At 69.5% G+C, this 54,370-nt stretch carries 58 protein-coding genes (2 of these 58 cut by a window edge); 22 read left to right on the top strand and 36 right to left on the bottom strand.

All coding sequences use genetic code 11. The features are described from left to right. Nucleotides 1-817, bottom strand: partial view of a condensation domain-containing protein gene (locus ABZY89_RS13380; protein ID WP_355227801.1) — the 5' portion only. The gene continues 626 nt to the left of window position 1, outside the view; 817 of the gene's 1,443 nt are visible here — the first part of the coding sequence; its start codon is at nt 815-817; its stop codon lies off the left edge, out of view. 76 nt (nt 818-893) lie between these two features. Then, nucleotides 894-2,279 (bottom strand): condensation domain-containing protein, encoded by a 1,386-nt coding sequence (locus tag ABZY89_RS13375; RefSeq protein ID WP_355227799.1) that lies wholly within the window; start codon nt 2,277-2,279, stop codon nt 894-896. 326 nt (nt 2,280-2,605) lie between these two features. On the opposite strand from ABZY89_RS13375, the gene ABZY89_RS13370 reads away from it, so the two are divergent. Genes ABZY89_RS13370 through ABZY89_RS13360 form a run of 3 tightly spaced genes read left to right on the top strand, consistent with a single transcriptional unit; the run spans nt 2,606 to nt 6,359 of the window. Then, nucleotides 2,606-3,958 carry a hypothetical protein gene (locus ABZY89_RS13370; protein WP_355227797.1) on the top strand — a complete coding sequence of 451 codons (1,353 nt, stop codon included), beginning with the start codon at nt 2,606-2,608 and terminating at the stop codon, nt 3,956-3,958. A gap of 1 nt (nt 3,959) precedes the next feature. After that, complete coding sequence (locus ABZY89_RS13365; protein WP_355227795.1) at nt 3,960-5,405, top strand: hypothetical protein; 1,446 nt, start codon at nt 3,960-3,962, stop codon at nt 5,403-5,405. 12 nt (nt 5,406-5,417) lie between these two features. Continuing rightward, nucleotides 5,418-6,359 carry an alpha/beta hydrolase gene (locus tag ABZY89_RS13360; protein WP_355227793.1) on the top strand — a complete coding sequence of 314 codons (942 nt, stop codon included), beginning with the start codon at nt 5,418-5,420 and terminating at the stop codon, nt 6,357-6,359. Nucleotides 6,360-6,385: 26 nt separating this feature from the next. Here ABZY89_RS13360 and ABZY89_RS13355 read toward each other — a convergent pair whose 3' ends face one another. The 3 genes from ABZY89_RS13355 to ABZY89_RS13345 are packed head-to-tail and all read right to left on the bottom strand — an operon-like array spanning nt 6,386 to nt 10,111. Next, a complete protein-coding gene (locus tag ABZY89_RS13355) occupies nt 6,386-7,915 on the bottom strand; it encodes an amino acid permease (protein ID WP_355227791.1) in 1,530 nt (509 codons plus the stop codon). A gap of 40 nt (nt 7,916-7,955) precedes the next feature. After that, nucleotides 7,956-8,714, bottom strand: coding sequence for an ethanolamine ammonia-lyase subunit EutC (eutC, locus tag ABZY89_RS13350; RefSeq protein ID WP_355227789.1), 759 nt, complete (start codon nt 8,712-8,714; stop codon nt 7,956-7,958). Further along, on the bottom strand, nt 8,711-10,111 hold the full coding sequence (locus ABZY89_RS13345) for an ethanolamine ammonia-lyase subunit EutB (protein WP_355227787.1): 1,401 nt from the start codon (nt 10,109-10,111) through the stop codon (nt 8,711-8,713). The genes eutC and ABZY89_RS13345 overlap by 4 nt, the downstream gene beginning before the upstream one ends. 216 nt (nt 10,112-10,327) lie before the next feature. Between ABZY89_RS13345 and ABZY89_RS13340 the strand changes: the two genes are divergently transcribed. Next, on the top strand, nt 10,328-12,127 hold the full coding sequence (locus ABZY89_RS13340; protein WP_355227785.1) for a BCCT family transporter: 1,800 nt from the start codon (nt 10,328-10,330) through the stop codon (nt 12,125-12,127). A 46-nt stretch (nt 12,128-12,173) separates the two neighbouring features. Here ABZY89_RS13340 and ABZY89_RS13335 read toward each other — a convergent pair whose 3' ends face one another. From ABZY89_RS13335 to ABZY89_RS13315, 5 genes are all read right to left on the bottom strand, one after another. After that, a complete protein-coding gene (locus tag ABZY89_RS13335; protein WP_355227783.1) occupies nt 12,174-12,842 on the bottom strand; it encodes a nitroreductase family protein in 669 nt (222 codons plus the stop codon). 43 nt (nt 12,843-12,885) lie between these two features. Next, complete coding sequence (locus ABZY89_RS13330) at nt 12,886-13,647, bottom strand: sulfite exporter TauE/SafE family protein (protein WP_355227781.1); 762 nt, start codon at nt 13,645-13,647, stop codon at nt 12,886-12,888. Further along, a complete protein-coding gene (locus ABZY89_RS13325) occupies nt 13,648-14,727 on the bottom strand; it encodes an SPFH domain-containing protein (RefSeq protein ID WP_355227779.1) in 1,080 nt (359 codons plus the stop codon). Nucleotides 14,728-14,774: 47 nt separating this feature from the next. Beyond that, complete coding sequence (locus ABZY89_RS13320) at nt 14,775-15,236, bottom strand: NfeD family protein (protein ID WP_350658947.1); 462 nt, start codon at nt 15,234-15,236, stop codon at nt 14,775-14,777. Between the two features lie 69 nt (nt 15,237-15,305). Continuing rightward, the gene (locus tag ABZY89_RS13315) at nt 15,306-16,103 is read right to left on the bottom strand and encodes an ABC transporter ATP-binding protein (protein WP_355227777.1); all 798 of its coding nucleotides are present in this window, start codon (nt 16,101-16,103) and stop codon (nt 15,306-15,308) included. 53 nt (nt 16,104-16,156) lie between these two features. Between ABZY89_RS13315 and ABZY89_RS13310 the strand changes: the two genes are divergently transcribed. Further along, complete coding sequence (locus tag ABZY89_RS13310; protein ID WP_355227775.1) at nt 16,157-16,927, top strand: hypothetical protein; 771 nt, start codon at nt 16,157-16,159, stop codon at nt 16,925-16,927. Between the two features lie 34 nt (nt 16,928-16,961). Next, the gene (gene serB / locus ABZY89_RS13305; protein WP_355227773.1) at nt 16,962-18,206 is read left to right on the top strand and encodes a phosphoserine phosphatase SerB; all 1,245 of its coding nucleotides are present in this window, start codon (nt 16,962-16,964) and stop codon (nt 18,204-18,206) included. Between the two features lie 33 nt (nt 18,207-18,239). Here serB and ABZY89_RS13300 read toward each other — a convergent pair whose 3' ends face one another. Genes ABZY89_RS13300 through fabG form a run of 3 tightly spaced genes read right to left on the bottom strand, consistent with a single transcriptional unit; the run spans nt 18,240 to nt 20,268 of the window. After that, a complete protein-coding gene (locus ABZY89_RS13300; protein WP_355227771.1) occupies nt 18,240-18,746 on the bottom strand; it encodes a histidine phosphatase family protein in 507 nt (168 codons plus the stop codon). A 17-nt stretch (nt 18,747-18,763) separates the two neighbouring features. Beyond that, the gene (gene fabI, locus ABZY89_RS13295) at nt 18,764-19,537 is read right to left on the bottom strand and encodes an enoyl-ACP reductase FabI (protein ID WP_355227769.1); all 774 of its coding nucleotides are present in this window, start codon (nt 19,535-19,537) and stop codon (nt 18,764-18,766) included. 2 nt (nt 19,538-19,539) lie between these two features. After that, the gene (gene fabG / locus ABZY89_RS13290; RefSeq protein WP_355227767.1) at nt 19,540-20,268 is read right to left on the bottom strand and encodes a 3-oxoacyl-ACP reductase FabG; all 729 of its coding nucleotides are present in this window, start codon (nt 20,266-20,268) and stop codon (nt 19,540-19,542) included. A 140-nt stretch (nt 20,269-20,408) separates the two neighbouring features. On the opposite strand from fabG, the gene ABZY89_RS13285 reads away from it, so the two are divergent. From ABZY89_RS13285 to ABZY89_RS13275, 3 genes are read left to right on the top strand one after another with little or no spacing between them, the layout of a single operon-like run. Continuing rightward, nucleotides 20,409-20,732: a DUF3099 domain-containing protein gene (locus ABZY89_RS13285; RefSeq protein ID WP_355021355.1), complete on the top strand. Its 324-nt coding sequence runs from the start codon at nt 20,409-20,411 to the stop codon at nt 20,730-20,732. Next, nucleotides 20,732-20,926: an acetone carboxylase gene (locus ABZY89_RS13280; protein WP_091041080.1), complete on the top strand. Its 195-nt coding sequence runs from the start codon at nt 20,732-20,734 to the stop codon at nt 20,924-20,926. Before ABZY89_RS13285 ends, ABZY89_RS13280 begins: the two co-directional genes overlap by 1 nt. A gap of 24 nt (nt 20,927-20,950) precedes the next feature. Next, the gene (locus ABZY89_RS13275) at nt 20,951-21,889 is read left to right on the top strand and encodes a nucleoside hydrolase (protein ID WP_355227765.1); all 939 of its coding nucleotides are present in this window, start codon (nt 20,951-20,953) and stop codon (nt 21,887-21,889) included. 101 nt (nt 21,890-21,990) lie between these two features. Here ABZY89_RS13275 and moaA read toward each other — a convergent pair whose 3' ends face one another. Continuing rightward, entirely contained in the window at nt 21,991-23,010 is a 1,020-nt protein-coding gene (gene moaA, locus ABZY89_RS13270) for a GTP 3',8-cyclase MoaA (protein WP_355227763.1), read from the bottom strand. 66 nt (nt 23,011-23,076) lie between these two features. On the opposite strand from moaA, the gene ABZY89_RS13265 reads away from it, so the two are divergent. Next, on the top strand, nt 23,077-23,964 hold the full coding sequence (locus ABZY89_RS13265) for an SURF1 family protein (protein ID WP_355227761.1): 888 nt from the start codon (nt 23,077-23,079) through the stop codon (nt 23,962-23,964). Here the strand turns inward: ABZY89_RS13265 and ABZY89_RS13260 are convergent. Beyond that, on the bottom strand, nt 23,961-25,844 hold the full coding sequence (locus tag ABZY89_RS13260) for an ABC transporter ATP-binding protein (protein WP_355227759.1): 1,884 nt from the start codon (nt 25,842-25,844) through the stop codon (nt 23,961-23,963). The two genes, ABZY89_RS13265 and ABZY89_RS13260, sit on opposite strands and share 4 nt — an antisense overlap. Nucleotides 25,845-26,074: 230 nt before the next feature. On the opposite strand from ABZY89_RS13260, the gene ABZY89_RS13255 reads away from it, so the two are divergent. From ABZY89_RS13255 to ABZY89_RS13235, 5 genes are read left to right on the top strand one after another with little or no spacing between them, the layout of a single operon-like run. Further along, a complete protein-coding gene (locus tag ABZY89_RS13255; RefSeq protein WP_355227758.1) occupies nt 26,075-27,601 on the top strand; it encodes an ATP-binding protein in 1,527 nt (508 codons plus the stop codon). Then, entirely contained in the window at nt 27,591-27,977 is a 387-nt protein-coding gene (locus tag ABZY89_RS13250) for a roadblock/LC7 domain-containing protein (RefSeq protein WP_355227756.1), read from the top strand. Before ABZY89_RS13255 ends, ABZY89_RS13250 begins: the two co-directional genes overlap by 11 nt. A gap of 14 nt (nt 27,978-27,991) precedes the next feature. Beyond that, a complete protein-coding gene (locus ABZY89_RS13245) occupies nt 27,992-28,351 on the top strand; it encodes a DUF742 domain-containing protein (protein ID WP_350658958.1) in 360 nt (119 codons plus the stop codon). Continuing rightward, a complete protein-coding gene (locus ABZY89_RS13240) occupies nt 28,332-28,949 on the top strand; it encodes an ATP/GTP-binding protein (RefSeq protein WP_355227755.1) in 618 nt (205 codons plus the stop codon). Before ABZY89_RS13245 ends, ABZY89_RS13240 begins: the two co-directional genes overlap by 20 nt. Nucleotides 28,950-28,983: 34 nt before the next feature. Further along, nucleotides 28,984-30,216 (top strand): hypothetical protein, encoded by a 1,233-nt coding sequence (locus ABZY89_RS13235; RefSeq protein ID WP_355227753.1) that lies wholly within the window; start codon nt 28,984-28,986, stop codon nt 30,214-30,216. A 3-nt stretch (nt 30,217-30,219) separates the two neighbouring features. Here ABZY89_RS13235 and ABZY89_RS13230 read toward each other — a convergent pair whose 3' ends face one another. After that, nucleotides 30,220-31,818, bottom strand: coding sequence for an ABC-F family ATP-binding cassette domain-containing protein (locus tag ABZY89_RS13230; RefSeq protein WP_355021346.1), 1,599 nt, complete (start codon nt 31,816-31,818; stop codon nt 30,220-30,222). 63 nt (nt 31,819-31,881) lie between these two features. On the opposite strand from ABZY89_RS13230, the gene ABZY89_RS13225 reads away from it, so the two are divergent. Continuing rightward, complete coding sequence (locus ABZY89_RS13225; RefSeq protein WP_355227752.1) at nt 31,882-32,835, top strand: neutral zinc metallopeptidase; 954 nt, start codon at nt 31,882-31,884, stop codon at nt 32,833-32,835. Nucleotides 32,836-32,956: 121 nt separating this feature from the next. On the opposite strand, the gene ABZY89_RS13220 is transcribed toward ABZY89_RS13225, so the two are convergent. Further along, entirely contained in the window at nt 32,957-33,874 is a 918-nt protein-coding gene (locus ABZY89_RS13220; protein ID WP_355227750.1) for a phosphotransferase, read from the bottom strand. A gap of 102 nt (nt 33,875-33,976) precedes the next feature. On the opposite strand from ABZY89_RS13220, the gene ABZY89_RS13215 reads away from it, so the two are divergent. Beyond that, nucleotides 33,977-34,405, top strand: a complete 429-nt coding sequence (locus tag ABZY89_RS13215) for a hypothetical protein (protein ID WP_355227748.1) — start codon at nt 33,977-33,979, stop codon at nt 34,403-34,405. Between the two features lie 10 nt (nt 34,406-34,415). Here the strand turns inward: ABZY89_RS13215 and ABZY89_RS13210 are convergent, their stop codons facing one another. From ABZY89_RS13210 to ABZY89_RS13185, 6 genes are read right to left on the bottom strand one after another with little or no spacing between them, the layout of a single operon-like run. After that, nucleotides 34,416-35,030, bottom strand: a complete 615-nt coding sequence (locus tag ABZY89_RS13210; protein ID WP_355227746.1) for an acVLRF1 family peptidyl-tRNA hydrolase — start codon at nt 35,028-35,030, stop codon at nt 34,416-34,418. A gap of 9 nt (nt 35,031-35,039) precedes the next feature. Continuing rightward, nucleotides 35,040-35,402 carry an MmcQ/YjbR family DNA-binding protein gene (locus ABZY89_RS13205; protein ID WP_355227744.1) on the bottom strand — a complete coding sequence of 121 codons (363 nt, stop codon included), beginning with the start codon at nt 35,400-35,402 and terminating at the stop codon, nt 35,040-35,042. A 24-nt stretch (nt 35,403-35,426) separates the two neighbouring features. Further along, a complete protein-coding gene (locus ABZY89_RS13200; protein ID WP_355227742.1) occupies nt 35,427-35,972 on the bottom strand; it encodes an ASCH domain-containing protein in 546 nt (181 codons plus the stop codon). A 25-nt stretch (nt 35,973-35,997) separates the two neighbouring features. Next, nucleotides 35,998-36,861, bottom strand: coding sequence for a GNAT family N-acetyltransferase (locus ABZY89_RS13195; RefSeq protein ID WP_355227740.1), 864 nt, complete (start codon nt 36,859-36,861; stop codon nt 35,998-36,000). Nucleotides 36,862-36,866: 5 nt separating this feature from the next. Next, nucleotides 36,867-37,508: a maleylpyruvate isomerase family mycothiol-dependent enzyme gene (locus tag ABZY89_RS13190; RefSeq protein WP_355227739.1), complete on the bottom strand. Its 642-nt coding sequence runs from the start codon at nt 37,506-37,508 to the stop codon at nt 36,867-36,869. Between the two features lie 12 nt (nt 37,509-37,520). Beyond that, entirely contained in the window at nt 37,521-38,783 is a 1,263-nt protein-coding gene (locus ABZY89_RS13185) for a dicarboxylate/amino acid:cation symporter (protein ID WP_355227737.1), read from the bottom strand. A 311-nt stretch (nt 38,784-39,094) separates the two neighbouring features. Here ABZY89_RS13185 and ABZY89_RS13180 point away from each other — a divergent pair, with 311 nt between their 5' ends. Beyond that, a complete protein-coding gene (locus ABZY89_RS13180) occupies nt 39,095-39,436 on the top strand; it encodes a WhiB family transcriptional regulator (protein WP_160022637.1) in 342 nt (113 codons plus the stop codon). Nucleotides 39,437-39,496: 60 nt separating this feature from the next. Here ABZY89_RS13180 and ABZY89_RS13175 read toward each other — a convergent pair whose 3' ends face one another. The 8 genes from ABZY89_RS13175 to ABZY89_RS13140 all read right to left on the bottom strand — a co-directional run bounded on the left by ABZY89_RS13175 (nt 39,497) and on the right by ABZY89_RS13140 (nt 46,251). Continuing rightward, complete coding sequence (locus ABZY89_RS13175; protein ID WP_355227836.1) at nt 39,497-39,832, bottom strand: metal-sulfur cluster assembly factor; 336 nt, start codon at nt 39,830-39,832, stop codon at nt 39,497-39,499. Nucleotides 39,833-39,957: 125 nt separating this feature from the next. Next, on the bottom strand, nt 39,958-40,410 hold the full coding sequence (gene sufU / locus ABZY89_RS13170; RefSeq protein ID WP_160022635.1) for a Fe-S cluster assembly sulfur transfer protein SufU: 453 nt from the start codon (nt 40,408-40,410) through the stop codon (nt 39,958-39,960). Then, complete coding sequence (locus ABZY89_RS13165; protein ID WP_355227735.1) at nt 40,410-41,663, bottom strand: cysteine desulfurase; 1,254 nt, start codon at nt 41,661-41,663, stop codon at nt 40,410-40,412. The genes sufU and ABZY89_RS13165 overlap by 1 nt, the downstream gene beginning before the upstream one ends. A 1-nt stretch (nt 41,664) precedes the next feature. After that, complete coding sequence (sufC, locus tag ABZY89_RS13160; protein WP_350658975.1) at nt 41,665-42,423, bottom strand: Fe-S cluster assembly ATPase SufC; 759 nt, start codon at nt 42,421-42,423, stop codon at nt 41,665-41,667. Beyond that, nucleotides 42,420-43,604: a Fe-S cluster assembly protein SufD gene (sufD, locus tag ABZY89_RS13155; protein WP_355227732.1), complete on the bottom strand. Its 1,185-nt coding sequence runs from the start codon at nt 43,602-43,604 to the stop codon at nt 42,420-42,422. The genes sufC and sufD overlap by 4 nt, the downstream gene beginning before the upstream one ends. After that, the gene (gene sufB / locus ABZY89_RS13150) at nt 43,604-45,022 is read right to left on the bottom strand and encodes a Fe-S cluster assembly protein SufB (RefSeq protein WP_160022627.1); all 1,419 of its coding nucleotides are present in this window, start codon (nt 45,020-45,022) and stop codon (nt 43,604-43,606) included. Before sufB ends, sufD begins: the two co-directional genes overlap by 1 nt. After that, a complete protein-coding gene (locus ABZY89_RS13145) occupies nt 45,019-45,750 on the bottom strand; it encodes a metalloregulator ArsR/SmtB family transcription factor (protein ID WP_355227730.1) in 732 nt (243 codons plus the stop codon). The genes sufB and ABZY89_RS13145 overlap by 4 nt, the downstream gene beginning before the upstream one ends. A 117-nt stretch (nt 45,751-45,867) precedes the next feature. Further along, the gene (locus ABZY89_RS13140; RefSeq protein WP_355227729.1) at nt 45,868-46,251 is read right to left on the bottom strand and encodes a hypothetical protein; all 384 of its coding nucleotides are present in this window, start codon (nt 46,249-46,251) and stop codon (nt 45,868-45,870) included. A gap of 104 nt (nt 46,252-46,355) precedes the next feature. Between ABZY89_RS13140 and ABZY89_RS13135 the strand changes: the two genes are divergently transcribed. Continuing rightward, on the top strand, nt 46,356-47,000 hold the full coding sequence (locus ABZY89_RS13135; RefSeq protein WP_355227727.1) for a methyltransferase domain-containing protein: 645 nt from the start codon (nt 46,356-46,358) through the stop codon (nt 46,998-47,000). A gap of 98 nt (nt 47,001-47,098) precedes the next feature. Here the strand turns inward: ABZY89_RS13135 and ABZY89_RS13130 are convergent, their stop codons facing one another. The 4 genes from ABZY89_RS13130 to ABZY89_RS13115 form a co-directional block, all read right to left on the bottom strand. Further along, nucleotides 47,099-48,295, bottom strand: coding sequence for a PQQ-binding-like beta-propeller repeat protein (locus ABZY89_RS13130; protein WP_355227725.1), 1,197 nt, complete (start codon nt 48,293-48,295; stop codon nt 47,099-47,101). A gap of 113 nt (nt 48,296-48,408) precedes the next feature. Next, complete coding sequence (locus tag ABZY89_RS13125) at nt 48,409-49,557, bottom strand: RtcB family protein (protein WP_355227834.1); 1,149 nt, start codon at nt 49,555-49,557, stop codon at nt 48,409-48,411. Nucleotides 49,558-49,886: 329 nt separating this feature from the next. After that, nucleotides 49,887-50,357 carry a PPOX class F420-dependent oxidoreductase gene (locus ABZY89_RS13120; RefSeq protein ID WP_355227724.1) on the bottom strand — a complete coding sequence of 157 codons (471 nt, stop codon included), beginning with the start codon at nt 50,355-50,357 and terminating at the stop codon, nt 49,887-49,889. Beyond that, nucleotides 50,323-50,964: a glyoxalase gene (locus tag ABZY89_RS13115; RefSeq protein ID WP_355227722.1), complete on the bottom strand. Its 642-nt coding sequence runs from the start codon at nt 50,962-50,964 to the stop codon at nt 50,323-50,325. The genes ABZY89_RS13120 and ABZY89_RS13115 overlap by 35 nt, the downstream gene beginning before the upstream one ends. Before the next feature lie 295 nt (nt 50,965-51,259). Here ABZY89_RS13115 and ABZY89_RS13110 point away from each other — a divergent pair, with 295 nt between their 5' ends. The 3 genes from ABZY89_RS13110 to ABZY89_RS13100 are packed head-to-tail and all read left to right on the top strand — an operon-like array spanning nt 51,260 to nt 53,857. Further along, nucleotides 51,260-52,174, top strand: a complete 915-nt coding sequence (locus tag ABZY89_RS13110) for an ABC transporter ATP-binding protein (protein ID WP_355227832.1) — start codon at nt 51,260-51,262, stop codon at nt 52,172-52,174. Next, a complete protein-coding gene (locus ABZY89_RS13105; protein ID WP_355227720.1) occupies nt 52,167-52,958 on the top strand; it encodes an ABC transporter permease in 792 nt (263 codons plus the stop codon). The genes ABZY89_RS13110 and ABZY89_RS13105 overlap by 8 nt, the downstream gene beginning before the upstream one ends. Continuing rightward, complete coding sequence (locus ABZY89_RS13100) at nt 52,955-53,857, top strand: COX15/CtaA family protein (protein WP_355227718.1); 903 nt, start codon at nt 52,955-52,957, stop codon at nt 53,855-53,857. The genes ABZY89_RS13105 and ABZY89_RS13100 overlap by 4 nt, the downstream gene beginning before the upstream one ends. 216 nt (nt 53,858-54,073) lie before the next feature. On the opposite strand, the gene ABZY89_RS13095 is transcribed toward ABZY89_RS13100, so the two are convergent. Further along, nucleotides 54,074-54,370: the end of a heme o synthase gene (locus ABZY89_RS13095; protein WP_355020796.1), read on the bottom strand. 642 nt of this gene lie beyond the right edge of the window; the window shows 297 of its 939 coding nt (coding positions 643-939); its start codon lies off the right edge, out of view — the gene reads right to left on this strand; the stop codon is at nt 54,074-54,076.

Here is a 54,370-nt window from a genome sequence, read left to right as displayed (position 1 = left end):
AATCCACCGCCTCACCTTCGAGCGCGGTCCACGACCGGATCCGGACCGGCGCGGTCTCGCCCGGGGCCAGCCCGAGGTCGACCGGGAACCGCGGCAGCCTGCCGCCGTGGCGCGAGACGATGTCGGCCCACTCGCGCACCGCCGGCGTCTCCGCGTCGCACTCGGCGGCGAGCTGCTGCTCGGCGGCTGCGTACGTCACGAAGCTGTCGGCCTCCGGCAGGTCCGGCGACGGGGCTCCCAGGGCCGCGGCATAGGCCGCGCCGAGCTCGGCGGGGACCATCAGCTGCGAGGCGCCGTCGGTGAAGGCGTGGTCGCAGCCCCAGAAGTAGGTGAAGCCCTCCTCGCGCACGATCGCGCCGAGCAGGAACGGCGTCCAGGAGTCGGGGCGGCACTGCTCGTCCCACAGGCTGACGAGCAGGTCCTGCCAGCCTCCGGACCAGTCGGCCGGCGCCTCGACCTCGACGGCCTCGAACGCGATCGCCTCGACGGGCACGAGGTGTCGCACCGGCGTGGCGCCGGAGAGGTCGAACCAGGTGCGCAGCCCCTCGTGACGACCGACGAACGAGGTCAGCGCCTCGGTGTAGGCCGCCTCGTCGAAGGCCACGTCGAACTCGCCGCAGGTCCCGGTCCAGGCCCGGTGCACTCCGCCGGAGGCGACCTTGGCGCGGTAGGCGTTGAGATGGTCGGCCTGCAGGAAGGAGGGGGCTCCGGGAGAGACCGGCGCGGCGTCGGCCGCGGCCCGGCACTCCGCCGTCGGGCGCAGCACGACCACCCGGCCCGGAGCCGGCGAGAGCCCTGCGAGCGCCCCGATCCTCATGCCGCCGCCTCCGTCGAGGAGAACAAAGAATACGGACCCGGCGGCATGAGCCCGATTGTCGTTCGCTGACGCTCACTCATGCGGTGCCCTCCAGCTCGGCGGTCTCGGGCTGCGCGATCTCCTCCAGGAGCCCGCTCATCCCGCCGATCAGGTCGCGCACGACCCGTTCGGCGGCGACGGTCTCGGGGTAGCGCGTCGAGATGTTGAGACCGTCCCGGTCACGCACGAGCCACAGGTAGACCTCGTCGTCGGCGCGGACCGGGGCCCGCAGCGTACGGGCGTCCCACTCGTTCCAGCGCTCGGCGCCGGCGATGAAGCGGGTGTCGACGAAGGTGACCACGAAGTGCGGCGCGTCGTCGACACCGAGCAGGTCCGCGACCCGCGCGAACGGCTGCGGGACCAGCGGCTTCGCCGCGGCGAGCGCGGCCTGGACACGGCCGGCGACCTCGGGCAGCGTGGTCGCGCCGGTGATGTCGAGGGTGATCGGGACGAGGCCGACGTACCAGCCGACCGCGGCGGCGTGCTCGGCGGTGTAGCGGGTGTGCATCGGCGCCACGAAACGCATCCGCTCCACGCCGTGCTGGGCCCGCAGGACGTACGCCATCGCGCCCATCATCCCGGCCTGGAAGGAGACACCGGCGCCCTTGCACAGCTCGCCCAGGGCGCGGGCCTGGCGGGGGTCGCCGAGCCACTGCGACAGGCTGGCCTGCGTCAGCGGCGACGCCGAGGCGGGTACGTCGGTGATGCCCGTGACCGGGAAGTCGGCGAACCGCAGGCTGCCGTCGGGACCGGTCAGCCAGTCGCGCCAGACCCGCACCGACTCGCTCTCCAGCGACATCGCCTCGCCGGTGACCCGCTCCTCGGCAGCATGGTCGACATGGCTGCCGGTGGTGGCCACGGACAGCTCCGCGAACAGCTCGCCGGCCAGCGCCCGCTCGTACAGCGAGGCGATCTCCTCGAACCAGAGCAGCTGGGAGTAGGCGTCCATGACGCCGTGGTCGGCACCGAAGACCAGAGTGAAGCCGTCGGCGTCGGCCACCGTCGCGAAGACGACGTAGGGCCAGGCCGACGGGTCGATGTGATCGGCGAGGAAGTCCGAGAGGCAGCCCCGGGCGTCCTCGCCGTCGAACCGGCCCAGAACGGTGGTGGTCACGGACACGTCAGCAGCGGCGACCGCACGACGGCGCCGGCCGGCGGCCGTCTCCTCGACGGTCCCGCGCAGCGCCTCGTGACGCCCGATCCAGGCGCGGAGCGCGAGGCCGAGCGCCTCGGTGTCGAGCTGCCCGTGCAACCGCATGATCGAGCCGATCCAGGAGCCGGCCTCGGCGGTGTCGAGGTGCAGCTCGTGGTTGTGGGACAGTCGGCGGTCGTCGTCGGCCCAGGCGCTCGGCTCCGCAGCGGGGATCCACGCGGTCACCTCGCCCGGGGGTACGTCGTACGCGGACAGCTCGGTGTACTCCATCGGAGGTGGAGTTCCTCTCTGAGGTGGGGGGCTCGTTGCGGCAAAACGTCATCTCGGGGACCGGAACGAACCTCAAGAACGCCGTAGCCCGAGAAGGCGACCCGCCTGGGACGACAGCGATGTCGTCCACGTCGCGGCCTATTGTGCACACAGGTCCGCACCCGAATTCGACCGCCCCCGGACGTGGGAATCGCCACACTTCTTTATTGCCCCCGGGGGTTTACATGACGTATCGACTCCGATTGACTCCTCCCCCTGCGCGCGCTATCGCTGTGTGATCTCGCCGGGCCTCTGCCCGGCCGCCCGCCAATCTCGAGGACTCCCCCATGCCCGTTGCCACCCGTGCACCGATCGACAACTCCGGCCGCCTGCAGTTCGCCGACGACCTCTTCGCCCGCCGTCATCGCGGTCTCGGAAGTCCGATCGCCAACCAGTGGATCTGGCGGCTCAACAGTCCCTACGACGCCGACCGGCTGCGCTACATCGCGGCCGGCCTGGCCGAGGGCGGGCTGTCGCGGAAGCTGCACCGGGCGAGGTTCCCCGGGGCCCGCGACCTGTGGACCAACGCCGACCGCGAGCCGTCGCTCGAGCTCTACGAGGAGATCCTCCCCGTCGCCGAGATCACCGACTGGCTCCAGGAGCGTCACAGCGACCACCTCGACCCGCACGAGGGCCTGACCTACCGGCTCACGGCCATCAACCTCGACGACGGCACCTCGGTCGTCTCGATGCTGCTCGCCCACGCGGTCGGCGACGGTGGCTCTGTCCTCGACGCCGTGTCCCGGGCCTCCCGCGGCGAGCCGCTGCGGCTGCCGCCCGCTCCCGCCAAGGGCTGGGATCGCCTCCGCGCCGAGGCCGCCGACAGTCGCGCCCAGTGGCGTGCCGTCCGCGACTGGACCAAGGCTCGCCGTCAGGCGAAGAAGGACGGCACCGCGGCCCTGGCCACCAAGGCGCCCCGCGTCTACCCCGAGGCCAGCCCGAACCCGACACCCGAGGCTTGGCGGATGCCGCGGATGATCTCCGAGTTCGACACCGAGACGATGACGAAGATCGCCGCCGAGCACGGCGGTTCGACCAACGCCTGGTTCATCAACGTGGTCGCCGACCTGCTCGTCCGCATCGACCACGTGCCGGTCGACCGGGGCGACGTCCCGGTCTCGCTGCCGATGAGCGACTTCCAGCCCGGGGACGTACGTTCCAACTCGACCAGGGTGGCCATGGTCGAGGTGCCCCGTGACGTGCTCGACAAGCGCGATCTCGCCGAGATCAAGAAGCTCTCCAAGGCGGCCTACATCCGCCTCGGCCAGGCCGGCCCGGGGCTGGTCCCGGTGCCGCTGGCGATGATGCAGATGCTGCCCGACGCCGTGCTCGACAAGCTCCCCCAGCCGCCGGCCGCGGCGTGCATGGCCTCCAACCTGCCTCAGCTCCCCGACGACTACCGCTACGCGATGGGTGAGGACGTGCGCCTCGTGGCCGGCCTCGCCGGCTACCAGAACGCGACCGCCCAGGACGCCTACGACGTCGGCGGCGGGATCATCTCCTGGCTGATCCAGTCGGGGCCGCGTACGACGCTCAACCTGGTCGCTGCCGAGCCCGACCGCGTGCCCGACCTGGACTTCCTGAAGAGACTGGTCGTCGAGGAGCTCGGCTCGTGGGGTCTGACCGTCGAGGTGTGGTGACGTGCCCGCCCCCGAGATGCTGCCCTCGCTTCCGCCCGCGAGCCTCGGCGCCCGCCCGGCACCGTTCGCTCCCGAGCCCACCAACCGGCTGACGTACGACGACGAGGTCTTCCTCCGCTCCGCGACCGTGATCGGCGTCCCGGTCGTGGGCCAGACCGCCTGGCGGTTCCCCACCGAGATCCCGGTCGAGGCGGTCCAGGACCTGGTCGACGAGCTGGCCAAGGGCCCGCTCAACCGCCTCGTCGTACGTCCCACGGTCGTCGGCGCGCGCTCCCGCTGGGTGCCGGCGAAGACCGCCGAGCCGGTCCGCCTGCACCCCGACCGGATCAAGCCGGACCAGGTGGTCGGCTGGCTCGACAGCACCGCCGACGAGGTGCCGTTCGACCCGGTGAAGGGCCCGCTGTGGGCGTTCTTCATGTCCCACACCACCGACGGCGGCACGGTCGTGGCCTACAACGCCTCCCACATCGTCTGCGATGGCGGGATGAAGCTCGGCGCCGTGATCGCGGCGGTACGCCGCCAGCACCTGCCGCGGCTCCCCGCCTCCGAAGCGGAGCCGGAGGTCACCCGCAAGGACGACTGGCGCGACGCGCGCACGATGGCGCGCGCCGCCGTACGCGGCCTGCGGGAAGCCCGGAAGGCCGGGAAGCTCCCCGTGCTGGAGGCCCAGTCCTCCGAGAAGCGGCCGCTGCCCGACCCGCGGGCCGACGACGATGTCGTCCACGAGGTCGCTTTCGCCGGTGCCGACTGCCCCGTCGAGGAGTGGAACGCGGCCGCGGAGCGGGCCCGTGGCACCTCCAACGCGCTGCAGGTCGCGATCTCGGTCGAGGTGCTCCTCGAGGCCGGGATCGTACGCCCCGGCGAGCCGGTCAAGATGTCGCTGCCCGTCTCGCTGCGCGGCGAGGGCGACCTGCGCTCCAACGCCACCTCGGGCGTCTCGATCGCGGTCGAGACCGAGCTGCGCGACGGCGTCGGCCGGGTCACCGACCTGGCTCACATCCGGGAGCGGTCGAAGAGGGAGTTCTCCGCGCTCTTCAAGGGCACCCGCCCCGACCCGATCGCCCACATCGCGCCGCTGGCCCAGATGATCCCGGACAAGCTCGCGAAGCCGCTGCTCAAGGGGGTCGTCACGCCGCTCGGTCTAGCGTCCAACCTGGGCCGTCCCGACCCCGACTTCGTGGCGCCGTTCGGCGTCGCAGCCGACTCGATCGTCTTCCGCGCCCTGGCGCTCGGCGCGACCCGCGGCGAGCTGCGCCGGATGCGCGGCGGGGTGACGTCGTGGTGGTGCGAGGTGGGTGACACTGGTCGAAGCGGAGCCCGAGACGGTGGAGTCTGCAGCTTCGGCGTCCGCGCACTAGACCCCGACGCGGTCCCCGACTCCGAACGGCTGAAGGAGATCGTGACCACCGTCTACGGACGCTGGGGCCTGGTGCCGACCTTCTGGTGAGAGGATGCCTTCATGACGATCGACGTACTCGGTGAGCCCTACACCGTGGAGACCATCGAGCTCGCGGACGACTTCGAGGGCACGGTCGTGGCCACGCTGGTCAAGCGGCCGGCCGACGGCGACGCCAAGGGTGCCGTCCTCTACGTCCACGGCTTCTCCGACTACTTCTTCCAGAAGGAGTACGCCGAGTGGTGGACCGCCCGCGGCTACGACTTCTACGGCCTGGACCTGCGCAAGTACGGTCGCTCGCTGCTGGAGCACCAGTCGGGGACGTACGTCGGTGACCTCGTCGAGTACTTCGACGAGATCGACGCCGCCTGGGAGCGGATCACCGAGCGCGACGGGCACTCCCACATCATGCTCAGCGCCCACTCCACCGGCGGCCTCACGGTCTCGCTGTGGGCCGACGACCGCCAGCCCGACGCGCTGGCCGGGATGGTGCTCAACTCGCCGTGGCTCGACCTGCAGGGATCGTTCCTGCTGCGCTCGGTCGCCAGCCCGGTCGTGCGCCGGGTCGGCCACCGGGCCCCGATGCGTGAGCTCGGCCGCGACGTCAGCGGCTTCTACACCATGTCGCTCCACGTCGAGCACGACGGCGAGTGGGAGTTCGACCTCGGGCTCAAGCCGGTCGGCTCCTACCCGATCCGGCTCGGCTGGCTCAAGGCGATCCGCGACGGCCACGCCCGGCTCCACCGCGGTCTGAACGTGAAGGCTCCAGTGCTGGTGCTCTCCTCCGACCGCTCCAGCAAGCCGAAGGCGATGGGCGAGATCGTCCACTCGACCGACATCGTGCTCGACGTACGCCAGATCCGGCGCTGGTCGACCGCCATCGGCAGCCACGTCACCTACATCGCGGTCCCCGGGGCGAAGCACGACGTGATCCTGTCGCGTCCCGAGGTCCGCAAGCAGGCCTACGCCGAGATCGAGCGGTGGCTGGCGGCGTACGGCGTCTGAGCCCGGCTGAGCCCGGCTGAGCCGGGTCAGTCGAGGGTCGTCTTCGGGCCCTTGAACCACCTGCGCGCCGACAGCCTCCACCACAGGCCGAGGACAACCAGCGAACCGACCGTGAGGATCGGCGCGTAGTTGACCGACGCCCAGGAGAAGTCGTCGCTGGTGATCCAGCCGGACGGCACGAACGGCAGGACGAAGTAGACCGAGATGATCGCGATCTCGGCGACCGCGACCAGGTTGAGCCACTTGTAGTGGCGGCCGAGGGTCCACTGCCCGGTCTCGAAGGAGTCCCCGGCCCGCCAGCGCAGGAAGATCGGGATGGCGAAGGCGAGGTAGAGGCCGATCACCGCGACCGAGGTGATCGCGTAGAAGGCCAGCGGGATGCCGCCAACTCCCCACAGCGCCGGGAGCGTGATGACCGCGCCGACGACCGCCACCAGGAGCACCGCGTTCACCGGGACCTTCCTGGTCGGGCTGACCTTCGCCCACAGCGAGGAGCCGGGCACAGCGCCGTCGCGGGCGAAGGCGTACGTCATCCGGGAGGCGCTGGTGAGACAGGCGGTGGCGCAGAAGAGCTGCCCGGCGGTGGAGATCAGCAGCACCACGAAGTGCCAGGAGGTGGGCAGCGCCTGGCCGAAGATCACGTCGACCGCGCCACCGCCCGCGCTCACGCCCTCGGGGTCCTGAACCGCGAAGAGGAAGGCCAGCAGCAGGACGTACCCGCCGACCGCGGAGTAGAAGATCGAGCGCCAGATGCCCTTCGCGGCGCCGTCGGCGGCGCCCTGGGTCTCCTCGGAGAGGTGGGCGGAGGCGTCGAACCCGGTGATCGTGTACTGCGTCAGCAGGAACCCGAGCGGGAGCACCAGGAACCAGTACTTCGCGTCGGCGTAGCCGGAGTTGTTGATCCGCTCCGTGAAGACGTAGGCGAAGCTCTGGTGGTCGTCCGGGACGATGATGAGCACCAGGACCACGATTGCGGCGCCGGCGACGTGCCACCACACGGAGATGTTGTTGATGACGGCCAGCAGGTGGCTGGAGTAGATGTTGGCGAGCGCGGCCAGCACCAGGATGGCCAGGAAGATCAGGTAGACCCGGCCCAGGGAGTAGCCCTCGGCCCAGCTCTCGCTCAGAGTCGAGAGGGTGAGGTCGAGGAAGGTGGCAGCGCCGTACGCGACGCTCGCGGTGACCGCGAGCAGGCCGATCAGGTTGAGCCACCCGGTGAAGAAGCCGGCCGCCGGGCCGCCGAGCTTGGCCGCCCACCAGTAGATGCCGCCCGAGGTCGGGTACGCCGAGACCAGCTCGGACATGGTGAACCCGATGATCAGGATGAGGCCGGCGATGATCGGCCAGCCCCACGAGATGGCCACCGGTCCGCCGTTGTTCCAGGCCTGGCCGAACGTGGTGAAGCATCCGGCCAGAATCGAGATGATCGAGAACGAGATGGCGAAGTTCGAGAACCCCGACCAGGTGCGGGACAGCTCCTGCTTGTAGCCGAGACGGGCGAGATGTGCTTCGTCGTCGAGCTGGGTCGGCTCGACGGTTTCAGGTGCCTCGGACATGGCACGCCTCCGGATTCCGTGGGGGTGGATGTGCCTGAGGCTAGAAACGGTCCGTGGCGGTCGTGGTCGCGCCAGGTAACGGCGCTGTGAAAGATCCGTCCTTGAGCGCCACCCCGGTCGCGCCGAGCGCCCGGGCTCCGGCGACCAGGCTCGCGATGGTGCGCGCGGCGGTCGCATGGTCCAGGCCGTGGGGTGGACGGATGTTGGAGACGCAGTTGCGCGCCGAGTCGACGACGCCCGGCCGTGGGTCCCAGGTGAGGTAGGCGCCAAGCGAGTCGCTGGACGACAGCCCCGGCCGCTCCCCGATCAGCACCAGGACCAGCCGCGCGCCCAGGGCCTGACCGATGTGGTCGCCCAGCGCCACTCGGGCCTGGGTCGCGACCACCGGCGCGGCGACGGTCGTGGCGCTGTCGAGGAGCGGGACCAGGTACTCCAGGAGCGGCACCGCGTGCTTCGCCACCGCCTCGGCGGAGAGGCCGTCGGCGACGACGACCGCGACCTCGGCCTCGCCAGGCTCGAGGTCCAGGTCGGTGCCGGGCACCCGTCCGAGGTCCGGCCGGGTCAGGTAGGTGGCCCGGTCCGGAGCCGCGGAGGCGACCACGCGCGGCGTACCCAGTCCCAGGCCGTCGAGCGCCTCGACGAGCGCTTCGACGTCGAGCGGGAGATGGACCGCGTCGCGAGCCGCGGCATGGGCGGCGCCGAAGGAGAGGACCTCGGCGGTCGGGACTGAGTTGCCGGCCCGGCCGAGCCCGATCCGCGCCGGCGTGGACCGGCGCAACGGCTCCCAAAAATCGCTCATCGTGCCAGCTCCTTCAGCACCGTGGCAGCCGGATCGATGTCGCGTACGGAACCGTCCGGGTCGAGCAGGCCTGCCGAGGCCAGCCACTCCTCGAGCTCCGGCGCTGGCCGTTTGCCGAGGACCTGGCGGGCGTAGAGGGCGTCGTGGAAGGAGGTCGACTGGTAGCCGAGCATGACGTCGTCGGCGCCCGGAACGGCCATGACGTACGTGCAGCCGGCGACGCCGAGCAGGGTGAGCAGGTTGTCCATGTCGTCGGAGTCGGCCTCGGCATGGTTGGTGTAGCAGACGTCGACACCCATCGGCACGCCCAGCACCTTGCCGCAGAAGTGGTCCTCGAGCCCGGCGCGGATGATCTGCTTGCCGTCGTAGAGGTACTCGGGTCCAATGAAGCCGACCACCGTGTTGACCAGGAACGGCTTGAACGCCCGCGCCACCCCGTACGCCCTGGACTCCAGGGTCTGCTGGTCGACCGGTCTGCCGCCGCTGCCGAGGTGAGCACCGGTGGAGAGCGCCGAGCCCTGGCCGGTCTCGAAGTACATCACCTCGTTCCCCACGGTGCCGCGAGCCAGCGACCGGGCAGCCTCGTCGGCCTCCGCCAGCATCGCCAGGGTCACCCCGAACCCCTCGTTCGCGCCCTGGGTGCCGCCGATCGACTGGAACGGCAGGTCGACCGGCAGCCCCGCCTCGATCAGGTCGATCGTGGTGGTGACGTGGGTCAGGACACAGCTCTGCGTCGGGATCTCGTAGCGGAGGCGTACGTCATCGACGAGCCGGAGCAGGTCGGCGACCGTACGCGGGTTGTCGGAGGCCGGGTTGATGCCGATCAGCGCGTCCCCCGACCCTAGGAGCAGGCCGTCCAGGATCGAGGCCGCGATGGCGCCCGGGTCGTCGGTGGGGTGATTGGGCTGCAGCCGGGTCGCCAGCCGTCCCCGCAGGCCCATCGTCGTGCGGAAGCCGGTCACCACCTCGGTAGCCGCGGCCACCGCGATCAGGTCCTGGTTGCGCATGATCTTGGAGACCCCCGCCACCATCTCGGGGGTCAGCCCCGGCGCGACGGCGGTCAGCGCGGCGGTGTCACGCCGCGCGGCGGCGTCGAGCAGCCACTCCCGGAGAGCCCCCACGGTCAAGCCGCTGACCTGCGCGAACGCGTCCTCGTCATGCGTCTCCAGGATCAGCCGGGTGACGTCGTCGGACTCGGCCGGAACCACCTGCTCCTCGAGAAAGACGCTCAGCGGCAGGTCGGCGAGCACCATCCGCGCCGCGACCCGCTCGGTGTCGGACCGCGCGGCGCATCCAGCCAGGACATCGCCGGAGCTCAGCGGCGACGCCCGCGCCAGCACCTCCACCAGACCGTCGAACTCGAAGCCGTGCCCGTGGAGACTCTGCCGGTATCGCATGAGATCAACGGTAGAGCCGCAATATTTCCAAGGTGTGAGGCTCAGGCACCGGCGCAGCACAGCGGACCACAGCGCCAGAACAACACACGAACCAGCCAGACACAGTCGATCCAGAACTCGTTTTCAATCGGTTGGCGCGCCACCCCGGTGAACAGAAGGCAAAGACAGTGCGCGTTAGGGTGCTGTGGTCCCGAACCCAACCGGAAGGACAACAGTGTGACTTCTGAAAAGAAGACAGACAGTCCGAAATCCGACCATCACAACCCCTCTGGCCTCATCAAATCCCCCACGGGCGAAGTCGTCCCACACCCCGCGCTGGACCTGCCGATCTCGAGCGAACAGGACCAACGCAAGGGAATCGACTGGGTAGTCTTCGGCATCGCGGCGGCCATCGCCATCGCGTTCATGGCCTGGGGCTTCATCAACACCGACGGCATGGGCAAGGTCGCCGGCGACGCCCTCACCTGGGTGCTGGACAAGGCCGGCTGGGTCTTCGTCCTGACCGCCAGCGGTTTCGTCATCTACATCATCTGGCTCGCCGTCAGTAAGTACGGCAACATCCCCCTGGGCCGTGACGACGAGAAGCCGGAGTTCAAGACGGCTTCCTGGATCGCGATGATGTTCAGCGCCGGAATGGGCATCGGTCTGATGTTCTACGGCGTCAGCGAGCCCATCTCGCACTTCGTCACCCCACCGCCGGGCACCGGCGAGGCGGGCAACCCCGAAGCCATCCAGCACGCGATGGCGACCACGATGTTCCACTGGACGCTGCACCCGTGGGCGATCTACGCGGTCGTGGGTCTGGCGATCGGCTACGGCGCCTACCGCAAGGGCCGCGTCAGCCTGATCTCCTCGGCCTTCACGCCGCTGCTCGGCAAGAAGACCGTCGAGGGTCCGGCAGGCAAGGCGATCGACATCTTCGCGATCTTCGCGACCCTGTTCGGCTCCGCCACCTCGCTCGGCACGGGCGCGATCCAGATCGAGAGCGGCCTGCAGATCGTGGCCGGGCTCGGCGAGGTCGGCAACAACGTCCTCATCGGGATCATCGCGGTCCTGACCGTCTGCTTCGTGATCTCCGCGGTCTCGGGTGTGGCCAAGGGCATCCAGTGGCTCTCCAACATCAACATGGTGCTGGCCCTGCTCCTGGCGCTGTTCCTCTTCGTGGTCGGCCCGACGGTCTTCATCCTCGACCTGATCCCGACCTCGCTCGGCACCTACATCGGCGACCTCGCCCAGATGTCGGCCCGCACCGGTGTCGGCGGCGAGGAGACCTCCGCGTGGCTCGGTTCCTGGACCGTCTTCTACTGGGCCTGGTGGATCTCCTGGACGCCGTTCGTCGGCATGTTCATCGCGCGGATCTCGCGCGGGCGCACCATCCGGCAGTTCGTCGCCGGCGTGCTCCTCGTCCCGAGCGCCGTCAGCGTTATCTGGTTCTGCATCATGGGCGGCACCGCCATCGACCTGCAGCGCGACGGCACCGTCGACATCGCCGGTCTCGGCGGGGTCGAGTCGCAGCTGTTCACCACGCTCGACCAGTTCCCGCTGGCCACCGTGATGAGCATCCTGGTCATGGTCCTGGTGGCGATCTTCTTCGTCTCCGGCGCCGACGCGGCCTCGATCGTGATGGGCACGCTCTCCGAGCGTGGCTCCGAGGAGCCGAGCCGGCCGACGGTGGTCTTCTGGGGTGTCGCGACCGGTGTCGTGGCCATCCTGGGGCTGATCGCCGGTGGTGCGGATGCGTTGTCAGGTCTGCAGACGATCACGATCGTGGCGGCACTGCCGTTCGTGGTGATCATGGTCGGGCTGGCGGTCTCGCTGCAGCGCGACCTGGCTCACGATCCGCTGATCGTGCGTGGTCAGTACGCCGCGGAGGCGGTCGAGCAGGCCGTCATCACCGGCGTCACCGAGCACGGGGACGACTTCGCGCTCGCGGTCGTCGAGGACGACCACAGCAACGGCGGCGAGTCGGCTTCGGCCGAGGGCACTGTCACCGCGGTACCTACCGACAAGGCCTGATCCTCGAAGTCTGAGTCTGATGGCGGGGTCCTCCGGGACCCCGCCATCAGTCGTCTGTCAGCGGCGTCCCGGAGTAGGTCTCCAGGGTCACGAACTCCTCGACCGGTTGCCTGCGCAGCCTGGTCAGCTGCTTGACCGGCTTGCCCAGCGGGACGACCGCGGCGACGGCGTAGCCCTCAGGGGCACCGAGCAGCTCGAGCACCGCCGGCTCCTCGGCGACCACCATCGTGGTGATCACCCCACCGAAGCCCTCGTTGCGCGCGGCGAGGAGCGTGTTCCACACCAGCGGATAGACCGAGGCGCCTGAGACGACACCCACCCGGTCCAGCTGGGAGTCGATGGAAGCGACCGCGCCGAGGTCGACGAGGAAGACGAGCACCACCGGAGCCGTACGGAGCGGCTCGGTCATCGCATGCGGGACCCGGGTCGCGGCGATCTGCTCGTCGGTCACCGCCGTCGGTTGCACCGTGTTCCACGGCATCTCCCCCGCCTTCTGCTGCGCCATGTACCTGCGGGCACCCGTCGCGGTCAGCTCGACCAGACGCTCGCGGGTCTCCTGGCTGCGTACGACCACGACGTGGCCGCCCTGCCGGTTGCCGCCGGAGGGCGCGAACCGGGCGTTGTCGAGGATCCTGGCGAGGATCTCGTCGGGCAGCGGGTCGTCGGTGAAGTCGCGTACGGCATGGGTGGTCCGCATCGCTTCGTAGAGCTCCATGGCTCCATCCCAGCAGACTCAGCCCAGGCTCAGCCCACCAGGCTCAGCCCAATAGAAACATGACCAGCGCGGTGATGCCGACCACGACGATCACACCGCGGAGCACATTGGGTGGCAGCCGGCGGCCGATCCTGGCACCCAGCAGACCACCGATCGTCGCGCCGACGGCGATCAGGGCGGCGATCTGCCAGTCGACGTCGGCGACGAGGGCGAAGATGAGCCCGGAGATGCCGTTGGTGATGGCGACCAGGACGTTCTTGAGCCCGTTGAGACGCTGCAGCGACTCGGCGACCCCGATGCCGATGATGGCGATCATCAGCACTCCCTGAGCGGCACCGAAGTAGCCGCCGTAGACGCCGAGCATCGCGATCGCAGGCCAGACCCACCAGCGCTCGCTGCCATCATCGGGCAGGTCGCCGTGCCGTCTGGCGACCCACCGGGAGATGCGTGGCCCGGTGATCACCAGGACCACGCCGAGCCCGATCAGCACCGGGACGATCGCCTCGAACGCACCCGGCGGCAGCACCAGCAGCAGGATCCCGCCGACCGCGCCACCGATGAGCGCCGCGACGCCGAGCCGCAGGATCCGCCCGCGCTGCCCGGCGAGCTCGCGACGGTAGCCCCAGGCGCCGGCCAGCGAGCCCGGCACCAGGCCGATCGTGTTGGACACGTTGGCGACGACGGGAGGTACGCCGAAGGCCAGCAGCGTCGGGAACGTGATCAGCGTCCCGGAACCGACGGCAGCATTGATGGTGCCCGCCCCCACCCCGGCGATCAGGATGAGGGCGGACTGAAGCGGATCCACCTAGGCGGTCGGCTCGGCAGGAGGCTTCGGCCGGTTGGGAGCCTCTGCCTGCTTGGCCTCGGCGAGCGCCTCCTGGACGGCCGCGGCCGCGGAGGACTGCTCGAGGTCGACCGCAGGCTCGGCCGAGCCCATGTCGACACGCTTGACGGGGCCCTCGACCTCGTCCGGGATGCCCTGGAGGCTGTTCATCGTCGAGCCGAGGCCCTCGAGTGCCTTGCCGATCTCGCTCGGGACGATCCACACCTTGTTGGCGTCGCCCTCGGCGATCTTCGGCATCATCTGGAGGTACTGGTAGGCCAGCAGCGACTGGTCGGGGCGGCCGTCGTGGATCGCCTGGAAGACGGTCTGGATGGCCTGGCCCTCACCCTGGGCGCGCAGGATCGCGGCCTCACGGTCGGCCTGCGCCGCGAGGATCTGCGACTCGCGCTGACCCTCGGCGTTGAGGATGGCGGACTGCTTGTTTCCCTCGGCGGAGAGGATCGCGGACTGGCGCTGACCCTCGGCGGTGAGGATCGCGGCGCGCTTGTCGCGGTCGGCGCGCATCTGCTTCTCCATCGCGTCCTTGATGGACATGGGCGGGTCGATCGACTTGATCTCGACGCGCTTGACCTTGATGCCCCAGCGACCGGTGGCCTCGTCGAGGACGATCGAGAGACCGGAGTTGATCTGCTCGCGGCTGGTCAGCGTCTCCTCCAGGGTCATGCCACCGACGATGTTGCGCAGGGTGGTCATGGTGAGCTGCTCGACGGCCTGGATGTAGTTGGCGATCTCGTACGTCGCCGCCACCGGGTCGTTGACCTGGAAGTAGATGACCGTGTCGATCGAGACGGTCAGGTTGTCCTCCGTGATCACCGGCTGCGGTGCGAACGCTACGACCTGCTCACGCATGTCGATCATGTAGCGCACCTTGTCGACGAACGGGATCACCGCGTTCAGGCCGGGGTCACGCTTCGACTGGAACTTGCCGAAGCGCTCCACGATGCCGACCCGCGCCTGCGGGATGATCTTGATCGTCTTGGCCAGCGTGGTGATCACCAGCACCGCCAAGATGACCAGGAGGGCCAGGATGATGCCACCCATTGCCAATCAGTCCTTGTCTATTCGTTGTGCGTCAGGTTGCCCGGAAGCTACGGAGTCCCGAGCTCCGGAAGAGGATGGACGTACGCCGTCGCTCCTCTGATCTCGAGCACCTCGACCGGCGTGCCGGCCGCGATCACGAGCGTCTCGTCATAGGGCTGAGCGGTCCAGAGCTCGCCGTCGAGCTTGAGCTGCCCAGGCTTGTGGGCGCTGATCTCGACGGGCGAGATGGCCTGGACACCGATCAGCTTCTGCGCGCCGATCTGGATCTCCGGGCCGTTGTGGAGCCGCCTGGCCAGCCCCGGGCGTACGACCGCGAGCATGGAGACCGAGACCGCCAGCGCGACGATCGCCTGGATCACGAAGCTGTCGGTGAACGCGCCGGTCAACGCGCCCGCGAAGGCGCCGGTGGCGAGCATCAGCAGGATCAGGTCGAGGCTGAAGAGCTCTCCGACGACGAGCAGCGCTCCGAGTGCCGTCCAGATCGCCCAGTCCCAGTCCTGCCAGTCCATGGGCGTCACCCTATCCAGACGGCCCACGCGTTGTGGGGAGGTTTGGGTACCGACTTCTTAACGTTAGGCCTACCGGGTGTGGCGGGCGCGACGCTTGGCCCAGTAACGGCCATCGCTCGCCTCGAGCTCGAGCGGCATGCCGAAGGTCTTGGAGAGGTTGGCCGAGGTCAGCGTGTCGTCGATCAGCCCCTGGGCAGTGATCCGGCCGGACCGCATCATCAGGACATGGCTGAAGCCGGGCGGGATCTCCTCGACGTGGTGCGAGACGAGCACGGTGGCCGGGCTGTCGGGGTCGTAGGCGAGCGTCGACAGCGTCGAGACGAGGTCCTCGCGGCCGCCCAGGTCGAGCCCGGCGGCGGGCTCGTCCAGGAGCAGCATCTCGGGGTCGACCATCAGTGCCCGGGCCAGCTGGACCCGCTTGCGCTCGCCCTCGGACAGGGTGCCGAACATTCGCTCACCGAGGTGCTTGATGCCGACCTCGATCAGCAGCGCCTGGGCACGGTCGTGGTCGAGGTCGTCGTAGTGCTCACGCCAGCGCCCCACCACGCCGTACGAGGCGCTCACCACGACATCGCGGACGAGCTCGTGGCGCGGGATCCGGTCGGCCAGCGCGGCGGAGGTCAGGCCGATGCGCGGGCGCAGCTCGAAGACGTCGATGCGGCCGATCTGCTCGCCGAGGATCTTCACCACGCCCGAGGTCGGGTGGAGCTGGGCCGCGGCGGTCTGGAGCAGCGTGGTCTTGCCGGCGCCGTTGTGGCCGAGGATGACCCAGCGTTCATCCTCCTCGACCACCCAGCTCACAGAGTCGAGAAGGGCATTGCCCCCGCGGCGTACGGTGACGTCGTTGAACTCCAGCACGGCTGCCATGGCGGCAAATCTATCGGCAGGGGTTCTCGGGCTCGGGGATAGGGTGGGCCGCTGTGAGTGTCGACGAATCCCAGTCGGTGGAGGCCACCCCCGAGGCCCTGCGCCTGGCCTGGTGGGTGACGGCGTGGCTGCGCGGTGAGGCGGTCACCGACCTGGTGCTCGATGCGGTGATCGGGCCCGACGCGACCCACACCGTCAGCGGGCTGGCCGATCTCGGGCTCGGTGGCGACGAGGGGGTCGCGGACACCTTCGTCAGCGGGATGGGACGGCTGCGTACGGAAGGGGCGACCTGTGTCGGGGTCGCGTTCCCGGCCGAGGGCGACCCGGTCGGGCTGGGCGGACCCCGGGCCTTCAACACGGCCGCGATGGAGGCCGGCGAGGCGGTGGTGAGCGACGCCGGGATCGGGCTGGTGCCGGTCCGGGTCGGCGCGGTCGTCGAGTGGCAGGCGTACCCCGCCCAGCGCCGTCAGCTCCCCGACGTCGGCGAGGCAGACCGGGCCCTCCGGTTCGCGCTGACCGAGTCCGCGACGGCGCTCGCCGAGCTCGACGTCGCCCGGTGGCGGCCCGAGGTCGCCGACCGGCTGATGAACCTCCGCCACCGGCCCTCGCTGGCCGGGGCTCCCGGGGTGCCGCCGCGGTGTGTGGAGCTCGCTGCCCGTGGCGTACAGGCTCGGGAGATCGTCGCGGTGGCGCTCGAGGACGAGGGCGGCGCCGTGTCCGCCTCGGAGATGCTGCGGCGGCGGGAGGCGCTGGTCGGGCTCGACCGCGCAGCGCGGAGGGCGCTCACCGCGGCTGGATCGCCCGAGGTGTGGCCGCCGAACTGAGACGTGGGCGCCGGCTCCACTATCGTTTGCAGAGATGACCGAGGAATTCGACGCGCTCGAGCGCCGTCCCGACACCCTGCTGATCACCCTCGCCGGAAACGACCGTCCCGGGCTGACCTCGGCCACCCTGGCGACGCTCGCGTTGGCAGGGGTCGACGTGGTCGACCTGGAGCAGATCGTGCTGCGGGCGCGGCTCGTACTCGGGCTCCTGGTGACCGCGCCGGCCGACGCGGCGAGCACCGACGCGCTCAAGCACGCGATCGAGGAGACCGCCCACGCTCTCGACATGACCGTCGAGATCGAGGAAGGCGTCGGCGACACCCCGCGGGAGCCCGCCGACCGCGCCCGGGTGACGGTGCTGGGTCTCCCGCTGAAGGCGGCCGCGCTCGCGTCGGTGACGCGGACGATCGCCTCCGCCGGCGGCAACATCGACCGGATCATCCGGCTGGCTCGCTACCCGGTCACCGCCTTCGACCTGCACGTCTCTGGCGCCTCGCCCGACGAGCTGCGGGTGACGCTGGCGGCCGAGGCCGCCGCCCAGGGCGTCGACATCGCCGTGCAGCCGGCCAACCTGGTCCGCCGCGGCATGCGCCTGATCGTCATGGACGTCGACTCGACGCTGATCGACGGCGAGGTGATCGAGATGATCGCCGCCCACGCCGGCTACGAGAAGGAGGTCGCCTCGGTCACCGAGGCGGCCATGCGCGGCGAGCTCGACTTCGAGGAGTCGCTCCGCGGCCGGGTGAAGTACCTCAAGGGCGTCCCCGCGACCGCGTTGGACGAGGTGTACGCCGGGCTCCAGCTCAACCCGGGAGCGCGGACGATGGTCCGCACCCTGCGGCGCCTCGGCTACCGGTTCGCCATCGTCTCGGGCGGGTTCTCCCAGATCACCGACCGGTTGGCGGCCGACCTCGGCATCCACTACGCCCGCGCCAACGAGCTCGAGATCATCGACGGCGTGCTCACCGGCGAGGTCGTCGGCGAGGTCGTCGACCGGGCCGGCAAGGCCCGCGCGCTCCGCGAGTTCGCCGCCGAGATCGGCATCCCCGAGGCCGCCACCGTCGCCATCGGCGACGGCGCCAACGACCTCGACATGCTCGCCGCCGCCGGCCTCGGCATCGCCTACAACGCCAAGCCCGCAGTACGTTCGGCCGCCGGGACCGCCATCAACGTCCCCTACCTCGACACGATCATGTATCTCCTCGGGATCTCCCGCGAGGAGATCGAGGCCGCCGACGCCGAAGCCGGCATCGTCACCCCCGCCCCGCCCCTCATCTGAGCCGCGGCCCGAGACCCCACCGCGTCGGCGGGGTCAGGCGCGTGCGACGTGGAAGGCGGTGACGGAAGCCTCGGCCTCGTCGAGCTCGGACCAGTCGCCGTCGTAGGTGAGTACCGCGACGGCGGCGGTCGGGAAGCCGAGGGCGAGCTCGTTGCCGGCCTCGTCGTCGCCCTCGCCGTCGTCGAGGAGCTGCACGAGCGAGAACACGGTCGGGTTGTGACCGATCACCACGACCGTCGAGATGCCTTCATCGACCCCGCGGACGAGGTCGAGGGCGGTGGAGGTGCCGGCGGCGTACAGACCCTGGTCGTACTCCGCCAGCGTCAGGTCCCACGACGCCCCCAGCGCGACGTCCTCCCAGGTCTGGGTGGCGCGGTCGGCCGCCGAGACCAGCACGTAGTCCGGGACCACGCCCTGCTCGGCCAACCACTCCCCCGCTGCGACCGCGTCGGCATGGCCGCGCTCGGTCAGCTGGCGCTCGTAGTCGGTGGGCGCCGACGACTCCGCCTTGGCGTGCCGCATGATGACAAGGGTCCGCATGCGGCAACCCTATGACCTCACGCGCCCAGCGAGTGATAGCCCCCGTCGACATGGATGATCTCGCCGGTGGTCGCCGGGAAGAAGTCGGAGATCAGCGCGCAGACGGCCTTCGCGGTCGGGCCCTGGTCGGTGTTGTCCCAACCCAGCGGCGCCCGGGTGCCCCAGCCCTCGTCGAGCTCCTCGAAGCCCGGGATCGCCTTGGCGGCGAGCGTCTTGAGCGGACCCGCGGAGACGAGGTTGCAGCGGATCCCGTCAGGACCGAGATCGCGGGCGAGGTAGCGCGAGGTCGACTCGAGCGCGGCCTTGGCCACACCCATCCAGTCGTACGCCGGCCAGGCGATCGTGGCGTCGAAGGTCAGCCCCACGATCGACGAGCCCGGAGACAGGAGCGGCCGGGTCGCCATCGCGAGCGACTTCAGCGAGTAGGCGCTGACCTGGACCGCCTGGGAGACGTCGTCCCAGGGCCCGTCGAGGAACTTGCCACCGAGGAGCGTCTCGGGGTTGCCGTACGCGATCGAGTGCACGACCCCGTCGAGCCGCTCGACACCCTCGGCCCGGAGCGCGTCGGCGAGGCCGTCGAGGTGCTCCTGGTTGGTCACGTCGAGGTCGAGGACCGGCGGCTCCTCGGGGAGCCGCTTCGCGATCCGCTTGGTGATCGACAGCGCGCGGCCGAAGTTGGAGATCAGGACGCGGGCGCCCTGCTCCTGTGCCACCTTGGCCACCGCGAAGCCGATCGAGGAGTCCATCGTGACCCCAGCGACGAGAACAGTCTTGCCGTCCAACAAACCCATGATCAGTGCCCCATTCCAAGTCCGCCGTCGACCGGGATCACGGCCCCGGTCACATATCCCGCATCAGCCAACCACGTCACGGCCGAGGCCACTTCGTCCGGTGACGCGTAGCGCCCCAACGGCACCCGGTCCGTGATCGCCTTCTGCTGCTCATCGGTGAGCACCGCGGTCATCTCGGTCTCCACGAACCCCGGCGCGACCACGTTGGCGGTGATCCCCCGCGAGCCGAGCTCGCGCGCGAGCGATCGGGCCATGCCGACCAGCCCGGCCTTCGACGCCGCGTAGTTGACCTGGCCCGCGTTGCCCAGCAGCCCGACGACCGAGGAGATGAAGATGATCCGCCCGCGGCGCAGCCGCAGCATGCCCTTCGAAGCCCGCTTGGCGAGCCGGAAGGACGCGGTCAGGTTGGTGTCGATCACGGAGGTGAAGTCGTCCTCCGACATCCGGAGCACGAGGGTGTCCTTCGTGATCCCGGCATTGGCGACGAGGACCTCGACGGGTCCGTGGGCGGCCTCGGCTGCGGCGTACGCCTCCTCGACGGCGGCCGGGTCGGTGATGTCACACACCAGGTCCAGGGCCCCTTCCGGAGCCCCGCCCTTGCGGGAGGTCACGGCCACGTTGTCGCCGTTGGCGACGAAGGCCTCGGCGATCGCTCGGCCGATGCCGCGGCTTCCGCCGGTCACCAGCACCGAGCGCGGTGCCTTGGTTGTGGGGTTTTCACTGTCAGTCACAGGCGCGACGGTAGCGATTACTTCGGCGTACGACCAATGTCTTGGATTTGCTTGTGAGAACCATCCAAAGTCCTTCGGAGCGCCCCTGTTGGGACCACACCATTGACCGGGTGCCATCGGTCACGACCTAGACTGGCGGTATGTCCAAGGCGCAACCGATCAGGATCACAACCGCCGGGCGTAGCCGCGCCGAGGACATCGCGATCCGTCAGAAGCGCTACGCCATCTCGATGTCGATCCGCTCGCTGTGCTTCATCGGTGCCGTGATCGCCGGTCTGGCCGGTATCGGCTGGCTGTGGCCGATCCTGATCGCGGCGGCTCTGATCCTGCCCTACGTCGCGGTCGTGATGGCCAATGCGACCAACACCAAGAGCGACGAGATGAACCTGATGGACTCGCCCTACGGTCCGCGCCAGCTCACCAGCGGACGTGAGCAGCAGCTGCGCGAGAAGGACGAGGACTGATGGGCGCGCTCGACTCCGACCTGTGCTCGGCCAAGGGCTGCCAGGACCCGGGTTCGTGGGAGTTGCAGTGGAACAACCCCAAGATCCACACGGCCGATCGGCGTAAGATCTGGCTCGCGTGCGAGACGCACAAGGAGTCGCTCAGCGACTTCCTGGGAGCGCGTGGATTCCTCAAGGACGTCGTCCCTCACTAGCCATTCCCCCGGAGAGGTCGCGCGATGAACCCGATCCCTGTGCTCCTCGACTGCGACCCCGGCCACGACGACGCCATCGCGATCCTGCTGGCGCTGGGCAGCCCTCACATCGACCTGCTCGGCATCACCACCACGTTCGGCAACTGCCGGGTGGAGAAGGCGACCTACAACGCCCAGCGGATCCTGGCGCTGGCGCGCCGGCCCGATGTCCCGGTCGCCGCCGGAGCCGCCGGACCGTTGGCCGGCGAGATCCACATCGGCGACTTCATCCACGGCGCGACCGGGATCGACGGTCCTGATCTTCCCGAACCGCTCGCTGCGCCGGTCCCGCTGGGGGCGGTCGAGTTCCTGCGTACGTCCCTCTTGGCCGCCCCCGATCCCGTCACCGTCGTCGCCACCGGACCGATCACCAACGTCGCGCTGCTGCTGCGCGACCATCCCGAGGTCGGTGCGAAGATCGCCGAGATCGTCTTCATGGGCGGCTCGACCGAGCGCGGCAACACCACGCCGGCCGCCGAGTTCAACGCGTACGCCGATCCCGAGGCGCTCGACCTCGTCCTCACCAGCGGCCTGCCGATCCGGATGGTCGGCCTCAACCTGTCCCACCAGGCCCTGGCCACTCCCGAGGTCGTCGCACGGATGCGGGCCATGGACCATCCGGTCGGCCGGGCGTGCGCCGACCTGATGGGGTTCTTCGGCGGCACCTACTCCGACGTCTTCGACTTCGCCTCTCCCCCGGTTCACGACCCCTGCACCATCGCGGCCCTCATCGACCCCAGCCTGATCACCTGGCACAAGTCGTTCGTAGCTGCCGAGACCGCGGGCCGCTGGACCCGTGGTGCCACCGTCGTCGACCTGCACGGCCGCCTCGACGAGCCGCCCAACGCCCAGGTTGCGATCACGCTCGACGTCGAGGGCTACTGGGACCTCGTCCTGGACGCCATCGACCGCGTCGGTTCCTGACCTGCCGAGAGGTCAGGTACGTCGGCCGAGGCGTCACTCCCGCTGGCCGAGGCGTCACCGCGGTGCCACCTCGGCCGACGCGGGTGACGTCTCGGCTGGGGTCAGCCGCCGATGGCGGACATGGGGCGATCGGGCTGCAGGAAGCCGAGGTCGTCGATGCCGTGGCCGGCGCGCTTGCCGGCCATGGCGGTGACCCACCGGGCGGCGAGGTCGTCGTCGGAGGCGCCGGCACGAAGTGGCGTACGCAGGTCCGACTCGGAGCGCGCGAACAGGCAGTCGCGCACCTGCCCGTCGGCGGTGAGGCGCACCCGGTCGCAGTCGCCGCAGAAGGGGCGGGTCACGGAGGCGATGATGCCGACCTTGGCCGGGCCACCGTCGACGTGGAAGAGCTCGGCGGGGGCGCTGCCGCGGGGCTCCTCCGCGGGCGTCAGCTCGAAGGCAGCCGACAGCGCCGCCAGGGTCTCGTCGGCGGTCACCATCTTGTCGCGCGACCACCCGTGCTGGGCGTCGAGAGGCATCTGCTCGATGAACCGCAGCTCGTAGCCACGCTCGACCGACCAGCCGAGCAGCTCGGCCGCCTGGTCGTCGTTGACGCCCCGCAGCAGGACCGCGTTGATCTTGATCGGGCCCAGGCCGGCGTCGGCCGCGGCCTCGAGCCCGGCGACCACGTCGGCCAGCCGGTCACGACGAGTGATCTCAGCGAAGATCTCCGGCCGGATCGAGTCCAGCGACACGTTGACCCGGTCGAGCCCGGCCTCGGCGAGGGACCCGGCCATCTTGGCCAGCCCCAGCGCGTTCGTGGTGATCGAGAGCTCCGCCTCTGGAGCGACCTCGCGGGTGCGCGCGACGATCGAGACCAGCCCGCGCCGCACCAGCGGCTCGCCACCGGTGAACCGCACCTCGCGTACGCCGAGCCGACCGGTGGCGACGCCGATCAGCCGCACCACCTCGTCGTCGGTGAGCACCTCGTCGCCGGGCAGCCAGTCGAGCCCCTCCGCCGGCATGCAGTAGGTGCACCGCAGGTTGCAGCGGTCGGTCAGAGATACCCGCAGATCCGTCGCGACCCGGCCGAACCGGTCGACGAGCCTCTGCTGGGTCTGATCTGTCGGGGAGGTCGTCATCACACCAGTCTAGGCAGGCTCGACCCGGATCGTGAGTGAGGACCGCATGCCAGTTAGTCTCGTAGGGTGAGTTCGTTCCGTTTCCTGCTCAGCCGACGCTGGGCCGGTTTCACGGTGTTCGTGCTGATCCTGGCCTACGGGACCTGGTGGCTGGGCCAGTGGCAGTTCGACCGTCTCGAGGACCGTAAGGCCAGCAACCAGATCGTCCGCGTCAACGAGGACGCCGAGCCCGCGCCCGTCTCCGACGTACTGGCCCCGGGCCAGAAGGTCGCCGAGAAGGACGAGTGGCGGCGGGTGACGGCGACCGGGACGTACGCGGTCGACGACACGATCATCTGGCGCTACCGCACCCCCGACGACGCGAAGGGTGTCGACATCGTCGTCCCGTTGGTGCTCGCCGACGGCAGCGCGGTGCTCGTCGACCGCGGCTGGCTGCAGACCGAGTCGCAGGATGAGTTCGAGGACCTCCCGGCGCCGCCGTCGGGCGAGGTCACGATCACCGGCTGGGTCCGCGCCGACGGCACCGGCGACTCCACCGACGTCGCGCAGGTCGACGGCTACCACGCCACCCGCGCGCTCTCCTCGACCCAGGTCGCGAATGTGGTCGACGAGCCGCTCCTGACCGGCTGGCTCCACCTCGACACCGAGTCGCCGGAGCCCGCCACCCAGCTGCGCCAGGCCGACCTGCCCGAGCTCGACAACGGCCCCCACTTCTTCTACGGACTGCAGTGGTGGTTCTTCGGCGTCCTCGCCATCGCCGGCTTCTTCTACCTGATGTACGACGAGCGGCGCACCCAGCGCCAGGACGCCCCTGCACAAGACGATGACACCGCCGACGGCGACGAGCCGGCTGATGAGCGAGCCCGCAAGAAGGCCGCCAAGCTCGCCCAGAAGCAGGCCGTGAAGGCGGCCTACCAGGCGGCGTACGAGAAGGAACGCAGCGGAAAGAGCTAGCGGCGGAACTGCGTCTCGTAGAGCTCCGCGTAGAGCCCGCCCGCCTCGAGCAACGACTCGTGGGTGCCGGACTCCACGACTCGTCCGTCCTCGACGACCAGGATGCGGTCGGCGGCGCGGATGGTGGAGAGCCGGTGGGCGATGACGATGGACGTACGTCCCTCCAGCGCGGCGTCCAGAGCGGTCTGCACCGCGGCCTCGGACTCGGAGTCGAGGTGGGCGGTGGCCTCGTCGAGCACCACGATGTGGGGCGCCTTCAGCAGCAGCCGGGCTATCGCGAGCCGCTGGCGCTCGCCGCCGGAGAGGCGGTAGCCGCGGTCGCCGACGACGGTGTCGAGGCCGTCCGGGAGGCCTTTGATGACGTTGGCCACCTGAGCAGCCTCGAGGGCGGCCCAGATGTCGTCGTCGGAGGCGCCGGGGCGGGCGTAGAGCAGGTTGCCGCGCACGGTGTCGTGGAACATGTGGGCGTCCTGGGTCACGTAGCCGACCGCGGCTTCGAGGGACTCCAGGGTCACGTCGCGTACGTCGAGGCCACCGACCTCGACCGAGCCGGAGCGTACGTCGTAGAGCCGTGCGATCAGGTGGGTGATCGTCGACTTCCCGGCCCCGGAGGGTCCGACCAGGGCGACCATCTGCCCCGGTTCGGCCACGAAGTCGATGTCGGTCAGCACCTCGCGCACCTCCCGGCTCTCCGGGCGTGCGATCGTCTCGAGGGAGGCGAGCGAGACCTCGTCGGCGCGCGGGTAGGTGAAGGCGACATGGCGGAACCGCACCGACGCGGCGTCCGCCGGCACCTCGACCGCGTCCGGCTTCTCCTTGATCAGCGAAGGCAGGTCGAGGACCTCGAAGACGCGGTCGAAGCTGACCAGCGCGGTCATCACGTCGATGCGTACGTTGGAGAGCGCCTGCAGCGGCCCCAGCAGCCTCACCAGCAGCAGACCGAGCGCGGTCAGGGTGCCGAGCGTGACGTCGCCCTGGATCACCATCCAGCCGCCGACGCCGTAGACCAGCGCGGTCGCCAGCGCCGGCACCACCTGCATGGTTGCTCCGAACAGGCGGGTCAGCAGCGCGATCCGGATCCCCAGGCGGCGTACGACATCGGCCCGCTCGGCGAAGGCGGCGTCCTCCTCCTCGCGGCGTCCGAAGAGCTTGAGCAGCAGAGCGCCGCCGACGTTGAACCGCTCGGTCATCGTCGTCGCCAGCGCCGCGTTGCCGTCCATCTGCTCGCGGGTCAGGCCGGCCAGCCGGCGGCCGACCCACCGCGAGGTCAGGAACAGGATCGGGAACAGCGCGACGCACATCAGCGTCACCTGCCACGACAGCACCAACATCGCCGCGCCGACCACGACCAGCGAGATCAGGTTGGAGACGCTGTTGGACAGGGTCGAGGTGAAGGCCCGCTGCGCGCCGAGCACGTCGGTGTTCAGGCGGCTGACCAGCGCGCCGGTCTGCGCACGGGTGAAGAAGGCCAGCGACTGGCGTTGGACGTGGCCGAAGACCTGGGTGCGCAGGTCGAAGATGAGTCCCTCGCCGATGCGAGTCGAGAGCCAGCCCGAGACGATCCCGAATCCCATGTCGACCACGGCGACCAACGCCATCGCCGCAGCCAGCCAGACGACCAGCGAGACGTTCTTCTCTAGCACACCGTCGTCGATGAGGCGCTGGGTCAGCAGCGGGGTCACCACCACGAGCGCGGCGTCGAAGACCGTGAACACCAGGAACGCGCTGATCAGGGCCCGGTGAGGCCCGGCGTAGGAGATGACGCGCTTCAGCGTGCCCTTCGGCAACCCGCGCTGGAGAACCGTCCGGTCGGCACGCAGGTTGCGCATGATTCCGCCGCCGCCCATCGCCCCGCCGCCGGCACCGAAGCCTGGACCCATTTGTGACACCCCGTCACCTTAGTTCGCCCGGCCACGTTCGGCCGCCTCGGGACGGTTCGTCGAAATATGGTCAAAATCACCTCGGGCAGGTGACCAAGCGCTCTGTTGGTGGTATGAAGTGGAGCGCGTGTGTGCGCCGGTCTCCGGGGGCTGGATCAGGATTCGTCCAGACTGCCCTGAACCCGCGGGTTCATGCCCTGACTGCTCACCCCCACACCAGGTGCCCTGACATGACCCGACCACTCCTGGCCCGACTCCACCGAGCCGGTCCATGGTTCTGCAGTACCGCGATCCTTCTCTTCGTCGCGCTCTCCCCCGTCATCTTCGTCACCGCCTCCGGTGACCAGTGGTTCTGGCCGTGGATCCTCGCCGGCGTACCCGTCGTCGGCCTCACCCTGTGGCTCACCGCGATGGCCTACGACACCCCTGCCGAATCCGTAGAAGCGGCGGCCGAGTCGGCAGAACTGGACGACGAGTCCGCGGTTGTTGCGATCGAGTCGGCAGATTCGGGCGCCGAGACGACAGTTTCGTCGCCCACAAGTGAGGACTCGATCCCCGAAAGTGCGGACTCGGTCCCCACAAGTACGGATTCGGCTGGACCGGCGACGCGGGGTGGGGACGCCGGGATGCGGGTGGCGGTGCTGTCGCTGTCTCGCAAGGTACAGGCGTCGGCGCACCGGATCCAGGAGGAGTCGACGCGGATGGTGGCCAAGTTCCCGGCCGAGCCGGACGTGCTCGAGGCGGGGATGCGGGTCGACCATGCGGCGGCGCAGCAGGCGCGGCTGGCACAGAGCATCGCCACGCTGTGCGGTGAGCAGCCCGGGCAGCACTGGCGTGACCCGCTCGCGATCGCCGACGTCGTACGCGGCGCGGCCGGCCGGATCACGGCCTATCGCCGGGTCCGGGTGGAGGGTGACCCGCCGGTCGCGGTCCAGGGTGCGTACGTCGAGCCGCTGATCCACCTCGTCGCCGAGCTCCTCGCCAATGCGACCCAGTCCTCGCCGCCTGCGACGGAGGTGCTGGTCACGATCCGTTCCGTACGCCGCGGCGCGGCCCTCGAGATCGACGACGCGGGCGTCGGCATGGACGAGACCAACCTGGCCTGGATGCGCGAGATCGCGTCGGGCACCCGGGAGGTTCGCCTGCACGACCTCGGCGAGATCCCGCAGACCGGCCTGGCGGTGGTCGGCACCTACGTACGCCGCCACGGGTTCCGCGTCGACCTGACCGAGTCCGTCCACGGTGGCCTGCGGGTCGCCGTGCTGGTCCCCGAAGCGATGACCACCCCGCTGAGCCCGGCCGCGCTCGCGCCGGTCGCGCCGCGTACGCCGACCTCCACCCCCATCCCCGCCGCGCTCCTGACGAAGGCTCCGAAGGCACCGCCCCCGTCAACGACCCCGCCGCCCGTCTGGCCCGTCCACAGCACCCCGAACGCACCCGATCCCGTCCCGGACCACGATCAGCACGAGCAGCACGAGCCGTCTCTGTTCACCTCCGACGGCCTACCTCAGCGCCGTTCGAAGCGCGGCCAGCGCTTCGCGACCGGACAGCAGCTCGCGGCGAGCCAACCCGTCCCGGCGCGCCCCGAGCCGACAGCCGAGCAGGCGGGCGCCTGGATGAGCAGCTTCCTCAGCACCCCGGCCACGCCCCCGGCCGGCACGACCATCCCCCATCAGGCCGTCGACCCCGAGACCGCCAGCACCGCCGCGGACACCGATTCCGCACCCGAGAACCACTGGAGGAACCATGACCGATGAGAACAGCTGGATGCTGGAGCTGGTCGCGGGAGTACGCGGCGTACGTCATGTCGTGGTCCTCTCCGCCGACGGGCTCGTCCGGGTCCGCACGAGCCACACCCCGCGCGAGGAGGCCGACAAGCTGGCCGCGGCGTGCGCCGGCCTGACCTCGCTCGGCCACGGGGTCAGTCGCCAGTTCGGCGCCGACGCCCACCCTCGTCAGGTGATGGTCGAGTTCAACGGCGGCTTCCTGTTCATCCGTGGCGCCGGCGACGGCTCCCGCCTCGCGGTGGTCACCGAGATGAGCATCGACCCGGCGCTGGTCGCCCAGCAGATGCAGGCGACCGTCCTGATGCTCGGGGAGCGCGCGATGAGCACCCCGAGACGCTCGATCTAAGCCGATCCGAGACGATGCCCGACGCTTCTGACGACTACGTCGACCACCCGATCCGGTCCTACGTCCGGACGGGGGGTCGTGCCCGTCCGACCCATCGGCTGACGCCGGCGACGCTGCTGATCGGCCACACCAGCCCGGCGGCCACGGACTCGTCGGTCGGGCGTCAGGAGCGCGAGGTCCTCTCCCAGTGCCTCGGCGTGATCTCCATGGCCGAGATGGCAGTCCATCTCGGCCAGCCGGTCAGCGTCCTGGCGGTGATCGCCTCGGACATGATCGACGCCGGCCTGATCGGCGTACGTCCCGACAGCGACACCGCCGCCGGCCCCTCCCGCGAAACCCTCCAGAAGGTCCTGCATGCTCTCAACCACCTCTGACGGCAACCACGGCCGAAGCGAAGCCCGAGGCGATCAGCACTATCTGGCGCCGACGGTCGTCGAGTCGGTCAAGATCCTGGTGGTCGGCTCCTTCGGAGTCGGCAAGACCACGCTGATCGGCTCGGTCAGCGAGATCGAGCCGCTACGCACCGAGGAGACGATCACCCAGGCCAGCGAGGGGATCGACGAGGTCGCGGCGACCCCGGAGAAGACGACGACCACGGTCGCGATGGACTTCGGCCGGATCACCCTGACCGACGAGATCGCGCTCTACCTGTTCGGCACTCCTGGGCAGCGCCGCTTCTGGGACCTGTGGTCCGGCCTCGCCGAGGGCGCCGCCGGTGCCCTGGTCCTGGTCGACACCCGCCGGCTGGCCGACTCCTTCGAGGTGCTGGACCAGCTCGAGACGCGTACGTCCCTGCCGTTCGTGGTCGCGATCAACCAGTTCCCGGGCGCGCCGAACTACGAGCCCGACCAGATCCGCACGGCGCTCGATCTCGATGACGAGACGCCGATCGTGGTGTGCAACGCCAAGAACCGCAACGCCTGCGCCCGAGCCCTCTCCGCGCTCGTGCGCCACGCCCTGAACACGCACTGACCCCCGATCCACGACCGACAGGCACTCTTTCGCGATGGCTCCCACCCGCACCGTACGTCTCGCCGACCTCACCGACCTCGTCCAGGCGCCCGAGACCGTCGGGCCTGGGGCGAGAGAGGTGCACCAACGGCTCCGGGCCGAGTGGGGCCCGGTCGCCCCCGGCGAGCTCTCCCCCGGCGTACGCCTCTGGTTCGCGATGGGCTATGCCGAGTTCAGCGAGGTCATCCGCAACGAAGAGGTCTTCTCCCGCAACGGCGACAACTGGAGCGCGGTGCAGGAGGGCAAGATCCTGCCGGACATGCCGATCTATCCCTTCGTGACCACCCGGCAGAACTCCTTCCACAACGACGGCGAGCTGCGCCGGCGGCTGCGCTCGCCGGTCGACCGGGCGCTCTCGCGGGTCGACGAGCACGGCTACGCCGCGAAGGTACGCAGCATCTGCAACGACCTCGTCGACGACATGCTCGAGCGCGGCGAGGCCGATCTGGTCCAGGACTACGCCGTCCTGATCCCGCTGCTGTCGGTCGCCGCGATGTTCGGCATGGGCCACGAGGTCGGCGACTCGATGCGCAAGGCCGCCCACAAGGTCCTCGGTGGCGGCCAGCTCGCCCAGGAGGGGGTCATCGAGCTGGCCGTGGAGATCGTCGACCACATCGCCAAGCGCCGCAGGGAGCCCCAGGACGACGTCACGTCGCACCTGATCGACGACCCGGGCCTGTGGGACGACAACGAGGTCATGGAAGCGATGATCGTGATGATCATCGCCGGCAACGAGCTGACCATCGCGACCATCACCCAGACCCTGCTGCTGATGCTCTCCGACGAGCGCTTCGCCGGCCGGCTGCGCGGCGGCCGCCTCGATGTCGACCAGGCGATCGAGGAGGTCATGTGGCGCGACCCGCCCTGCTACAACATCACCCCGCGGTTCGCGCTGCGCGACGTCGAACTGGGCGGTCAGCTGATCCGTAAGGGCGACGCCGTGGTGCCGTGCATCGCAGCGGCCAACGTCGACCCGCTGATGACCGGCGGCGACCCGTGGCTGGAGATCGGCAACCGCGCCCACATGTCGTGGAGCGCCGGGCCCCACTCCTGCCCCGCCCAGCGGCCGGGCACGATCATCGTGCAGGCGGCGGTACGCACCGTCCTGGAGCGCCTCCCCGAGGTGTCCCTCGCGGTGCCGGCCGACCAGGTCGAGCGCAACACCGACTCGCTCTCCTACCGCTACCCGACCTCGATGCCGGTGACGTTCGTCCGCACGCTGACCTGAGGGTCAGGCGAGCGAGACCAGGTCGGCGTACTCCTCGTTCCACAGGTCCTCGACGCCGTCGGGGAGGATGAGCACCTTGTCGGGCTCCAGCGCGTGCACGGCGCCCTCGTCGTGGGTGACCAGCACGATCGCGCCCTCGTAGCGGCGGATCGCGTTGAGCACCTCCTCACGGGAGGCGGGGTCGAGGTTGTTGGTGGGCTCGTCGAGCAGGAGGACGTTGGCCGCGGAGACGACCAGGGAGGCCAGGGCCAGCCGGGTCTTCTCACCGCCGGAGAGCACCCCGGCAGGCTTGTGCACGTCGTCGCCACTGAAGAGGAACGCCCCCAGGACGGTGCGCGCCTCGGTGTCGGTGAGCTGCGGTGCCGATGACTGCATGTTCTGCAGCACCGACCGCTTGGTGTCGAGGGTCTCGTGCTCCTGGGCGTAGTAGCCGACCTTGAGCCCGTGACCCGGCACGACCTGCCCGGTGTCTGGCTGGTCGACGCCGGCCAGGATGCGCAGCATCGTCGTCTTGCCGGCGCCGTTGAGCCCCAGGATGACCACGCGGGTGCCGCGGTCGATGGCCAGATCGACGGCGGTGAAGACCTCGAGCGCGCCGTAGGACTTCGAGAGGTCGTTGGCAGTGAGCGGGGTCTTGCCGGACGGCGCGGGTGAGGGGAACTTGATCGAGGCGACCTTCTCCTGCTGCCGCTCCCCCTCGACGCCGGCCATGATCTTCTCGGCGCGCTTGAGCATGCTCTGCGCGGCCGTCGCTTTGGTGGCCTTGGCACGCATCTTGTTGGCCTGGTCCGTGAGCGTCTTGGCCTTGTTCTGCGCGTTCATCAGCTCGCGCTTGCGCCGGGCCTCGTCGGTCTCACGCTGGGTCAGATACTGCTTCCAGGGCATGTTGTAGATGTCGATCACCTCGCGGTTGCCGTCGAGGTGGAAGACCTTGTTGACCGTCTGGGCGAGCAGGTCGTTGTCGTGGGAGATCACGATGAACCCGCCCTTGTAGGACTTCATCCAGTCGCGCAGCCAGATGATCGAGTCGGCATCGAGGTGGTTGGTCGGCTCGTCGAGGATGAGCACCTCGGCCGACGAGAAGAGGATGCGCGCCAGCTCGACCCGGCGTCGTTGACCACCGGAGAGCGTCTTCAGCGGCTGGGTCATGATCCGGTCGGGGATGCCGAGCGACTGGGCGATCTGCAGGGCCTCGGTCTCGGCGGCGTAGCCACCGCCCGCGTCGAGCTCGTCGTGGGCGCGCTGGTAGCGCTTCATCGCCTTCTCGCGGACGTTGGGATCCTCGGAGCCCATCTCCTCCTCGGCGATCCGCATGCGGCGTACGGCATCGTCAAGCCCTCGTGCGGAGAGGATGCGGTCCTTGGCGATCACCTCGGGATCTCCGACCCGCGGGTCCTGGGGCAGATAGCCGATCTCACCGGTGTTGGACACCGTTCCGGAGGCAGGCAAGTGGTCGCCGGCGAGCACCTTCGTCAGGGTCGTCTTCCCAGCGCCGTTGCGGCCTACGAGCCCGACCTTGTCGCCGGGTCCGACTCGGAATGTGACGTTCTCCATCAAAAGTCTGGCGCCGACGCGGACTTCTAGGTCATGGGCAGTGATCATCTCCGTCACTAGTGTATGGGCGGGGCACTCGGTCCCACACATCACCACCTCCAGGGGGACAAGATGCGGTTCAACCCGAAGGCCAGACTCGACACCAGCCGGACCTCCGGCGGCGGTGGCGGTGGGGGGTTCGGTGGTGGTGGCGGTCGGATCCCGATCCCCGGCGGCAAGGCGAGCGGTGGCATCGGCACCGTCATCCTGCTCCTGGTCTTCTTCCTCGTCACCCAGTGCATGGGCGTCGGCCCGCAGGTCCTCGGCGACAGCGGAGGCTCGACCTCGGTCGGCACCGGCACCTTCGGCGGCATGCAGGCGGCCGACGGCGGCGAGACCGGCGACTTCGGGTCGTGCCAGACCGGCGAGGACGCCAACAACGACGAGAACTGCGCCTTCGTCGCCCTGGAGAACTCGATGACCGGCTACTGGGACTCCCAGCGGGACCTCGCCGGCCGGTTCCAGCCCGAGCAGGAGGTCGTGATCTTCGCCGACCAGGTCCAGACCGGCGGCTGCGGCTCGGCATCGAGCTCCGTCGGCCCGTTCTACTGCCCGGCCGACCAGACGATCTACCTCGACCCGACCTTCTTCGACTCGATCTTTGAGCAGCTCGGCGGGCAGGACACCACCTTCGTACGCGCCTATGTGCTCGCCCACGAGTACGGCCACCACATCCAGAACCTGCTCGGCACCATGGGCCAAGTCCGCACCCAGCAGGGTCCCGAGTCCGACGCGGTACGTCTGGAGCTGCAGGCCGACTGCTACGCCGGCATGTGGACCGCCGCCGCCGAGGACGACGGGTTCGTCGACGACATCACCGACCAGGACATCACCGAGGGCATCGATGCCGCCAAGACCGTCGGCGACGACCACATCCAGTCCCGCACCACCGGCCGCGTCGACACCTCGTCGTTCACCCACGGCTCCTCCGAGCAGCGGATCGCCTGGTTCAGGAAGGGCCTGACCACCCCCGACTCCATCGCCGGCTGTGACACGTTCAGGGCGCGGGATTTGGACAACCCGTAGGCCCGTGCAGGGATACCCGGTTAACCGGGTATCCCTGCACTTCTCGGGCATTGCAACACCTGAGAAGTGCAGGGATTGCCTGAGCGATGGTGCAGATGTGACGCATGTGACCGCGCACGGCTCACATCTCGAGCAGCGCCTCCACCAACGGAGCCTGCTTCTGCAGCGTCCGCAGATGAGGCGCGACGGCGGGGTGGCGGAACTTCGCGAGCAGCGGTCCCTCCCCCGGCTTGATCCGGCTCAGCGCCCACTCCGCTCGGCTCAGCGCGGTGTAGACGGCGCTGATCTGCGCACCGAGCGTCACCTCCTCCCGGGTCGCGACGCCGGAGGGCAGCCCCAGGACGTACGCCTCCAGCAGTGGCTCGAACGATTCCCGGGCGTGCAGCAGATAGAGCCCGAGGTCGCCACCGACGGGGCCGTGGCCCAGGCTCGACCAGTCGATCGCGATCAGCCGCTCGCCGTCGTCGGTACGGCCGAGGAGGTTCTGCGGCGCCGGGTCGCCGTGCTGGGCGACCTGGGGCAGCTCGTCGAGGAGGTTGGTGAAGCGCCCGCGCCGCTCCCAGAGCGTGTGGGCGATGTCCGCGGCGGTCGTCCGCATCATCGTCGGCCAGCCGCCGTTGTACTCCACCCGTGCGATCCGGTCGCGGAACTGGTCGCGCGCCAGCCAGCGCGCCTCGCCCAGGTCCGCGCCGGCGAAGCGGCCCATCGAGAGCGCCGCGAAGAGCCCGGAGTTGGCGGCGTCCTCGACCCAATCGCTGGTCAAGGTGATGCCCTCGTCGTCCTCGGCGACGCTCGTACGCGCGCCGATCATGCCCAGGGTGTCATCGACGAGCCCCGCGGTGGCGACGTCCGCCGCCCGCCGCCAGTAGGCGAAGTGTCGCCGGCGGCTCAGCTCGGCCGGATCGTACGCCCCCGGCTGCCCGAGCCGCTTGACCACGACCGGCTCCTGCTCCTCGCCCACAGCAGTGCGCCAGACCCCCAGCGTGGAGGGTCCGGTGCCGCCGGGTAGGACGAGCCACCCTGGGTCGGGCTGCCACATGCTTGCCAAAGTAGCGCATCCTCGCAGGTCGCAACGGCACTCACCGCCGGGAGGCGACGACGGGATGCTGAGTTTGATCCTGGGGCCGATATGGTTGAGCCGATGTCCGAGACTGACTACTGCGAGCTGTGTGACCTGCCGAAGTCACAGTGCATCCATGGGCGGCCCCCGGCCCCGCCCGCCCCGGCTCCAGTGAAGAAGCCGACAACCCGGGTGCGGAAGACCACGACGAGCTCGACGGCCGCCGCGCCAAAGGTCGTCACCAAGTCCGCTCCCCGCAAGTGGACCCCGCCGGCCGCCTTCGCGCCGCTCATCCTCGAGATCCTCGAGACCGCCGGCGGTTCGATGTCTGCCGACGACGTCCTCGACGAGCTCGAGAGCCAGCTGGGCGACAGCCTCCTCCCGGGCGACTTCGAGACCACCCCGGAAGGCGAGCTCCGCTGGCGCTACGCGGCGCGACGCGCCCGTCAGACGCTGCTGACCGACGGCTCGATGGTCAAGGGTTCGCCGGGAGTCTGGCAGCTCCCCTGACGCCGATGCGTCAGCTGTCGGCGTTGAGCACCTCGATACGCACCTTCTGGGCGTCCTCGATCGCCTGATCGAGCACCGCGCGGTTGGGGTCCTGAACCGCCAGCCACGGTCCGGTCACCGTGAGCGCTTGAAGCCGCCGGTCCCCGAGCACGTCGTCGACGCCGCCGTGGTCGCCGCCGGTGACGAGCGGGCCCCGCAGCCCGTCGAGGATCCGGGCGGCGTGCTCGGCCGCCGCCTCGTACGCAGCGCTGGCCTGGTTGGCCCGGCGCCGGGCGAAGCGCTGCTGACTCCAGCCACCCGCCTTGGTCTTCCCCTGGACGTGCCGCCGCCCGATCTTGTGGTCGACGATCTCGCCGCCGCTCATCCGGGCGATCGCGAAGCCGCCCTTGCGCACCAACAGGAGGCCCCATTCCTGCGGGGCCGCCGCGGCGGCGATGAACGCCTCGACCTCGGCCGGCCCGGCGTACGTCTTCTCGAACGGCAGCGCCGCGATGAACGAGGAACCATCAGCGGCGGCACCGGTCAGCGCGCCGGAGTCGACCGCGAGCCGGGTCTCGCCGTGGCGCCCTGCGAAGTTGTCGACCCAGCGCTGGATCCGAGCGACCGGGACGGCGACGTTGGGCATGTCCGTACGCTACCGGTCCAGGCCACGCAGCAGTCGAGGCGGCGCGATGTGGCGATAGGCGTCCTCGCAGATCTCGGTGACCTCGCCCCAGTCGACGTCACCGTCGAGCCGCATGCCGAGCCAGCCGCGGCCGCCGACGTACGGAGGTACGAAGAACCGCTCGGGATCGTCACCTACGATCTCGGCCTGCACCCCCGCCGCAGCGGCCGCCCACAGATGCGGCTCGTCGCGCTCGTGATGCCCCTGCGGCCACAGCATGACGAACTGCTTCTTCACGAAGAACCCAGGCGCGCCATGACTGACCCGCTCGGTGCTCTCCGGGAACCCGAGGCAGATCTCGCGGACCCGCTCGGTCAGCTCGGTCGGTGTCATGTGCCCATCATCCGGGTTTCCGGATCACTCAGGCTTCGGCCAGACGAGCTCGAACTGCTCCATCACGACCGGCATGTCCTCGCTGAACTCGTGGTCGGGACCGGCGAACTCGGTGAAGAAGCGTTCGTGCACCTCGCGCCAGTACTCGAGCGACAGGTCGCCTTCGCCCTCCAGCCGCGCGAACTCCTCAGGGACGTCCCGGAACGGGGCGATGTCGACCTGGGTGGTGGCGATCAGTGCCCGTGGATGACCGGACCCGTCGAGGATGATGCTCATGCCACCGACGGTCGGGAGCGGCTCGTCTCCGTTCTCGAAGTCCCACTGGGCAGTGGCCGTCGCGGTCTTCACCCCCTCGAGAACGAGCTCGAGCAGACCGTCGGCCTCCTCCGGCGTACCGCCGAAGGCCCAGGCCGGCGGCTGCAGCGCCTCGAGCGGCGATGCTCCGAAGTAGCCAGGCGCTGCGCTGAGGTGGGCGTGGTGCTTCACGTCATCCCAGAACGCGGCGATGTCAGCCTCCTGCTGGGAGTCGGACACAGGGGCATCAGGCTCAGGGGTCGCGGAGTCGTTCATAGGCGACACTCAATCACAGTTCGCGTTAGCCGTGCCGGGACTCGACGGAGGTACGCGGCGTGGCTGATCGCGCGGTCACCAGGCGTGCCTGGGCGCGCCAGCCGAGGCCGTCGTAAAGGGGCTCGCCCATCTCGCTGGCGACCAGAAGGCCATGGACAGCACCGGCCTCCCGGGCGGCCGCGACGAGCAGGCTCATCACCGCGCCGCCGAGACCGCGGCGTCGGTGGTCGGGCTCGGTCTCGATCCGGTCGGCGACGGCGTCGGCGCCGATGACGGCGATCCGCCCGCGGGCCGCGACGGCCTCGCCCGCGCTGACTGTCACGGTGAAGACGCCGCCGTCACGCTCCACCTCGGCGCGATAGCCCTCCGGGACAGCCCGGGAGGCGTGGTCGGCGAGGTCGATCGACATCAGCGCCTCCTCGCCATCGTTGGCCACCAGCCCGGCCTCCACGAACCACGGGCGTACGCCCGCGGGCGACTCGGTCACCACCGACAACCACGCCTCGGGCGTGGCTCGGGCGGTGTCGACGAGCCCGGCGAGCGTCTCCGCGTCGTCGGTCGCCACCCACTCGACCCGGCGCCCGGGCTGCCCCACCTCCACGCGTACGCCTCCGGGCACTGCCGCGGGACGCGGGAAGCCCCGTGCGTACGCCCAGCCGCGGGCCCACCGGGAGACCAGGTCCGCAAGGTCGACGGCGCCCAGGACCGCAGCGGAAAGCGCGGCCTGGCGACCGCGGTACCACTCCCCCAACACCGTCGCGACCAGCACCCCGACGGCCAGCCCGAACGCCAGCGGATCCAGGGTGAACAGTCCGATCACCGCGAGTCCCACCGCGGCGATGTACCCGAACCAGATCCGACCAGGAGCCTCCACGTCCGCGGAGCCCACCCCGGTCAGCCGAGACGCTCCCGCAACGTCGCCACCCCCGGTCCGTCCAGATCGGCCAACGCGACCGACCGGCCGGAGAGCGCCATCGCCAGGGCCTCGCTGGGACCGGCGACCTCTTCGCCCGAGCCGTCGGCCGCGGTCCAGGACCAGTTCTGGTCGGTCGCGCGCAGCGCGAGCCCGTCGAGTCGTCCGGCCGGGACCACCCCGAGCGAGGCCTGCTTGGTCGGCAGCCAGTCGAGCACCGCGCGCCAGTCCTCGAGCGGGACGTCGGTGTCGAGACCGAGCGGCCGGGCGCAGTCACGCAGGTGGATGCAGTGGTCGGTGAACTGCCCCATCGGACCGACGCCCGGCGCCGGCACCCGCTTGGTGGCGTACGCCCTCAGCAGCCCGGTCAGCTCGGCGACCGGCCGACGCGCCTGCTCCTCGGCGATCGCGGCCGAGGCCCGGTCGATGGAGCCCCGGGCCAGCAGCGTACGCCACAGCAGCCGCCCGATCCCGACCGAGAACGGCATCGCGCTGTGCCCCAGCACCTCCCTCACCGTCCAGGCCGAGCAGAGGCTCTGCGTCTCCAGCTGGGACTCGTCGAGGCCGTCGAAGAAGTCGGCGAGCAGGCGGCGGTTGGCAGCGGTGCGGGCGGCTACGTCCATGCCTCCATCCTGTCAGGCCGCCTCCGCGACAGGCTCCACCACCGGCTTCGTCCCGGCGTACACGTCCCGGTCGATCTCATCCACGCCGTGCGCGACCAGCAGCGCGACCATGGTGTCTCCGTTGACGTTGAGGAACGTACGCAGGATGCCGGTGAACCAGTCCACCGCGATGAGCAGCCCGGCGGCCTCGATGGGCAGGTCCAGGGAGGTGGCCAGGAAGATGGCGACGACCGGGAACCCGCCGGGCACCGTGATCGTGCCGATGTTGAGCAGCACCGCCAGCGCCATCCCGAGCGCGATGTCGCCCGGGGAGAGCGAGACGCCGGAGGCCTGGGCGAGGAAGAGCACCACGATCGTGTAGTTGAGCACCGCGCCGCACGAGCCCATCGTCATCCCCAGGCAGAGCGTGAAGTCCGCGACCCGCTTCGAGATCCCGAACTTCTCGACCGCGTTCTTCAGCACCGTCGGGAAGGTGACGGCCGACGATGTCGTGGTGACGGCCACGACGGTCTGTTCGGCGAGCTTCGCAGGCAGGCGCAGCGGGTTGAGCCGGGTGACGGCGACGACCACGACGACGTAGAGGGCGGAGATGATCACCACGCCGGCCAGGGTCGTGCCCAGGTAGGCGAGCGCGGTCGTGACCACCCCGAAGCCGACGCGGCCGGCGAGGTCGGCGAGGAGGCAGAAGACGCCGATCGGCGCCAGGAACATCACGTACCTGATCATCAGCAGGACGATCGCCTGGATCTGCTCGAAGAAGGTGAGCACGACGGTCGGGCCGTTCATCGCGGTGTAGCGGTTGAGCGCGAGACCGAAGATCAGGGCGAAGACGATGATCGGCACCATCGCGCCGGTGGCCATCGCCTCGACCACGTTGGTGGAGACGAAGCCGGTCACGGTCTGCTGCCAGCCGACCGCGGTCGCCGCAGCCGAGTCGGTCAGGGTCGGGTCCAGCTCGCCGTCATAGCGCATCCCCGAGCCCGGCTGGATCAGCTCGGCGAGCCCCCAGCCGACGAAGGCGGCGGCCACCGCGAACCCCAGCATCCAGCCGAAGGTCGCCCCGGCCAGCCTGCCGGCGCCCGCCCCGGTCATCGCGCCCGTCGCGACGATCACCGACGAGGCGACCAGCGGGACGATCGACATCTGGATCAGCCGGATGAAGATGTCACCGACGAACTTGAGGTTCGCCGCCCACTCCCCCACGATCAGGCCGAAGACGATGCCGGCGACCGCGCCGACGAGGATCAGGACGGCTGGGGACTTCAAGACCTTCATCGGGTCTCCTAAGCGTCGGGGACGGTGGATCCCGGACGCTAACGAGGCCGCGTACGCCGCCGGTTAAGCCGTCGTCACCGGCACGTTTCCCGCCGACAAACCAGTGGTCCCGGCTGGGGCGGGGTGAATACCATTGATGTCATGCGCGAGACCACGATCTGCAAGCACCTGGGCCGACCGGTCCAGGACGTGGAGTTTGCGCGCTCGGAGCCGCAACCGACGTAGGTGCTCACGCATCCACCAGGGCCGCTCCGATCGAATCGGAAGCGGCCCTTTCTCATGTCCAGCAGCATCACCAGGAGGTGAACGAGATGGAGATCATCACACTCTTCGGAGAGGGCAACAGCTCGAAGACCTACGAGCTGACGCTGAAGCACCCGACTCCCCGGACCGACGAGTGGGCCTGCGTGGGCGAGGACCCGGAGCTCTTTCATCCCGAGGACCTCACCCAACTCGCCGAGGCGCAGCAGGTCTGCGCCGACTGCCCGATGCGGCAGACCTGCCTCGAGCTCGGGACCGCCCGGCGGGAGTGGGGAGTCTGGGGCGGTGTGCTCCTGGAGAGCGGCAAACCTCGAGACACCCCCAGAACTCCGGGGCGGAAGCCCTACAAGCGCAGCCAGGAAGCGATCGCACGCGCCCGTCGCGTCGCCTGAAATGACGTGGGAGTCCTGAGGCCACCCAGTGACCTCAGGACTCCCACGTCGGGCAAACCCTCAGACGTTGAACCCGAGAGCGCGCAGCATCTCGCGGCCGTCGGGGGTGATCTTGTCCGGGCCCCACGGCGGCATCCAGACCCAGTTGATGTGTACGTCGTTGACCATGCCCTCCAAGGCCTGCGCGGTCTGGTCCTGGATGACGTCGGTCAGCGGGCAGGCCGCCGAGGTCAGGGTCATGTCGATGACCACGTTGGAGTGGTCCTCGATGTGCAGGCCGTAGATCAGGCCCAGGTCGACGACGTTGATGCCGAGCTCGGGGTCGACGACGTCCTTCATCGCCTCTTCGACGTCCTCGATCTTCAGGCTTGCGCCCTCGACCGTGGACGTACGCATCCCCTGCCACTCAGGCGCCTCGTGACCGTGGCCATGGCCGTGGCCCGAGTGGTCATGACCGGAGTGGTCGTGACCCGCGTGGTCGTGTCCCGCGTGATTGTGCTCAGCGTGGTCGGTCTCAGTCATCAGTTCTCCTCAGCGACAGTCTTCGCGGCGGCGTCTTTCCAGGCCATCCACGACAGCAGCGCGCACTTGATCCGGGCGGGGAACTTGGCGACGCCGGCGAAGGCGATGCCGTCCTCCAGAATGTCCTCGTCGGGCTCCACCTGGCCCTTGCCCTGCATCAGCCGCAGGAACTCCTCGTGGATCACCATCGCCTCGTCCACCGTCTTGCCCACGACCAGGTCGTTGAGCACGGAGGCCGAGGCCTGCGAGATGGAGCAGCCGAGGGCGTCGTAGGAGATGTCCTCAATCTTGCCGCCGTCGACGTGGAGCCGCAGGGTGATCTCGTCACCGCAGGTCGGGTTGACGTGGTGAACCTCCGCCTCGAAGGGGTCGCGAAGACCCTTCCCGTGCGGGTTCTTGTAGTGGTCCAGGATGATCTCCTGGTACATGCTCTCGAGGTTCGCGGCAGTCATCACTTGTCCAACTTGAAGAACGTGCGTACGTATTCCAACCCCTCGACCAGCGCGTCGATCTCGGCGGGCGTGGTGTAGAGGTAGGACGACATCCGGTTGGAGGCCTGTACGCCGAACCGCTGGTGGGCGGGCTTGGCGCAGTGGTGCCCGGCACGGATGGCGACGCCCTTGGAGTCGAGGACCTGGGCCACGTCGTGCGGGTGCACGCCGTCGAGCTCGAAGGAGATCGCTCCGCCACGCTTGGCGGCGTCGGCCGGGCCGAGCACGGTCACGCCCGGGACGGTCGCGAGGCGCTCCAGGGCGTAGGCCGTGATCGCCTGCTCGTGGGCGTGGACGTTCTCCATGCCGAGGTGCATGAGGTATTCCAGCGCCGCACCAAGACCCACGGCCTCGGCGATCGGCGGGGTGCCGGCCTCGAACTTGTGCGGGATCGGCGCGTAGGTCGACTTCTCCATCGTGACCGTGGCGATCATCTCGCCGCCACCGAGGAACGGCGGCAGCGCCTCGAGCGCAGCACGCCGGCCCCACAGGACGCCGATGCCGGTCGGGCCGACGACCTTGTGGCCGGTGAAGGCGAGGAAGTCGGGACGCTCCTCCTCGGACATGCCGGCCAGGTCGATCGGCAGCACCGGGGCGGCCTGCGCGGCGTCGACGACGACCAGCGCACCGACTTCGTGGGCCTTGCGGGCGATCTCGGCGATCGGGTTGATCGTGCCGAGCATGTTGGAGACCCAGGTCAGCGCGACGATCTTGGTCGCCGGTGTGATCAGCTCATCGATGTTCGACAGGTCGAGGTCACCGGAGTCGGTGAGCCCGAACCACTTCAACGTCGCACCCGCACGCTGCGTGGCGAGCTGCCACGGAACGATGTTGGAGTGGTGCTCCATCTCGGTGGTCACGACCACGTCGCCCGCGGCCAGCGGCACGGTGTTGGCGACCAGGTTGAGCGCCTCGGAGGCGTTCTTGGTGAAGATCACCTCGTCGCGCTCGGGCGCGCCGAGGAAGCGCGCGACGGTGTCGCGCGCCCCCTCGAACGCCTCGGTGGCCTCGGCACCCAGGTGGTGCATCGCCCGGGCGATGTTGGCGTTGTGCCGCTCCAGGTGGTCGACCATGGTGTCGATCACGATCTGCGGCTTCTGCGAGGTGTTGGCGCTGTCGAGGTAGACCAGCGGGGTCTCGCCGCCGTCGAAGGTGCGCTCCAGGATCGGGAAGTCCTTGCGGACCAGATCCAGGTCGGGCAGCAGACCCTTCATGTCAGACCCCTGCCGAGACGTACTTCTCGTAGCCGTTGGCCTCCAGCTCCTCGGCCAGGTCCGGGCCACCCGACTCCGCGATCCGGCCGGCCACGAAGACGTGCACGTGGTCAGGCTTGATGTAGCGCAGGATGCGGGTGTAGTGGGTGATCAGCAGGACGGACTTGCCATCGCGGGCGCGGAAGTCGTTGATCCCCTCGGAGACGACCTTGAGCGCGTCGATGTCGAGGCCGGAGTCGATCTCGTCGAGCAGCGCGAAGGCCGGGTCGAGGATGTCGAGCTGGGCGATCTCGTGGCGCTTCTTCTCGCCACCGGAGAAGCCTTCGTTGACCGAACGCTGCGAGAAGGTCGGGTCCAGGTGCATCTTGTTCATCGCACCGTTGACGTCCTTGACCCACGTACGCAGCTTGGGGGCCTCGCCGTCCAGCGCCGTCTTCGCGGTGCGGAGGAAGTTGGCCACGCTCACGCCGGGAACCTCGACGGGGTACTGCATCGCCAGGAAGAGTCCGGCCTTGGCGCGCTCGTCGACCGACATCTCCAGGACGTCCTCACCGTCGAGGGTGACGGTGCCGCCGGTGATGGTGTACTTCGGGTGGCCGGCGATCGAGTAGGCAAGCGTCGACTTGCCCGAGCCGTTGGGGCCCATGATCGCGTGGGTCTCGCCGGAGTTGATCGTCAGGGTCACGCCCTTGAGGATCTCCTTGGCACCGTCCTCGGTGTTCACCGAGACCGTGAGGTCCTTGATCTCAAGCGTGCTCATGCGGTTGCGTCCTTCTCGATAAGGGTGTTGATGTTCTTGGCGAGCTCGGCCTCGACCGTGCTGGTCAGCTTCTCCTCGAGCTCGGGGACACCGATCTGACGGATCAGGTCGTTGAAGAAGCCGTGCACGACCAGGCGCTTGGCCTCGGTCTCGGAGATGCCGCGGCTCTGCAGGTAGAAGAGCTGCTCGTCGTCGAACCGGCCGATCGCCGACGCGTGACCCGCGCCCTCGATCTCGCCGGTCTCGATCTCCAGGTTGGGCACGGAGTCGGCCCAGGCACCGTCGGTGAGGATGAGGTTTCGGTTCTCCTCATACGTCTCGATGCCCTCGGCCTCCTTGCGGATCAGCACGTTGCCGATCCAGACCGCGTGGGCCTTCTCGCCCTGCAGCGCGCCCTTGTAGACCACGTGGGACTTGGTCTTCGGGGCGGTGTGGTCGACGAAGAGACGGTGCTCGATGTGCTGGCCGGCGTCGGCGAAGTAGAGGCCGAGCGACTCCACGGAGCCGCCGGGGCCGGAGTACTCCGCCGAGAAGTCGTGGCGCACCACGTCGCCGCCGAAGCTCACCGAGACGTGCTTGAGGTTGGCGTCGCGGCCGACCTTGGCGTGCTGGGTGGAGAGGTGGACGGCGTCGTCGGCCCAGTCCTGGACGGAGACGACGGTGAGGTCGGCGCCGTCCTCGACGACGATCTCGATGTTGTCGGCCACGACGGCAGAGCCCTCGAAGACCAGCACGACGGTCGCCTTGGCGAACTTCTCCGCCACGATCACCGCGTGACCGGCGCCGGCGGTCTCCGAGCCGGTGCCGTGGTGGCGGATCACGGTCGCGCCCTCGACGACGGTGTCGGTCGGGATCCGCACGACGGTCGCACCGGTGCTGGCCGCCCAGGCCCGCGCCGAGACGCGGTCGGTCGGGACCAGGCCCGAGCTGCCGCGTACGGCATCGTCGGCCGCCACGGTCTCGACGGTCACGCCGGGGGCCGCCTCGACCTCCACCTTCGTCGCACCGTCGGCGAACGGAGCGTCGTTGTGGATGCCCTTGAGGCGCTTGAGCGGGGTGAACCGCCAGATCTCCTCGCGACCCTTCGGCACCTCGTGCGCCTCGACGTCGAAAGAGCCTTCCGGGTGGAGGTGGGACTCGACCTTGTCGAGCTCCAGGGCCTCCTGAACAGCTGCGGTCATCAGCCGACCGCTCCTTCCATCTGCAGTTCGATCAGGCGGTTGAGCTCGAGGGCGTACTCCATCGGGAGCTCCTTGGCGATCGGCTCGACGAAGCCGCGCACGATCATCGCCATCGCCTCGTCCTCGGCCATGCCGCGGGACATCAGGTAGAACAGCTGGTCGTCGGAGACCTTCGAGACCGAGGCCTCGTGACCCATCGAGACGTCGTCCTCGCGGATGTCGACGTAGGGGTAGGTGTCCGAGCGGGAGATCTGGTCGACCAGAAGCGCGTCGCAGAGCACGTTGGACTTCGAGCCGTGCGCGCCCTCGTTGATCTGGATCAGGCCGCGGTAGGACGTGCGGCCACCGCCACGCGCCACGCTCTTCGACAGGATGGACGAGGAGGTGTTCGGGGCGGCGTGCACCATCTTGGCGCCCGCGTCCTGGTGCTGGCCCTCGCCGGCGAACGCGATGGAGAGCGTCTCGCCCTTGGCGTGCTCACCCATCAGGTAGACCGCCGGGTACTTCATGGTCACCTTGGAGCCGATGTTGCCGTCGACCCACTCCATGGTCGCGCCCTCCTCGCAGGTGGCGCGCTTGGTGACCAGGTTGTAGACGTTGTTCGACCAGTTCTGGATGGTCGTGTAGCGAACGCGGGCGTTCTTCTTCACGATGATCTCGACGACCGCGGAGTGCAGCGAGTCGGACTGGTAGATCGGCGCGGTGCAGCCCTCGACGTAGTGAACGTAGGAGCCCTCGTCGGCGATGATCAGGGTGCGCTCGAACTGGCCCATGTTCTCGGTGTTGATCCGGAAGTAGGCCTGCAGCGGGATGTCGACGTGGACACCCTTGGGCACGTAGATGAAGGAGCCACCCGACCACACGGCGGTGTTCAGCGCGGCGAACTTGTTGTCGCCGACGGGGATCACCGTGCCGAAGTACTCCTGGAAGATCTCCGGGTGCTCCTTGAGCGCGGTGTCGGTGTCGAGGAAGAGCACGCCCTGGGCCTCGAGGTCCTCGCGGATCGAGTGGTAGACGACCTCCGACTCGTACTGCGCGGCGACACCGGCGACCAGGCGCTGCTTCTCCGCCTCCGGGATGCCGAGCCGGTCGTAGGTGTTCTTGATGTCCTCGGGCAGGTCCTCCCACGAGGTGGCCTGCTTCTCCGACGAGCGCACGAAGTACTTGATGTTGTCGAAGTCGATGTCCGAGAGGTCGGAGCCCCAGGTGGGCATCGGCTTGCGGCCGAAGAGCTTGAGGCCCTTCAGGCGCAGGTCGAGCATCCACTGCGGCTCAGACTTCTTGCCGGAGATGTCGCGGACGATGGCGTCGTTGAGACCGCGCTGTGCCGCGGCACCGGCGACGTCCGAGTCGGACCAGCCGAACTCGTACTTGCCGATGCCCTTCAGCTCGGGGTTGAGCTCCTCGATGGAGGTCATGTCGTGACCTGCTCCTTCTTCTTCGAAACTTCGCCGGGACCGGAGGATCCAGGAGGGATGTGCGTCGTGCAGACTCCGTCGCCGTGGGCGATGGTGGCCAAGCGTTGTACGTGGGTGCCGAGCAGCTTCGCGATCGCCTCTGTCTCCGCCTCGCAGAGCTCGGGGAACTCCTGGGCGACGTGGGCGACCGGGCAGTGCTGCTGGCACAGCTGCTCACCTGCGTCATGGCCGTTGATCAGCGGCAGCTCCCTGACGGAGGCCGCATAGCCGTTGGCCGTGAACACATTCGCAAGCACCTGCGCGGGGCTGAGGTCCGTCTCGCTGGCGGCGATCCGGTCCAGTCCCTGCTTGATGAACGCCGCACGGCGCTCCGCGAATTCCCGCACGGCCTCTTCGCCGGCCACCTCGGAGAGGAACCGCAGCGCCTCGACCGCCAGGTCGTCGTACTTCTTCTCGAAGCCGTCCCTACCCTGGTCGGTGAGCGCGAAGAGCTTGGCCGGGCGGCCTCGCCCGCGCGTGGACGCGGTGCGCGGCTCACGCTGCTCCACCGCCTCCTCCTCGGCCAGGGCGTCCAGGTGGCGCCTGACCGCGGCCGGGGTGAGATCGAGCCGCTTGGCCAGCGTCGCAGCGGTCTGCGGACCGTCGACAAGCAGCGACCGAGCGACCCGCTGGCGGGTGCTCTCCTCGCTGGTCTCTGCGGGCTGCAGAGTGCTCTCGTCGAATTTCACAACACCATTGTGACGTTATTCCCCCGGGCGATTCAACGAAGGCAACCCTTACTTGCTCGCTGATCCGCGACAACGTGTCGTACGTCACGCCGCATCCCGCTCAGTAGGGGTCACTGGTCAGCCTGTGGGCATCCCGTCAAGGGTGGGGGAGGCGAGGGCGGCGACGCCGATGTAGACGGCGTCGGGCGGCAGCCAGCGGGTGCCGCGGTCTGAACGTAGGACCGCGCGACCGCGTTCGAGGTCGAAGACACCGACCCTGGTGCGGCCGCCGAAGCGTACGACCGCCACCTCGCCGCGCTTGGGTCGGCGGGGGTTGATCATCAGGTCGGAGCCCGGCGGAAGGCCACGAGAGGTGAGGTGGGCGCCGACGAGACGGTAGACCTGCGTCCCCTCGTCCGGCGCAGGCGCCGATGATCGCTTGATGGGCGCTGGCAACGCATGAGGAGCGATGTCGAACGGCAGCGGTACGTCGCGCCGGGACGCGCCGCCAGTCGATCTCATGTTCGAAAGCGTACCGGTCGACGACGGCGCACGGAACCGCTCTGGAATCGCGGATTCGCCCAAGTGCCCTGCTCTCCCTGCGCCGGTCAGAGAGACTGTGGCCCATGACGGTCAATGACCCCACGGACTGGGAAACCGCGTACGTCCGCGGCACGACCGGCTGGGACCTCGGCGCTCCCCTGGCCTACATCAAGGAGGACGCGGCACTGTTCGGGGAGCCCGGCACCGCCTTCGCGCCAGGTGCCGGTCGGGGACACGATGCGGCGGGGTTGGCGGCTGCCGGATGGCGTACGACGGTTGTCGATGTCTCGCCCACGGCGGCCGCCCACGCAGCAGAGCACTACCCGGACCTCACCTACGTCATCGGCGACGCATTCGACGTCGACGTCGTCCTGGCCGCGACCGGCGGACCGGTCGACCTGATGTGGGACCACACCTTCTTCTGCGCGCTGCCGCCCGCCTGGCGCGTCCGCGTCGGCGACCTCGCCCGCGCGGTCGTACGCCCCGGCGGACGGGTCGCGTCGGGGGTCTTCCCGATCGACCGGCCGAGCGAGGAGCCGGGCCCGCCATGGACGTACGTCCCCGAGGACATGACCCGCGCGCTCGGTCCCGACTTCGACCTGGTCCACCTCTCCGAGCCCCGCCGGCTGAACCCGCGGCTGCCGTGGAGCCACCGCCTCGGGATCTGGCAGCGCCGCCTCAGCGTTCACGCAGCGGCGTCCTTGCGGCACTCGACACCCTCGGTCTGAGCGGCAGGTCGGCGACGGTGAAGGTCTCCTTCGCCTTCGTGCGCGACATCCTCCGCCCCGACCCATGGGAGGCGGAGCATGGTTGACGCCACGGCCCCTCAGCTCGAGGGCAGCTGGTAGGCCGTCGTCTCGCTGTCCTCGCGCGCCGCGTCGGCGCCGCCCACCAGCAGCAGGTCACCGACCTTTGTCACCACGGCGGGTGCGTTCTCGACGGAGCCGACGACGTCCTCGGAGCCGTCATCGAGGTCGCGACGGAGCACGCTGTAGCCAGCGTCGGACCGGGTGTCACGACCGATGTAGACGCCCTTCTCGTCAGCCCCCAGGAAGATGTCGCCGGCTTCGCTCGCCCGACTCCAAGCCTCAGTGCCCGAGGTCAGATCCCACGTTCGAACGGCGCCGTCCGCGGCGGCGTCGGACCCGGACAGCTCCTCGTCGTAGGCGCCGGCGATCCGGTCTCCCACGACGTCGGCCAGCCCGAGCGTCGGCGCCGCAGCGCCGGCATCCAGGGACCGGCCGACGATCCTTCCCAGCTGACCGGTGCGTGGGTCGATCACGCGAACGCCCTGCACCCCCTCGATCCACACGTCGGCGACGATCGGTTCGGTGGCGTAGACGGCGCCCACCTGTGGGCGGTCGCCGGCGACCGTCCACAGGCGCTTGCCGGTGTCGACGTCGAAGCCGCTGATGCCGTCCGCCTCGGGCACCAGGGCGGTGGCGCCGGTGGTGGCCACCCGACATCCGAACGCGCCCAGCTCGCCCGCGCCCTGACGAGCCCGCAGTGGCTCCAGCGGGTCGCCGGTCGTCGCGTCCCAGCGTTCGACCGCGCACTCGGTCGTGACCGACACGGTCTTCTCGGTCAGCCCGACCATGCCGCCACCCTCGGATCGTCCGCCGATCGACGTGAACGTCGCCGACCACAAGGCGTCGCCGTCAGCGGTGTCGACGACCGTGACCCGATCGCAGCCGTGCATGCCCGAGGGATGGTCACGCACCGCGACGAGCCCGGCCTCGTTCACGGGCGAGATCTCACACACGTTCTCCTCGAGCGGCAGATGCCACGCCTCCTTGCCGTCGGCGAGGCGTACTGCCTCGATCCGGGAGGAGTCGATGTTGGCGTATATCCACAGGTCGTCGGTCGCGGTCCAGGAGCCGGCTGACAGGAACTCGCTCTCCGGGCCGCCCGCTCGAGACCACTTCTCGGCCAGCTCCGACCCCGACCTGTCCGCCTCACCGCAACCGACGAGCAACGTGCTGACCACCACGACCGCCGCCACGAACGCCTGCTGAGATTTCATGGGCCTTTACGTTAAGGCCACTCACGACCCGGTGGTCGCCTTTCCGGAAGAAGGAACCGTCCGAGAGTTGTGAAGCCGAGAGTGACCGATAGGCCACTCTCGGCTTCACAACCTCAGCCCTTCACGCACAGCAGCGTGCGGAGTCGTGCCTCGACGGCAACCAGATCCGTCTGTGCCTCGATGACGCTCTCCAGGGACTTGTACGCACCGGGGATCTCGTCGACGACACCGGCGTCCTTGCGGCACTCGACTCCCTCGGTCTGAGCGGCGAGGTCGGCGACGCTGAACATCTTCTTCGCCTTCGTACGCGACATCTTCCGTCCCGCGCCGTGGGAGGCGGAGCAGTAGGACGCCTCGTTGCCGAGCCCGCGCACGACGTACGAACCGGTGCCCATCGACCCGGGGATCAGCCCGAACTCGTCGGACTTGGCCGAGATCGCGCCCTTGCGGGTGACCACCAGGTCGACGCCGTCGTACGTCTCCCGCGCGACGTAGTTGTGGTGGGCGTTGACCTCCTGGCCCCACACGACCTCGGGGAAGAAGCGCGCGAAGACGCTCTTCACCGTGGCCATCATGATCCGCCGGTTGAGCTTGGCGTAGTCCTGCGCCCAGTAGAGGTCGTGCAGGTAGGCGTCCATCTCCGCGGTGCCGGCCAGGAAGACCGCCAGGTCGCGGTCGGGCAGGCCGAGGTTGTGCTCGAGCCCCTTGGCCGCGTAGATGTGCCGCTCTGCGATCTCCTTGCCGATGTTCCGGCTGCCGGAGTGCAGCATCAGCCAGATCACGCCGTCGTCGTCCGAGGTCAGTTCTATAAAGTGATTTCCGCCGCCGAGCGAGCCGCACTGCGCGACGGCCCGCTTGTGCCGGTCGCCCAGCTTCGGCGCCCGCAGCTCCTCGAAGCCGCCGAAGAGCTTGTCGAAGGCGACCTTCAGCCGGAAGTCGTTGCGGACGGCGCCCGCCTGGCCGTCGTTGGCGTTGAACCCCACCGGGACGGCCTCCTCGATCGCCGAGCGCAGCGCGCCCAGGTCGTCGGGCAGGTCGCTCGTCGTGACCGAGGTCTTGACCGCCATCATCCCGCAGCCGATGTCGACGCCGACCGCGCTCGGCGAGACCGCGTCCTTCATCGCGACCACGGAGCCGACCGTTGCGCCCTTGCCGAGATGCACGTCCGGCATGACACGTACGCCGTGCACCCAGGGCAGCTTGGAGATGTTGCGCAGCTGGTCCTGGGCGGCGTGCTCGATCTCGTGCGGGCGTGCCCACATCAGGGTCTCTGCCGTGGCACCGGGCAGGGCGATAGGGAACTCGTTCGTCATCTTCTTTCCTCGCGTCGTGGCCGGGCATGCGGAAGGGCCGCTCCGGCCGGGGTTTGTCTCGGCAGGAGCGGCCCTTCAACGGGGTGCGCTGTGGCTCAGCGCGTCGGCGGCTCCTGGCCGATGCGGTCCGAGCGGAGGTCGGACGACAGGCAGGCTTCGCTCGCCTGACCGGGGTCACCGGCGGCGGTGCGGATCTCGACCGACCTGCGCATGCTCATCTCCTCGTGTGTTGCTGTGTCGGAAACGGTAGTCAGCGGCGAACGTCTGGTGCCACTGGTTTACGCGAGGCGGGCGGGGAAGCCGCCGGTGGCGACCGGGCCCCAGCGCTTCGGGGTGATCCTGAGGAGGGACTTGCCCTGGTCGACCATGGCCTGGCGGTACTCGTCCCAGTCGGAGTGCTCGCCGGAGATGTTGCGGAAGTAGGTGACGAACGCGTCCAGCGCTGCGCCACCGCTCGCCGCGTCGAGGACCTCCGCCTCGCCGTCCACCTGCACCCAGGCGCCGTTCCACTCCTCGGAGAGGACCATCACGCTCACCTGCGGGCGGCTGCGGGCGTTGCGGGTCTTGGCCCGCTCGGGGTAGGTCGCGATCACGATCCGCCCGTCGTCGTCCACGCCACCGGTGACCGGCGAGAGCTGCGGGGACCCGTCGGCTCGGCTGGTCACCAGGATCATCTGGTGGCGGGGACGTACGAACTCCAGGAGCCCCTCGAGATCAACGGTCGTGTTCGTCGCGATCGTGCGTGCCATGGTCCCCAGCCTGCCAGGTGAACCCGTCAGGGTCGGTGAAGGCCTCGCTGCCGCCGCCCAGCACGATTCCGTACGCAGCGGACGGGTCGAGCGCGACGCCGGTCTCCTTCTCCAGGGCGCGCCGGGGGTAGATCGCGAGCTGGACGGCTCCGGGAGCGGCCTCGAACTCGGCGTACTTGCCGCCGAAGCTCCGCTTCACGCCGAGCCCGCGCTCGGCGTAGAACCGCTTGGTCGCCTTGACGTCGGCGACGCCGAGGAGCAGGACGATGTCGTCGATCTCGCGGGTGGCGGGGCCGTTGTCCTTCTTCGCCGAGGTGGCGATCTTCCAGATCGAGCCGTCGGGGGCCTGGACGATGCCGCCGTAGCCCCAGAACGACTTCTCGACCGGCTTGAGCGAAGTGGCGCCGGCCGTGAGCGCGGAGTCGACGAGGCTGTCGACCGTCGAGGGCTGGCTGACGACCAGGGAGATCGTGAACGGGCGGCCGGTGCCGGTGCCCGGGCCCTGGCGTACGGAGATCTGGTCGGTGATCCCGAAGGCCTTCTCGTAGAACGCCTGGGCGTCCGTGGCGTCGGTTGCGTCGATGGTGATGGTCTCGAGTGTGAACATGTCTTGACCTTAGGAATCCCGGGGCCTGTGAGGCTTCTCGATTCCTGACCGCCTTGCCTGTTGATCTTCTGAGCAGAAATTGTGTCTGAGACACCGCGTCATGGCCCTGGGGGCATCCCGTCTCATCCCCGCGTTGGCCGTCCTTCGGTGGGAGTTGGGCGGCCAACGTCCTTACAGGCACCTAAGAATCCATAGGATCGCACCTAGGCGATTGGGCCGGTGGCGTACGCCTTCTTAGACTGCCGCCGTGGACTCTCCCGTCGCCAGGCCCGCTGTCGAGGTACGCGACCTGCGCATGACCTATGGCGACAAGACGGCCGTCGACGGACTCACGCTGAGCGTCGCGGAGGGCTCGATCACGGCCGTTCTCGGGCCCAACGGTGCCGGCAAGACGACGACCCTGGAGACCTGCGAGGGCTACCGGAAGCCCCAGCAGGGGACGGTACGCGTCCTCGGGCTCGATCCCATCGCCGACCGCAAGCAGCTGCTCCCCCGGATCGGGGTGATGCTGCAGGGGCAGGGCGCCTGGAGCGGCGTACGCGCCATGGAGATGCTCAAGCACATCGCCCGGCTGCACGCGCACCCGCTCGACGTCGACTACCTGGCCGAGCGGCTCGGCCTGGGCGAGTGCGGCCGCACCCCCTACCGGCGGCTCTCGGGCGGGCAGCAGCAGCGGCTCGGGCTGGCGATGGCGCTGGTGGGCCGTCCGGAGCTGGTGTTCGTGGACGAGCCGACGGCGGGGATGGACCCGCAGGGGCGGCGTACGACCTGGGAGCTGCTGCGCGAGCTGCGCGCCGACGGCGTCACCGTCGTGCTGACGACGCATTACCTGGAGGAGGCCGAGGAGCTGGCCGACCAGGTGCACATCATCGACCGCGGGCGGATGATCGCCTCGGGCAGTCCGCTCGAGCTCACCAGAGGTGGCGCGACCGCCACCGTGAGACTGGTGGTGACCAAGCCGTTCCCGCCCGGTGCCCGCGAGTCCTTGCGCAAGGCGCTCGGTGAGGACACCGAGGTCACCCTGCTCGACGAGCGCTCGATGCGGGTCACCGGGAAGGCCGACCCGACCACGCTCTCCAAGGTGAGCCGCTGGTGTGAGGAGAACGACGTCCTCCCGGAGTCGCTGACCCTGGGTCGCAGGAGCCTCGAGGACGTCTTCCTCGATCTCACCGGAGGGCTCCATCTCACCGAGGGGGTCGAGCATGTCTGAGGTGGCCACGGGGACGTTCACTCCCAAGCCCGGCGGCGCCCCGATCACCCGGCAGGTGGTCGCCCAGGCGCTGATGGAGGCCAAGCTGATGCTCCGCAACGGCGAGCAGCTCCTCCTCGCCGTCGTGATCCCGGTGATGGTGCTGGTCGGCGGCGTCACCGCGGGCAACGCGATCGACCTCGACCTCGGCACCGACCGGCCGTTGGTCGACCTCCTCACCCCGGGCGTCCTCGCCCTGGCGATCATGTCGACCTCGTTCACCAGCCTCGCGATCGCGACCGGGTTCGAGCGGCGCTACGGCGTGATCAAGCGGCTGGGTGCCTCACCGCTCCCCCGGATCGGCCTGCTCGCCGGCAAGGTGCTCGCGCTCGGCTGCGTACAGCTCGTGCAGCTCTTCATCATCGGCGCCGTCGGCCAGATCCTCGGCTGGACCCCCGCCGCGGGGTTCGGCACCGTCCTCGCCTTCTTCCTCGCCATCGCGATGGGCACGCTCGCCTTCGCCTCGCTCGGGCTCTTCGTCGCCGGCGTGCTGCGCGCCGAGGCGACCCTGGCCGCGGCCAACCTCATCTACCTGCTTCTCCTGGCCGGCGGCGCCGTGGTGCTGCCGCTGACGGCCTACGGCGCCTACGGCGACGTCGCCCGCTGGCTTCCCTCGGGCGCGCTCGGAGAGGCCGTACGCACCGCGTTCCTCGACGGCGTCCCGGCCTGGCGAGACCTCGGCGTACTCCTGATCTGGGCCGTTCTCGGCTCCACCCTCACAGCTAGGACCTTCAAGTGGGAATGACGTCCACCGAACCCGCAACCGGCCCGACTCCCTCGGCCAAGGACAAGGTTCTCGGCTGGCTCCACGCGCACCTGTTCGGGCTGGCGGTGGCCAACCTGATCGCCAATATCGGGATCGTGGTCACCGGCGGAGTGGTCCGGTTGACGGGCTCCGGACTCGGCTGCCCGACCTGGCCCAAGTGCACCGAGGAGTCCTACGTGGCTCACGAGGCGCTCGGGATCAACGGCGTCATCGAGTTCGGCAACCGGCTGCTGACCTACGTCGTGGCCGCGATCGCCATCACGGTCGTCGTCGCTGCCTGGAACCGTCGAGGTGTCATCCGCAACCTGGCGATCATCATCGCCTTCGGCGTACCGCTCCAGGCGGTCCTCGGCGGATTCACCGTCCTCAGCCAGCTCAACCCCTACGTCGTCGCGCTCCACCTGCTCGCCTCGATGGCGATGGTCGGTCTGTGCGTCTGGCTGCTCGACGAGATCCGCTCCCCCGGGCGCGAAGCCGCGCCGCGCAACGTACGCGTCGCAGCCGTGGTCACCTTCGTCGTCGGCTGGCTCTCGCTCTGGCTCGGCACGGTCGTGACCGGCTCCGGCCCCCACTCCGGCGACCTCGAGTCCCGCCGCACCGGCCTCGACCCGGCCCTGATGTCCCACATCCACGCCTACGCCGTCTACGCGCTCATCGCCGCGACCCTGGTCACGCTGTGGCTGGGCCGCAAGAACGCGTACGTCCGCCGGGTCACGATCGTCCTGCTGGTCATCGAGCTCGCCCAGGGCATGATCGGCTGGGTCCAGTACCTCACCGACCTCCCCGTCCTCCTCGTCGGCTTCCACATGCTCGGCGCCGCCCTGATCTCCGCCGGCCTCGCCCGCGTCCTGGTCTCCACCCGCGCCCACACCGCCTGACTCACCCTCGCCGAGGCGTCACCCCGGTCGGCCGAGAAGTCGCTCCCGCTGGCCGAGGCGTCACGCGCGTCGGCCGAGGCGTCAGTCGCGTCGGCCGAACGGGCAGTGTTCTGCCGACTCGACCGACGCCACTGACGCTTGGGGCGACGGAGCTGACGTCTCGACCCGCCGGAGTGACGCCTCGGCCGACGTAGCTGACGCCTCGGCGGGGGGCGGTCAGCCGATGAGCGGGTCGACCGCGAGGGCGACGAAGAGCAGGCTCAGGTAGAGGTTGCTGCTGTGGAAGAGCTGCATCGGGCGGATCTTGGTGAGGTCCTCGGTGCCCTTGGCACGAGCGTGCAGCTGGTGGGCCTGGACGAGGAAGACGGCGCCGAGGCCGATGGCTGCGACCGGGTAGAGCCAGCCGGTGGAGGCGAGGGGCCACATCAGCAGGGAGGTGGCGACCATGACCCAGGAGTACGCCACGATCTGAGCGCCCACGTGGCGGGCGGACTTGACCACCGGCAGCATCGG

Source organism: Nocardioides sp. NPDC006303 (assembly GCF_040613175.1).
Classification (GTDB): Bacteria; Actinomycetota; Actinomycetes; order Propionibacteriales; family Nocardioidaceae; genus Nocardioides.
Note: the sequence above shows the minus strand (reverse complement) of the source record. Positions and strands in the feature narration are given on the sequence as shown.

Excerpts from the sequence above, each read along its gene's own strand:
- ABZY89_RS13115 (WP_355227722.1), bottom strand. The coding sequence starts at position 50,964 with ATGTTCACACTCGAGACCATCACCATCGACGCAACCGACGCCACGGAC.
- ABZY89_RS13220 (WP_355227750.1), bottom strand. The coding sequence starts at position 33,874 with ATGTGGCAGCCCGACCCAGGGTGGCTCGTCCTACCCGGCGGCACCGGA.
- ABZY89_RS13215 (WP_355227748.1), top strand. The coding sequence starts at position 33,977 with ATGTCCGAGACTGACTACTGCGAGCTGTGTGACCTGCCGAAGTCACAG.
- sufD (WP_355227732.1), bottom strand. The coding sequence starts at position 43,604 with ATGACCGCAGCTGTTCAGGAGGCCCTGGAGCTCGACAAGGTCGAGTCC.
- ABZY89_RS13225 (WP_355227752.1), top strand. The coding sequence starts at position 31,882 with ATGCGGTTCAACCCGAAGGCCAGACTCGACACCAGCCGGACCTCCGGC.
- ABZY89_RS13345 (WP_355227787.1), bottom strand. The coding sequence starts at position 10,111 with ATGCGATACCGGCAGAGTCTCCACGGGCACGGCTTCGAGTTCGACGGT.
- ABZY89_RS13190 (WP_355227739.1), bottom strand. The coding sequence starts at position 37,508 with ATGGACGTAGCCGCCCGCACCGCTGCCAACCGCCGCCTGCTCGCCGAC.
- ABZY89_RS13245 (WP_350658958.1), top strand. The coding sequence starts at position 27,992 with ATGCCCGACGCTTCTGACGACTACGTCGACCACCCGATCCGGTCCTAC.
- ABZY89_RS13360 (WP_355227793.1), top strand. The coding sequence starts at position 5,418 with ATGACGATCGACGTACTCGGTGAGCCCTACACCGTGGAGACCATCGAG.
- sufB (WP_160022627.1), bottom strand. The coding sequence starts at position 45,022 with ATGACCTCCATCGAGGAGCTCAACCCCGAGCTGAAGGGCATCGGCAAG.
- ABZY89_RS13105 (WP_355227720.1), top strand. The coding sequence starts at position 52,167 with ATGTCTGAGGTGGCCACGGGGACGTTCACTCCCAAGCCCGGCGGCGCC.
- moaA (WP_355227763.1), bottom strand. The coding sequence starts at position 23,010 with ATGACGACCTCCCCGACAGATCAGACCCAGCAGAGGCTCGTCGACCGG.
- ABZY89_RS13335 (WP_355227783.1), bottom strand. The coding sequence starts at position 12,842 with ATGGAGCTCTACGAAGCGATGCGGACCACCCATGCCGTACGCGACTTC.
- ABZY89_RS13375 (WP_355227799.1), bottom strand. The coding sequence starts at position 2,279 with ATGGAGTACACCGAGCTGTCCGCGTACGACGTACCCCCGGGCGAGGTG.
- ABZY89_RS13120 (WP_355227724.1), bottom strand. The coding sequence starts at position 50,357 with ATGGCACGCACGATCGCGACGAACACGACCGTTGATCTCGAGGGGCTC.
- ABZY89_RS13130 (WP_355227725.1), bottom strand. The coding sequence starts at position 48,295 with ATGAAATCTCAGCAGGCGTTCGTGGCGGCGGTCGTGGTGGTCAGCACG.
- serB (WP_355227773.1), top strand. The coding sequence starts at position 16,962 with ATGACCGAGGAATTCGACGCGCTCGAGCGCCGTCCCGACACCCTGCTG.
- ABZY89_RS13355 (WP_355227791.1), bottom strand. The coding sequence starts at position 7,915 with ATGTCCGAGGCACCTGAAACCGTCGAGCCGACCCAGCTCGACGACGAA.
- ABZY89_RS13240 (WP_355227755.1), top strand. The coding sequence starts at position 28,332 with ATGCTCTCAACCACCTCTGACGGCAACCACGGCCGAAGCGAAGCCCGA.
- fabI (WP_355227769.1), bottom strand. The coding sequence starts at position 19,537 with ATGGGTTTGTTGGACGGCAAGACTGTTCTCGTCGCTGGGGTCACGATG.
- ABZY89_RS13140 (WP_355227729.1), bottom strand. The coding sequence starts at position 46,251 with ATGAGATCGACTGGCGGCGCGTCCCGGCGCGACGTACCGCTGCCGTTC.
- ABZY89_RS13205 (WP_355227744.1), bottom strand. The coding sequence starts at position 35,402 with ATGACACCGACCGAGCTGACCGAGCGGGTCCGCGAGATCTGCCTCGGG.
- ABZY89_RS13275 (WP_355227765.1), top strand. The coding sequence starts at position 20,951 with ATGAACCCGATCCCTGTGCTCCTCGACTGCGACCCCGGCCACGACGAC.
- ABZY89_RS13315 (WP_355227777.1), bottom strand. The coding sequence starts at position 16,103 with ATGGCAGCCGTGCTGGAGTTCAACGACGTCACCGTACGCCGCGGGGGC.
- ABZY89_RS13180 (WP_160022637.1), top strand. The coding sequence starts at position 39,095 with ATGGAGATCATCACACTCTTCGGAGAGGGCAACAGCTCGAAGACCTAC.
- ABZY89_RS13100 (WP_355227718.1), top strand. The coding sequence starts at position 52,955 with ATGACGTCCACCGAACCCGCAACCGGCCCGACTCCCTCGGCCAAGGAC.
- ABZY89_RS13185 (WP_355227737.1), bottom strand. The coding sequence starts at position 38,783 with ATGAAGGTCTTGAAGTCCCCAGCCGTCCTGATCCTCGTCGGCGCGGTC.
- ABZY89_RS13300 (WP_355227771.1), bottom strand. The coding sequence starts at position 18,746 with ATGCGGACCCTTGTCATCATGCGGCACGCCAAGGCGGAGTCGTCGGCG.
- ABZY89_RS13235 (WP_355227753.1), top strand. The coding sequence starts at position 28,984 with ATGGCTCCCACCCGCACCGTACGTCTCGCCGACCTCACCGACCTCGTC.
- ABZY89_RS13200 (WP_355227742.1), bottom strand. The coding sequence starts at position 35,972 with ATGAACGACTCCGCGACCCCTGAGCCTGATGCCCCTGTGTCCGACTCC.
- sufU (WP_160022635.1), bottom strand. The coding sequence starts at position 40,410 with ATGACTGCCGCGAACCTCGAGAGCATGTACCAGGAGATCATCCTGGAC.
- ABZY89_RS13260 (WP_355227759.1), bottom strand. The coding sequence starts at position 25,844 with ATGGGTCCAGGCTTCGGTGCCGGCGGCGGGGCGATGGGCGGCGGCGGA.
- ABZY89_RS13285 (WP_355021355.1), top strand. The coding sequence starts at position 20,409 with ATGTCCAAGGCGCAACCGATCAGGATCACAACCGCCGGGCGTAGCCGC.
- ABZY89_RS13230 (WP_355021346.1), bottom strand. The coding sequence starts at position 31,818 with ATGATCACTGCCCATGACCTAGAAGTCCGCGTCGGCGCCAGACTTTTG.
- eutC (WP_355227789.1), bottom strand. The coding sequence starts at position 8,714 with ATGAGCGATTTTTGGGAGCCGTTGCGCCGGTCCACGCCGGCGCGGATC.
- ABZY89_RS13325 (WP_355227779.1), bottom strand. The coding sequence starts at position 14,727 with ATGGGTGGCATCATCCTGGCCCTCCTGGTCATCTTGGCGGTGCTGGTG.
- ABZY89_RS13280 (WP_091041080.1), top strand. The coding sequence starts at position 20,732 with ATGGGCGCGCTCGACTCCGACCTGTGCTCGGCCAAGGGCTGCCAGGAC.
- ABZY89_RS13175 (WP_355227836.1), bottom strand. The coding sequence starts at position 39,832 with ATGCGTACGTCCACGGTCGAGGGCGCAAGCCTGAAGATCGAGGACGTC.
- ABZY89_RS13135 (WP_355227727.1), top strand. The coding sequence starts at position 46,356 with ATGACGGTCAATGACCCCACGGACTGGGAAACCGCGTACGTCCGCGGC.
- sufC (WP_350658975.1), bottom strand. The coding sequence starts at position 42,423 with ATGAGCACGCTTGAGATCAAGGACCTCACGGTCTCGGTGAACACCGAG.
- ABZY89_RS13165 (WP_355227735.1), bottom strand. The coding sequence starts at position 41,663 with ATGAAGGGTCTGCTGCCCGACCTGGATCTGGTCCGCAAGGACTTCCCG.
- ABZY89_RS13250 (WP_355227756.1), top strand. The coding sequence starts at position 27,591 with ATGACCGATGAGAACAGCTGGATGCTGGAGCTGGTCGCGGGAGTACGC.
- ABZY89_RS13370 (WP_355227797.1), top strand. The coding sequence starts at position 2,606 with ATGCCCGTTGCCACCCGTGCACCGATCGACAACTCCGGCCGCCTGCAG.
- ABZY89_RS13255 (WP_355227758.1), top strand. The coding sequence starts at position 26,075 with ATGACCCGACCACTCCTGGCCCGACTCCACCGAGCCGGTCCATGGTTC.
- ABZY89_RS13320 (WP_350658947.1), bottom strand. The coding sequence starts at position 15,236 with ATGGACTGGCAGGACTGGGACTGGGCGATCTGGACGGCACTCGGAGCG.
- ABZY89_RS13125 (WP_355227834.1), bottom strand. The coding sequence starts at position 49,557 with ATGTGGGCACGCCCGCACGAGATCGAGCACGCCGCCCAGGACCAGCTG.
- ABZY89_RS13210 (WP_355227746.1), bottom strand. The coding sequence starts at position 35,030 with ATGCCCAACGTCGCCGTCCCGGTCGCTCGGATCCAGCGCTGGGTCGAC.
- ABZY89_RS13110 (WP_355227832.1), top strand. The coding sequence starts at position 51,260 with ATGACCTATGGCGACAAGACGGCCGTCGACGGACTCACGCTGAGCGTC.